47 protein-coding genes, 14 tRNA genes, 2 rRNA genes and 2 riboswitches (2 of these 65 running past the window's edge) are annotated in these 57,671 nt (G+C 38.9%); of the genes, 19 read left to right on the top strand and 44 right to left on the bottom strand.

Annotated elements, in window-relative coordinates; genetic code table 11:
- Nucleotides 1-737, top strand: partial view of a class II fumarate hydratase gene (fumC, locus tag NYE67_RS01420; RefSeq protein WP_340728938.1) — the 3' portion only. The gene continues 655 nt to the left of window position 1, outside the view; only the last 737 of its 1,392 coding nucleotides appear in the window; its start codon lies off the left edge, out of view; it ends in the stop codon at nt 735-737.
- Between the two features lie 87 nt (nt 738-824).
- Nucleotides 825-1,049, top strand: a complete 225-nt coding sequence (locus NYE67_RS01415; RefSeq protein ID WP_191701300.1) for a hypothetical protein — start codon at nt 825-827, stop codon at nt 1,047-1,049.
- A gap of 53 nt (nt 1,050-1,102) precedes the next feature.
- On the opposite strand, the gene NYE67_RS01410 is transcribed toward NYE67_RS01415, so the two are convergent.
- The 9 genes from NYE67_RS01410 to NYE67_RS01370 all read right to left on the bottom strand — a co-directional run bounded on the left by NYE67_RS01410 (nt 1,103) and on the right by NYE67_RS01370 (nt 10,288).
- Entirely contained in the window at nt 1,103-1,858 is a 756-nt protein-coding gene (locus NYE67_RS01410) for a prepilin peptidase (RefSeq protein ID WP_340728937.1), read from the bottom strand.
- 249 nt (nt 1,859-2,107) lie between these two features.
- Nucleotides 2,108-2,851 carry a potassium transporter gene (locus NYE67_RS01405; RefSeq protein WP_340728936.1) on the bottom strand — a complete coding sequence of 248 codons (744 nt, stop codon included), beginning with the start codon at nt 2,849-2,851 and terminating at the stop codon, nt 2,108-2,110.
- Nucleotides 2,851-3,441, bottom strand: a complete 591-nt coding sequence (locus NYE67_RS01400; RefSeq protein WP_340728935.1) for a PilN domain-containing protein — start codon at nt 3,439-3,441, stop codon at nt 2,851-2,853. Before NYE67_RS01400 ends, NYE67_RS01405 begins: the two co-directional genes overlap by 1 nt.
- The gene (gene pilM / locus NYE67_RS01395; protein WP_340728934.1) at nt 3,438-4,415 is read right to left on the bottom strand and encodes a type IV pilus biogenesis protein PilM; all 978 of its coding nucleotides are present in this window, start codon (nt 4,413-4,415) and stop codon (nt 3,438-3,440) included. The genes NYE67_RS01400 and pilM overlap by 4 nt, the downstream gene beginning before the upstream one ends.
- A 130-nt stretch (nt 4,416-4,545) precedes the next feature.
- Nucleotides 4,546-4,980, bottom strand: a complete 435-nt coding sequence (locus NYE67_RS01390; protein ID WP_340728933.1) for a prepilin-type N-terminal cleavage/methylation domain-containing protein — start codon at nt 4,978-4,980, stop codon at nt 4,546-4,548.
- Between the two features lie 100 nt (nt 4,981-5,080).
- On the bottom strand, nt 5,081-6,289 hold the full coding sequence (locus NYE67_RS01385; protein WP_340728932.1) for a type II secretion system F family protein: 1,209 nt from the start codon (nt 6,287-6,289) through the stop codon (nt 5,081-5,083).
- Nucleotides 6,286-7,329: a type IV pilus twitching motility protein PilT gene (locus tag NYE67_RS01380; RefSeq protein ID WP_340728931.1), complete on the bottom strand. Its 1,044-nt coding sequence runs from the start codon at nt 7,327-7,329 to the stop codon at nt 6,286-6,288. The genes NYE67_RS01385 and NYE67_RS01380 overlap by 4 nt, the downstream gene beginning before the upstream one ends.
- 14 nt (nt 7,330-7,343) lie before the next feature.
- Complete coding sequence (locus NYE67_RS01375) at nt 7,344-9,008, bottom strand: GspE/PulE family protein (RefSeq protein WP_340728930.1); 1,665 nt, start codon at nt 9,006-9,008, stop codon at nt 7,344-7,346.
- Nucleotides 9,009-9,025: 17 nt separating this feature from the next.
- A complete protein-coding gene (locus NYE67_RS01370; protein ID WP_340728929.1) occupies nt 9,026-10,288 on the bottom strand; it encodes a VanW family protein in 1,263 nt (420 codons plus the stop codon).
- A gap of 596 nt (nt 10,289-10,884) precedes the next feature.
- Here NYE67_RS01370 and NYE67_RS01365 point away from each other — a divergent pair.
- The 4 genes from NYE67_RS01365 (at nt 10,885) to NYE67_RS01350 (ending at nt 15,354) form a co-directional block, all read left to right on the top strand.
- Complete coding sequence (locus NYE67_RS01365; protein ID WP_340728928.1) at nt 10,885-11,370, top strand: prepilin-type N-terminal cleavage/methylation domain-containing protein; 486 nt, start codon at nt 10,885-10,887, stop codon at nt 11,368-11,370.
- Entirely contained in the window at nt 11,363-11,917 is a 555-nt protein-coding gene (locus NYE67_RS01360) for a PulJ/GspJ family protein (RefSeq protein ID WP_340728927.1), read from the top strand. The genes NYE67_RS01365 and NYE67_RS01360 overlap by 8 nt, the downstream gene beginning before the upstream one ends.
- A 15-nt stretch (nt 11,918-11,932) precedes the next feature.
- Nucleotides 11,933-13,549: a hypothetical protein gene (locus tag NYE67_RS01355; protein WP_340728926.1), complete on the top strand. Its 1,617-nt coding sequence runs from the start codon at nt 11,933-11,935 to the stop codon at nt 13,547-13,549.
- A 344-nt stretch (nt 13,550-13,893) separates the two neighbouring features.
- The gene (locus NYE67_RS01350; RefSeq protein ID WP_340728925.1) at nt 13,894-15,354 is read left to right on the top strand and encodes an IS1182 family transposase; all 1,461 of its coding nucleotides are present in this window, start codon (nt 13,894-13,896) and stop codon (nt 15,352-15,354) included.
- Here NYE67_RS01350 and NYE67_RS01345 read toward each other — a convergent pair.
- From NYE67_RS01345 to NYE67_RS01315, 7 genes are all read right to left on the bottom strand, one after another.
- Nucleotides 15,311-15,844, bottom strand: a complete 534-nt coding sequence (locus NYE67_RS01345; RefSeq protein ID WP_340728924.1) for an IS3 family transposase — start codon at nt 15,842-15,844, stop codon at nt 15,311-15,313. The genes NYE67_RS01350 and NYE67_RS01345 overlap by 44 nt on opposite strands.
- The gene (locus tag NYE67_RS01340; protein ID WP_340728923.1) at nt 15,823-16,248 is read right to left on the bottom strand and encodes a transposase; all 426 of its coding nucleotides are present in this window, start codon (nt 16,246-16,248) and stop codon (nt 15,823-15,825) included. The genes NYE67_RS01345 and NYE67_RS01340 overlap by 22 nt, the downstream gene beginning before the upstream one ends.
- Before the next feature lie 259 nt (nt 16,249-16,507).
- Nucleotides 16,508-17,800, bottom strand: a complete 1,293-nt coding sequence (locus NYE67_RS01335) for a nucleobase:cation symporter-2 family protein (RefSeq protein WP_340728922.1) — start codon at nt 17,798-17,800, stop codon at nt 16,508-16,510.
- A gap of 74 nt (nt 17,801-17,874) precedes the next feature.
- Entirely contained in the window at nt 17,875-18,447 is a 573-nt protein-coding gene (locus NYE67_RS01330; protein WP_340728920.1) for a xanthine phosphoribosyltransferase, read from the bottom strand.
- 138 nt (nt 18,448-18,585) lie between these two features.
- Nucleotides 18,586-18,687: riboswitch (purine riboswitch) on the bottom strand.
- 122 nt (nt 18,688-18,809) lie between these two features.
- Nucleotides 18,810-19,505: an RNA 2'-phosphotransferase gene (locus NYE67_RS01325; RefSeq protein WP_340728919.1), complete on the bottom strand. Its 696-nt coding sequence runs from the start codon at nt 19,503-19,505 to the stop codon at nt 18,810-18,812.
- A gap of 447 nt (nt 19,506-19,952) precedes the next feature.
- Nucleotides 19,953-21,410, bottom strand: coding sequence for an amino acid permease (locus NYE67_RS01320; protein WP_340728918.1), 1,458 nt, complete (start codon nt 21,408-21,410; stop codon nt 19,953-19,955).
- A gap of 93 nt (nt 21,411-21,503) precedes the next feature.
- A riboswitch (Lysine riboswitch) is annotated at nt 21,504-21,684 on the bottom strand.
- A 308-nt stretch (nt 21,685-21,992) separates the two neighbouring features.
- Nucleotides 21,993-23,447, bottom strand: coding sequence for an IS1182 family transposase (locus tag NYE67_RS01315; protein ID WP_340728917.1), 1,455 nt, complete (start codon nt 23,445-23,447; stop codon nt 21,993-21,995).
- 324 nt (nt 23,448-23,771) lie between these two features.
- Between NYE67_RS01315 and NYE67_RS01310 the strand changes: the two genes are divergently transcribed.
- Both NYE67_RS01310 and NYE67_RS01305 read left to right on the top strand, forming a co-directional pair.
- On the top strand, nt 23,772-24,905 hold the full coding sequence (locus tag NYE67_RS01310; protein ID WP_340728916.1) for a CynX/NimT family MFS transporter: 1,134 nt from the start codon (nt 23,772-23,774) through the stop codon (nt 24,903-24,905).
- Nucleotides 24,906-24,967: 62 nt separating this feature from the next.
- Nucleotides 24,968-25,522, top strand: a complete 555-nt coding sequence (locus NYE67_RS01305) for a restriction endonuclease (protein ID WP_191701316.1) — start codon at nt 24,968-24,970, stop codon at nt 25,520-25,522.
- A 62-nt stretch (nt 25,523-25,584) separates the two neighbouring features.
- Here NYE67_RS01305 and NYE67_RS01300 read toward each other — a convergent pair whose 3' ends face one another.
- The 3 genes from NYE67_RS01300 to NYE67_RS01290 all read right to left on the bottom strand — a co-directional run bounded on the left by NYE67_RS01300 (nt 25,585) and on the right by NYE67_RS01290 (nt 28,255).
- The gene (locus NYE67_RS01300) at nt 25,585-26,640 is read right to left on the bottom strand and encodes a nitric oxide synthase oxygenase (protein ID WP_340728915.1); all 1,056 of its coding nucleotides are present in this window, start codon (nt 26,638-26,640) and stop codon (nt 25,585-25,587) included.
- A 155-nt stretch (nt 26,641-26,795) separates the two neighbouring features.
- Complete coding sequence (locus tag NYE67_RS01295; protein WP_340728914.1) at nt 26,796-27,995, bottom strand: RtcB family protein; 1,200 nt, start codon at nt 27,993-27,995, stop codon at nt 26,796-26,798.
- Complete coding sequence (locus NYE67_RS01290) at nt 27,992-28,255, bottom strand: hypothetical protein (protein WP_340728913.1); 264 nt, start codon at nt 28,253-28,255, stop codon at nt 27,992-27,994. The genes NYE67_RS01295 and NYE67_RS01290 overlap by 4 nt, the downstream gene beginning before the upstream one ends.
- Nucleotides 28,256-28,565: 310 nt before the next feature.
- Between NYE67_RS01290 and NYE67_RS01285 the strand changes: the two genes are divergently transcribed.
- The 8 genes from NYE67_RS01285 (at nt 28,566) to NYE67_RS01250 (ending at nt 34,639) form a co-directional block, all read left to right on the top strand.
- Nucleotides 28,566-28,823 carry a LysR family transcriptional regulator gene (locus tag NYE67_RS01285; protein WP_340728912.1) on the top strand — a complete coding sequence of 86 codons (258 nt, stop codon included), beginning with the start codon at nt 28,566-28,568 and terminating at the stop codon, nt 28,821-28,823.
- Nucleotides 28,824-29,008: 185 nt separating this feature from the next.
- On the top strand, nt 29,009-30,334 hold the full coding sequence (locus NYE67_RS01280; protein ID WP_340728911.1) for an LLM class flavin-dependent oxidoreductase: 1,326 nt from the start codon (nt 29,009-29,011) through the stop codon (nt 30,332-30,334).
- 18 nt (nt 30,335-30,352) lie between these two features.
- A complete protein-coding gene (locus NYE67_RS01275; RefSeq protein WP_340728910.1) occupies nt 30,353-31,105 on the top strand; it encodes an amino acid ABC transporter ATP-binding protein in 753 nt (250 codons plus the stop codon).
- Nucleotides 31,106-31,117: 12 nt separating this feature from the next.
- Nucleotides 31,118-32,119 (top strand): LLM class flavin-dependent oxidoreductase, encoded by a 1,002-nt coding sequence (locus NYE67_RS01270; RefSeq protein ID WP_340728909.1) that lies wholly within the window; start codon nt 31,118-31,120, stop codon nt 32,117-32,119.
- Nucleotides 32,120-32,135: 16 nt separating this feature from the next.
- Nucleotides 32,136-32,399 carry a glutaredoxin family protein gene (locus tag NYE67_RS01265; RefSeq protein ID WP_191705069.1) on the top strand — a complete coding sequence of 88 codons (264 nt, stop codon included), beginning with the start codon at nt 32,136-32,138 and terminating at the stop codon, nt 32,397-32,399.
- On the top strand, nt 32,399-33,208 hold the full coding sequence (locus tag NYE67_RS01260) for a transporter substrate-binding domain-containing protein (protein WP_340728908.1): 810 nt from the start codon (nt 32,399-32,401) through the stop codon (nt 33,206-33,208). Before NYE67_RS01265 ends, NYE67_RS01260 begins: the two co-directional genes overlap by 1 nt.
- A 17-nt stretch (nt 33,209-33,225) precedes the next feature.
- Nucleotides 33,226-33,924 (top strand): amino acid ABC transporter permease, encoded by a 699-nt coding sequence (locus NYE67_RS01255; protein WP_339214791.1) that lies wholly within the window; start codon nt 33,226-33,228, stop codon nt 33,922-33,924.
- Nucleotides 33,925-33,934: 10 nt separating this feature from the next.
- A complete protein-coding gene (locus tag NYE67_RS01250; RefSeq protein WP_340728907.1) occupies nt 33,935-34,639 on the top strand; it encodes an amino acid ABC transporter permease in 705 nt (234 codons plus the stop codon).
- 218 nt (nt 34,640-34,857) lie between these two features.
- Here the strand turns inward: NYE67_RS01250 and NYE67_RS01245 are convergent, their stop codons facing one another.
- The 4 genes from NYE67_RS01245 to NYE67_RS01230 are packed head-to-tail and all read right to left on the bottom strand — an operon-like array spanning nt 34,858 to nt 40,124.
- Nucleotides 34,858-35,826: an agmatinase family protein gene (locus tag NYE67_RS01245; protein WP_340728906.1), complete on the bottom strand. Its 969-nt coding sequence runs from the start codon at nt 35,824-35,826 to the stop codon at nt 34,858-34,860.
- Nucleotides 35,823-37,052, bottom strand: a complete 1,230-nt coding sequence (hutI, locus tag NYE67_RS01240; RefSeq protein ID WP_340730871.1) for an imidazolonepropionase — start codon at nt 37,050-37,052, stop codon at nt 35,823-35,825. Before hutI ends, NYE67_RS01245 begins: the two co-directional genes overlap by 4 nt.
- 45 nt (nt 37,053-37,097) lie before the next feature.
- Nucleotides 37,098-38,759 carry a urocanate hydratase gene (gene hutU, locus NYE67_RS01235; RefSeq protein ID WP_340728905.1) on the bottom strand — a complete coding sequence of 554 codons (1,662 nt, stop codon included), beginning with the start codon at nt 38,757-38,759 and terminating at the stop codon, nt 37,098-37,100.
- 30 nt (nt 38,760-38,789) lie between these two features.
- Entirely contained in the window at nt 38,790-40,124 is a 1,335-nt protein-coding gene (locus NYE67_RS01230; protein WP_340728904.1) for a YjiH family protein, read from the bottom strand.
- Between the two features lie 157 nt (nt 40,125-40,281).
- On the opposite strand from NYE67_RS01230, the gene NYE67_RS01225 reads away from it, so the two are divergent.
- Nucleotides 40,282-41,760, top strand: coding sequence for a response regulator transcription factor (locus tag NYE67_RS01225; protein ID WP_340728903.1), 1,479 nt, complete (start codon nt 40,282-40,284; stop codon nt 41,758-41,760).
- Between the two features lie 14 nt (nt 41,761-41,774).
- On the opposite strand, the gene NYE67_RS01220 is transcribed toward NYE67_RS01225, so the two are convergent.
- Together NYE67_RS01220 and NYE67_RS01215 are read right to left on the bottom strand one after the other, a co-directional pair.
- Entirely contained in the window at nt 41,775-41,951 is a 177-nt protein-coding gene (locus NYE67_RS01220; RefSeq protein WP_340728902.1) for a hypothetical protein, read from the bottom strand.
- A 111-nt stretch (nt 41,952-42,062) separates the two neighbouring features.
- Nucleotides 42,063-43,910, bottom strand: coding sequence for an SLC13 family permease (locus NYE67_RS01215; protein ID WP_340730870.1), 1,848 nt, complete (start codon nt 43,908-43,910; stop codon nt 42,063-42,065).
- 332 nt (nt 43,911-44,242) lie between these two features.
- Between NYE67_RS01215 and NYE67_RS01210 the strand changes: the two genes are divergently transcribed.
- Nucleotides 44,243-45,730, top strand: a complete 1,488-nt coding sequence (locus NYE67_RS01210; protein WP_340728901.1) for a catalase — start codon at nt 44,243-44,245, stop codon at nt 45,728-45,730.
- A 389-nt stretch (nt 45,731-46,119) separates the two neighbouring features.
- Here NYE67_RS01210 and NYE67_RS01205 read toward each other — a convergent pair whose 3' ends face one another.
- Complete coding sequence (locus NYE67_RS01205; protein ID WP_340728900.1) at nt 46,120-47,049, bottom strand: AEC family transporter; 930 nt, start codon at nt 47,047-47,049, stop codon at nt 46,120-46,122.
- A 134-nt stretch (nt 47,050-47,183) separates the two neighbouring features.
- Nucleotides 47,184-51,878, bottom strand: a complete 4,695-nt coding sequence (locus tag NYE67_RS01200) for an S-layer homology domain-containing protein (RefSeq protein ID WP_340728899.1) — start codon at nt 51,876-51,878, stop codon at nt 47,184-47,186.
- Between the two features lie 231 nt (nt 51,879-52,109).
- Between NYE67_RS01200 and NYE67_RS01195 the strand changes: the two genes are divergently transcribed.
- Nucleotides 52,110-53,177: an S-layer homology domain-containing protein gene (locus tag NYE67_RS01195; protein WP_340728898.1), complete on the top strand. Its 1,068-nt coding sequence runs from the start codon at nt 52,110-52,112 to the stop codon at nt 53,175-53,177.
- Between the two features lie 43 nt (nt 53,178-53,220).
- Here NYE67_RS01195 and NYE67_RS01190 read toward each other — a convergent pair whose 3' ends face one another.
- From NYE67_RS01190 to NYE67_RS01110, 17 genes are all read right to left on the bottom strand, one after another.
- On the bottom strand, nt 53,221-54,207 hold the full coding sequence (locus NYE67_RS01190) for an MBL fold metallo-hydrolase (RefSeq protein ID WP_340726699.1): 987 nt from the start codon (nt 54,205-54,207) through the stop codon (nt 53,221-53,223).
- Nucleotides 54,208-54,542: 335 nt separating this feature from the next.
- A tRNA-Glu gene (locus NYE67_RS01185) sits at nt 54,543-54,614 on the bottom strand.
- Between the two features lie 2 nt (nt 54,615-54,616).
- Nucleotides 54,617-54,692 (bottom strand) — tRNA-Asn (locus NYE67_RS01180).
- 9 nt (nt 54,693-54,701) lie between these two features.
- Nucleotides 54,702-54,778, bottom strand: a tRNA-Ile gene (locus NYE67_RS01175).
- A 6-nt stretch (nt 54,779-54,784) separates the two neighbouring features.
- Nucleotides 54,785-54,860 (bottom strand) — tRNA-Phe (locus NYE67_RS01170).
- Between the two features lie 11 nt (nt 54,861-54,871).
- Nucleotides 54,872-54,947 (bottom strand) — tRNA-Asp (locus tag NYE67_RS01165).
- Between the two features lie 27 nt (nt 54,948-54,974).
- Nucleotides 54,975-55,067, bottom strand: a tRNA-Ser gene (locus tag NYE67_RS01160).
- Between the two features lie 22 nt (nt 55,068-55,089).
- A tRNA-Ala gene (locus NYE67_RS01155) sits at nt 55,090-55,165 on the bottom strand.
- A 7-nt stretch (nt 55,166-55,172) separates the two neighbouring features.
- A tRNA-Pro gene (locus NYE67_RS01150) sits at nt 55,173-55,249 on the bottom strand.
- Between the two features lie 23 nt (nt 55,250-55,272).
- A tRNA-Arg gene (locus NYE67_RS01145) sits at nt 55,273-55,349 on the bottom strand.
- Between the two features lie 29 nt (nt 55,350-55,378).
- Nucleotides 55,379-55,467: transfer RNA gene (locus tag NYE67_RS01140), tRNA-Leu, on the bottom strand.
- Nucleotides 55,468-55,472: 5 nt separating this feature from the next.
- Nucleotides 55,473-55,547: transfer RNA gene (locus NYE67_RS01135), tRNA-Gly, on the bottom strand.
- 52 nt (nt 55,548-55,599) lie between these two features.
- A tRNA-Lys gene (locus NYE67_RS01130) sits at nt 55,600-55,675 on the bottom strand.
- 6 nt (nt 55,676-55,681) lie between these two features.
- Nucleotides 55,682-55,757 (bottom strand) — tRNA-Thr (locus tag NYE67_RS01125).
- A gap of 9 nt (nt 55,758-55,766) precedes the next feature.
- Nucleotides 55,767-55,842 (bottom strand) — tRNA-Val (locus tag NYE67_RS01120).
- Nucleotides 55,843-55,853: 11 nt separating this feature from the next.
- Nucleotides 55,854-55,969: ribosomal RNA gene (gene rrf, locus NYE67_RS01115) — 5S ribosomal RNA — on the bottom strand.
- Nucleotides 55,970-56,157: 188 nt separating this feature from the next.
- Nucleotides 56,158-57,671 (bottom strand): 23S ribosomal RNA (locus NYE67_RS01110) (it continues 1,415 nt past the right edge of the window).

Genomic DNA, 57,671 nt, shown 5'->3' with positions numbered 1-57,671 from the left:
TTATGAAAGAGTTGGCAATTGGAGGCACAGCGGTAGGAACAGGGATAAATGCTCACCCTGAATTTGGGGCACATGCTGCAGCTGAAATCAGCAAGTTAACAGGTATTCATTTTACATCCGCTGAAAACAAGTTCCATGCACTGACAAGCCATGATGAAATCGTTACAGCTCACGGTGCGCTAAAAGCATTAGCTGCGGATTTAATGAAAATCGCCAATGATGTTCGCTGGCTGGCAAGTGGTCCCCGCTCTGGTATCGGTGAAATTACGATTCCGGAAAACGAACCAGGCTCATCGATCATGCCAGGTAAAGTAAACCCGACGCAAAGTGAAGCGATGACAATGGTCGTGACTCAAGTTGTCGGCAACGATGCCACAATTGCCTTTGCTGCATCACAGGGTAATTTTGAGCTGAATGTATTTAAACCGGTTATCATTTATAACTTCCTGCAATCTGCACGCTTATTGGCAGATTCAATGAAATCATTCAATGACAACTGTGCAATTGGCATCGAGCCAAACATGGAAGTATTGGAAGCGAACTTGAAAAATTCGTTAATGCTTGTCACGGCATTAAACCCGTATATCGGTTATGAAAATGCAGCCAAAATCGCCAAAACGGCTCATAAAGAAGGCACAACATTGAAGGAAGCCGCGATTGCGACGGGTCTTTTAACTGAGGAAGAATTTGACCGTTATGTTGATCCAAAAACGATGATTTACCCAAATGCTGAATAATTTTTAAATATCCAACACAACCTTCCAACATGTCTAGTCAATTACTCTTTACAGGTAATAAACTAATGTTGAGGAGGTTGATTTTTATTGAAAAAATTCGAGTTTATAAAGGATGGTTATGAAATAGTCATCAATATTCTCGTGAATATACAGAACGAAAACACTAAATATGTTGAAGCCGATGCCTATTATAAAGACTTTGGCAAATACCGCATATTAGTTTTAGCAGATTCCGTAGAAAAAGCGGTAGAAGTGGCAACATATGAACTACTGACGAATCACCCATTTGAGAAAGTTATTATAGATTATTAAGTCATATTTAAAGGGATGCTCCGAATTCGTATCAGAGCACCCCTTCTTTTAATTTATAGTAGCAAATTTAAATACACATCAATAATCTGCTCTCCGTAAAAATACACAATGATTGCGGCAAGTGCAATGGATGGTCCAAATGGAACCGGTGTTTTACGCCCTTTACCCTGCACTTTTAAAATAATAATCCCTACAATCGTTCCAATAATGGACGCTAAAAATAATGTTAACAGCGTATTATAAGTTCCCAGCACAAGACCGATTAGTAAAAACAGCTTAATATCTCCGCCACCCATACCGCCTTTTGAGATAATGGCGATTAATAATAACAGCGAAAATCCAAGCACTGCCCCAACAATACTATCCCACCAAGGCTCCAGCGGGGAAAGAATTCTTCCTACAATTAATAAGGGCAGGAAAAACAATAAAATTTTATCCGGAATAAGCATGTATGCAATATCCGAAACATTAATACTAACCAATAAGGAAATAAACAGAAGTGCCACTGCGAGCTCCCACGAAATACCAAGCTGCCATGTGGCAAATGCAAATAACAGGCCTGTTACCAACTCAGTAAATGCATAGATTGGCGATACTTTTACGCCGCATGTCCGACATTTCCCTCGTAAAAATATGTACGAAAAAACAGGTATGAGTTCAAAAGCGCGTAAACGACGATTACAATTCACACAATGGGACGGTGGTGTTACAATCGATTCCTTTTTTGGCACGCGTAAACCGACTACGTTGTAAAAAGAACCGAACACTAGCCCGAATATTCCTGCGAAAATTGTATACATTATTTCCATGTGCAACGCTCCTTACTAGTCCTTGCTATATATCAAATGGTTGATTTCCATTTCGGGTCGGATGCTTTCCGCGGGCAAGAATCAGAGTCAAACTTTTGTCTCTGATTCTTTGCGCCGAGGATGGTTGCAATTTATTGCGACCACCGCAGAAGCACCGATATGAAATATATAGGGAATAACACTCGCCTCCCCTCCATTTCAATCAACTTCTTCTGTAAATATTTCGGCTTAAATTAATAAATAAATGCCTTACTCATAGTAGAAAGTAGTGACTTGAATGTTAGCCGTTACGACTTCCGAAGACTCTTCTGTAAATTGGTCTTCTTCACCTGGAAGGGCAAAGTCGATAATATCGATTCGCATCACACGGTCTTTCATTTCTATTTCTTTTATAAACTGCAGCAAGCTTACATCATTTGGTGACGACACATTAATATTAAATGTAACTAACTTTAATGAAGGCGGTAATGATTCTACAGCTATTGTTGAAACGGGTAATTCCTCTGGTACATCTGTATCTTCCGTTGACTCATTAGCTTCCGTTTCAGGAGACTCTGTTTGTTCCACTGGTTCCGATCCATCGTCTGTTGCTTGCCCTTCTTCTGTTTCAGAGCTAGCCATTGGATCCTGTAAGCCTGAGCTCGATACGAGAGCATCATAGTTATTGAAGTCGATACTTTGAACACGGGAGCCTGTTAAGTATTCAATTTCCTCAATTGAAAGAATCAATGCATCGATTTCTCGGTTAGCTGGCACTTTTTTTCGTAATGTAAATTCATTTGTACTAGATTGAGATAGCTGTGAATGGTGAGCTGCAATCGTTTGTTCTAATGCGGAAATTTCCGTTTTTATGTTCGTCATTTCACTTTGGATCGCCTGTTCTTCATCCTGCTTCGGCTTGACAACATAATAGTAAACGGCAAATAAAAGCGCCATCGCTAAAGCAATTACTAATAAAAGCGTTCCATTTTTACTACTTGAGAAGGAATTCACTATTCGTCACCCCCAGCAGCTACATATAATTGATCGATTAATAACATAATCTCAACGCTATAGCGAGGCACTTCACTAAACTGCTGCTCTGTACTTAATTCTTCTCCGGCAGGATTAACGTCAAAATTTTGAATCGTGCCTAGTTGAACATCATTGAAATACGGGCTTTTTTCGAGACTGCTCACATATGTTGATATGGCATTTAATGTTTCAAAATCAACCGTCACTTGTACACCTGTTTCAGAAAATATATAAGCACGCAAATATGTATTTAAAGGCAATAAGTTTCGTGTTTCTGTAATGACCTGTGATACCGGATAGGATACTCGTTCCACAAACGCAACCGATTCTTCCAATGAGCCCTGATTCATCGTTTCAAATGACGCAACTTCCGAACTCAATTGATCACGCGTTAAAATTAATGAATCCCGCTCCGGTGTTGCACTCGCTATTTCACTTTTTGCACTGAAAAATGTCCACGCTAAAAGTCCAAGCGTTACTATTGATAATATTGCTACCAAATAAAATGCAAAATTTAAACTAGCCTCGCCCTTGTCAATTTTGGGCATGAGGTTAATATCTGGAATCATTCGTTAACCTCCTTTAGAGCAAGGCCTAATAAAGTCGCATGCTTTGCTTTGCAATTTGGAAATTGTGCTTCGATAACAGCATCATCGACTGTCCGAATAAATGTTGGTAAATTGTCCCGCAAGAGTGCTTCGATAAGATGAAGTAATGGGTGATCTCCCATCACAATAATTTCATCGACAACTTTTTCCCCTTTGTGTAGTGAGAATTTAAAGAAGTTCATCATGCGGTCGATTTCCAACACTTGGTCTGTAGTCGCTCCACGGAAGTCATCCAAGTCCCCTGTATAACGAAACTCAACTTCATCGTTTTCAAGAATATCCTGCTGCCATTTATCCGGGTCTGTATCAACCGTCTGGAAGCGTAAAAACTCAACATCTCCATTTGAAAAAATACAAATGGACAATTCATTAATGGACCAATCAGTCACTAAATATGTACGGTTTGAATCGATAAACTGAATATGTTCAAGCAACCGCAAATTAGATAATGCACGGATATCGGCTACTTGAGGATTCAAATGGTTGTCTAACAGGAGACCAATCATCTTTCCAACTTCATCGGGAGGCGCAGCAAATAATACTGCTTTCCCATCGCCTTCCTTCGGGTCATATACATCAATAAGTGGCTCGTGGAAAGGCAAATGAATAGAGTTGCCAAGCTCCATCTGCACAAATTCCTTTAGCTTTTTGCCAGTTACGTCAGCAGGATGCTCAAAAGTTTTTAATAATACAGACGTATCCGGTACGAGGAAACGAACATTTTGTTTCTTGCCCCCCCAGTTCGGGACATTTGCTTTTATTAAATCGTATATCACCATCTCGTCTACAATGGAACCTTCCTGTACGGCATTTCTCTGTAAAGGCGTTTCATAGATAACGGGTTGATCAAGAGATGGGCCTTTGGAGACAAGAGCCCGGATCACGTAGTCATTTACGAGGATAGAAACATGTGATTTTTTTTTCATTTTGAACATTTAGGGACCCTCCCCTTTATACTTTGCCTCTATTACAGGGCAAGCTCATCTTCAAAGTTATTATACTAGCGAAATCATCGCCCAATGGAACACCCAAACGCTGTTAGGTTGGGTGTTCTTTGGGGGGTGATTATGGTGTATCTGAATTAACTTGCTCACCTAATGCTGCTTTTAAGTCATTTTCTTTCGCTGCGGAATCTTTACTAAATCCACCAAATTCATCCACATTATTAATATCAAAAGGATAACCAGTAATTTCCCATTCGCCATCTTCATTTAATGTGACCGTCATATCTTTTACATCTTTTCCATCGACAAATTGTTTTAAATCATCACCATCACAACCGTCATTTCCACATTTTAATTCAATATGAGCTAGTTTACCTCCAGAAATAATATTTAAAGCATCCGAAATTTGTCCTTTGTCTCGGGAATTATTAACAATATTACCGATAGCTGGAATAGCGATTGCTGCAATAATACCTAAAATAACGATTACTGCTAAAAGCTCAACTAAAGATAAACCTTTTTCATTCTTAATACGCTTTTTTAATGTGTTAAACATATTAAATCCTCCTTTAAATTCTATTATATATTTTGTTTTATTTTTGCACTGACGCTTGTGAACCTCTTTGATGCCCCCTTGCAAAACGTCATTTTCCGTTTTACATATTTTCATAAAGACTAAACATCGGTAAGAAAATTGCTGCTACGATAATACCAACTGCACCTGCTAATATGACAATCATTAAAGGTTCGATAAGAGACTTTAATGTATCTACTGTTCTCTCAACTTCTTCTTCATAAAAATCCGCAATTTTCTCAAGCATATAATCAAGCGACCCGGTAGACTCGCCAATTCTTGTCATACTCGTCACCATTGGCGGGAATATCCAGCTTTTTTCAAAGGGCTCTGTTAATGTACTCCCTTTTTCAAGACTTGCTCGTGCATCTAATACTACTTTTCCCACAACTGGATTACCGGAAACTTTTTGAGAAATTGTAAGTGCCTGTAAAATAGGCACCGCACTGCTAAATAAAGATGATAAATTACGTGTTAATCTAGCAATCGCTGTTTTTTGTAAAAGCGGTCCGAATATTGGCATCTTCAGTAGCATATAATGGACAGCGTAATGAAATTGCTCGTTATTCCTAAATAGGTGTTGGAATATAACCACACCTATGACAACAGCGCCAATTGGTAACCACCAATATTGTCTTAACCATTCTCCTAATGCTACTGTTAATACAGTAAGCGTAGGAAGCTCTGCATCCATCGACTCAAACGATTCGACAAATGTTGGTACAATAAAAATCAACATAAAAAATACGACAACTACGATTAAGACTAATAACATTGCAGGATAAGTTAATGTAGACTGCACTTTTTTTATTAATCGAAACGACTTTTCATATGAATTTGCCAATCGTTCTAATGTATTATCAATATTCCCTGTAACTTCACCAGAACGCATCATATTAATAAACAGCTCCGGGAATACTTTCGGATGTTTTTGAACTGCATCCGAAAAGGGAATACCGGCTCGTATATCTTCCTCGACTTTTTCTAACGCCCTTTTCAATGGTTTACTTGTCGCTTGTTTCGCTAAAATATTTGTTGCTTCAACTAGTGATACCCCTGCACGAATTAAGGTCGCAAACTGACGGCAGTAAATTACAAAATCCTGCGTTTTAATTTTTCCGCTTCCAAGGTTAATATCCATGTGTAATATACTTTTCGACTCTTCTATTTCACGAGGATTAATCCCCTTTTCCCGAAGCTTCGTAATTGCTGTTGCCTTATTTGCCGCGTCAATCGTTCCTCTTTGTGTGACCCCCATCTTTGTTCGCCCTACATATTTAAATACGGTCAACTGTAATCACCTACATTCAAATAAGGACGTACTTCCTCCAACGAAACTTTGCCGGAAGAAACCAGTGCCTGTATTGATGTTTCCAATGTGTGCATTCCCAGTGCCCGGCTTGTTTGCATAACACTTGGTATTTGATGTATTTTTTCATTTCGGATTAAGTTCGTTACAGCCGGAACACTGACTAAAATTTCGGTTGCTGCAACACGTCCTTCTTTATCCATACGAATGAACAATCGCTGAGAAATAATACCCTGTAATACATTCGCTAATTGAATACGAATCTGCCCTTGCTGATGTGGCGGGAATACATCGATAATTCGGTCAATTGTCGTCGGTGCACTTGATGTATGGAGTGTGCCGAATACTAAATGCCCTGTTTCCGCTGCCGTAATCGCTGTGGAAATCGTCTCCCAATCTCGCATCTCACCGACTAGAATAATATCTGGATCTTGGCGAAGTGATGCACGCAATCCGTTTGCGAACGAGCCTGTATCGACACCGATTTCACGTTGATTGATGACTGACTTTTTATGGGAATGTAAATATTCAATTGGATCTTCGAGTGTAATAATATGCTTTGATTTTGTTTCATTAATATAATCAATCATCGCCGCTAATGTAGTAGACTTCCCTGAGCCTGTTGGACCTGTTACTAAAATAAGTCCTTGAGGTTTTTCGGCTAAATCATACAATACTTTGGGCATATTTAAAGATTCAATTGTCGGGATCTTGCTCGAAATTAAACGGGCAGCAATTGCTCCTGCATTTCGCTGATGATACGTATTTACACGGAAACGACATAGGTCTTTTAAGGAATAGTTGAAATCTGTTTCGCCCTTCTCCTCAAATTCCGCCATTTTATAATCTGGTAGAATATCTTGTACCATTTCATTAACCATTTCTTCAGTAACATTTATATCGCCATATTGCTTCAATTGACCATTTACACGGTATACAGGAGGGATACCAATTGTTACATGTAAATCAGATGCTTTTTCGTCATATGCATGCTGCAATAAGTCTTGAATTTTCAGTGTCATCTTGCATCCCCTCCTTACTCAATCGTTGCAACACGCAATACTTCTTCAGTAGTCGTGACACCATTTATAACTTTCAACAGACCATCTTGCAATAATGTATAGTAGCCTGCTGTTTTCATATAATCCCCAATTTCATATCCGCTTGCCCGATTTAAAATTAAATCCTTTAGCTCCCGATCAATCGGTAATAACTCATGAATAGCAAGTCGCCCTCTGTAACCGGTATTTCCGCAAGCAGAACAGCCTCGACCTTTTCGTACCTTTTCAACACTGAATTCATTATTTGCGAAGATTTCTTTTTCCCTGCTTGTAGGCTCAACTTCGGTACTACAATCTCTACAAATTTGACGTACAAGTCGCTGCGCTAAAATTCCCACAAGCGAAGAGGAGATCAAGAAAGGCTCGATGCCCATATCCTGCAACCGGGAAACCGATTCGATTGCACTATTTGTATGCAATGTGCTTAATACAAGGTGACCCGTGAGTGAGGCACGAATCGAAATCTGTGCTGTTTCTAAATCACGGATTTCCCCGATCATAATGATGTCCGGATCTTGACGTAAAATTGAACGTAAACCAGCTGCAAATGTTAGTCCAACTTCTTCTTTTACCTGAATTTGATTTACACCGTTTAGCTGATACTCGACCGGATCTTCAACTGTAATGATATTAACTTCCTCATCATTTAGATTAGAAAGTGCTGCATATAATGTAGAGGATTTACCCGAACCGGTTGGACCTGTTATTAGTACAATTCCGTTTGGTTGTTCAATCATCTTTTTAAACAATGCTTCATTTTTTTCAGTAAAACCTAATTGTGCAATATCTGTTGCAGCATTGCTTACATCCAAAATACGCATAACAATTTTTTCACCGTATACAGTCGGCAATGTAGAAAGTCGAATATCAATGCTTTTAAACTCGATATTAACTTTAATTCGACCATCTTGCGGGATTCGATTTTCTGTTATGTTCAGTCCGCCTATAATTTTCACACGCGCTGTCATCATATTCTGCATATGTTTCGGCAGAGATCGCTCTGTCCTTAATACACCATCGACACGGTAACGTACTTTAAATTCCGTTTCCTGTGGATCAAAGTGAATATCCGATGCACGTTGAGCTACTCCATTGGCAATAATCTGATTGACTAAACGAACAATTGGCGAATCTTCATCAGTAATCTCCTGCTGGACTTCTGTTGTATTTGCTGCCATTTCGGACAATGCTGCGTCCATCGAAGCCTGCAAATCATAGTATTTTGTGATTGTTCGGTATAAATCATCTTTTGCTGCAATACTAGTTTCGATTTGACAGCCTGTCGCCATCCGAACTTCTTCAATGGCAAAATAATCCATTGGGTCAGACATTGCGATTAATAGTTTGTTTCTATCGCGACGTACCGGCATAATATTGGCCCGCTTCGCCAATTCTCTCGGGACAAGCTGTAATAGTTCCGGATCAATCGCATATTTATTCAAGGTAATATGCGGTATGCCGAGTTGGAACTCCAATACTTCAATCAGCTGCTGTTCCGTGAGTACGTTTTCTTTTATTAAAAAGTCTCCTAGTTTTTCATCACGGCTTTTATTTTGTAGCGCATAATTCAGCTGCTGATCATTAATTACCCCAGCTTCTACCAATAAGTCTCCTAAACGTTTTCTCGCATTTGCCTTCATGCTGATTTCCTCCTGTTCTACGGAGTTATTAAATTTCCACCTTTATCGTAATAGCTGCCTGGTGGTAGATTATCTTCTGACCCATCTTGATTTTGTGATTCACTACTTGGTTCATTGGAATTTGTGTTTTGTGGATTACTAATTGGTGGATTCCCTCCATTACCAACTTCATCCGGGAAGCCGTCACCATCTAAATCGATTGAATCATTTGGTCGGTTATTCACATCAACCGCTGAACCTTGTATTTCTGGTTGCTGAGACGATTTAACAATGACACGGTTTACCGGTGGATAATAATCACGACTTACAAGCTGTTGCTCCCCAAATACTGTTCGATAAACCGAAACACGTAACCCTTCCCTACCTTCTTGTATCTGCTCCGTCTGACCTACTGCCAATTCCGAGGAATAGCGTGTAATGGTACGGGGTTGGATTTCCTCATCATTCGATACTGTCACAGATACTTCAGTTTCCTTTGCAGGCGTATATACTTCTGTTTGCAACTTTCCGTCATCAATCAAGAGTTTTAATACAGCCGGTTTAGTAAATGTATTAATAAACCTTAAATCCTCATTTGCTAAAGCATCTACCTTTGCCTCTAACCCAGCCTTTAAATAGGAAGGGCGTTCATTTTGAGAGTGACGTTCCAAAATTTCAGAATTAATATTAAGTGCAGCGTTATAAATATTTGATGCGACAAAATTAATTGCATCACGATTTGCTAGGTTAATTGTTTCTCCTAAGTTCTCCAACATTGAAAATGGCGCTTGTGGTTCGATTACAGTGTCCTGCAATGCAAGGACAAGCTCATCCATACCCATCGCACCTTGAGGCATAGTTTCCACCGATAGCGAAATACGATCTATTTCCAATATCGACATATCATTTACAACAGCTTCTACTTCATTCGTTTTTAAATATGAAGCATTCAACTGTACTTTTTCATAAGTTAACTCTGTATCCCATGCTGAAATATTACTAATCTCATTTTTAACGATTTCACTTGGTAGAATATTTAAAGGTAGATGAACTGCTGTCTCATCTGCCCAAAAGGCATACCATGGTTTGCGGTAATTATCTTCATAGCTTTTAACTGTACTTTCGATATCAAATTGGAAAGTGGAAGAACTGACTTCAATTGAAATGCCTTCACCTGTAATTTTCAAATTATTGCTATACCATTCATTCACAGCATTAGTCAGAGCCTTTTTTAGATCCTCACCTTTCAACTCATCTACTTCTACTCCACCAATTGTGGATCTTTGTGAGTTACTATCCACAGAGATAATAGGACTAGCTATAAATTTAGGCACCCATACCGATAGCAACAATATTATTAATGAAAATAGTATGATAGACTTAAAAAATACCTTCATATAATCACCTCAAGATTCCTATTATATTACGACTAATTAGTTCTAATATCTTTTTAATTTAAATAATAATATTTCTATTTCACATAAATGGGGAGGATATTAAATTTTTACATTGAAATTATTATATAAATTTACCATATTTAAACTTTATGTTATTATCTAACATAATACACGATAGATTACTTTAAGACTAGATTTTTTTTGTGATGTTATTTTTTGAAAAATAAATAATAAATATTACCCAATATATAGATAGATTCCACTTAAATCTATTCTCATTATTAGTTAATACAATTAAATATTCCATTTTTTTCAATCTAAATTACATCACAAACTAAATTTAATAGAATAATAGGAGTATATATCAGATTAATAATAATTAATTATATAGAACTCTTTAACCAATATATTGAACTATACCGTTGTTTTATTTCCCTATTAAACAATCCTTTTTAAGTGTGAAGGTAAGATGGAATTTTTATTTATAAGGGAGGATGCTTATGAACAGTAAACAACTTTTAGGTGGAAAGATGCGACATAAATTGATAAACAAAAAAGGATTTACCTTATTAGAGGTAGTAGCTTCACTTGCCATTATCTCTATCATTCTTTTAAGTTTTGCCCAGATATTTGTTCAATCCAATAGAGTAGCAAATTCGAATAATGAAAAACTAATCGTTACAAACCTAGCAGATGCCGTTCTGCAAAGAATGCAGAATACTGCTTTTTCAACTGCTAATTTTGGAGATGAATTACACCAATTAGGCAATTGTAACAACTCAAACTATTTGCAAAATATCTCAAGCGAAGATATTCCATTAAATAACAAAAATTATGTAGTAAAATATACGGCATGCCAAAATTCCAGTATCAAAAATGCTTTAAATAATGAAAAAAATTTAAATTTAGTGAAAATCACCGTAACTGTCAAAGAAAAAAACGGTAACACAACTGGTAAGACGGAAGGATATGTTGTACTTGAGTAAAATCATAAAAAATAATAAAGGTCTCACATTAGTTGAACTTTTAGCAGCCATTGTTCTCATAATTATCGTTTCAGCCTTTGTATTCCGCCTTCTCTACAGTGGTATAGATACAACAAATAAAATACGCACGGAATCCTTTCTGAGAGATGAAGCTGACATTATTATCAGTAGATTTATTAAAGAAATTTACAGTACAAAGCAGAGTCACATTATTGAAAATACTGGCTCCTATTTAGAAATAGCTAAAGATATTTCTAAATGTACAAAAGATGATGTAGGTAATTGGCTAAGAAATTCAAATTGTGAAATATATAAAGTAGGTTTTCTAAAAGAAGGGGATATCATGACCTTGGTCTTTAAAAATGGTATTTACAAGATTCAGAACAGTTCCATTCAGATTAACGATGATTCTTTTATTGATGGAAATCCTAAAGAAACAAGCTTATATAAGATTTCCCTTTCTCTTACTTATCAATACAACCCTAGTATTAAAGCATCCAGCAAACGAATGGATTTTATTAATCAAATACAAGCAATCCAAGATTAACTGGAGGGGATAAGCATGAAAACATATTTACAAAACGGTAAGGGTTATGCTCTACTACTAACACTAGCAGTATTAATTCTGTTTAGTATTTTGGGTCTAAGTCTTTTAACTCTCACAGCAAGTGGCGTAAAGAAAAACGAAATGAGACAATACCAAATCCAGTCACAGGACCTTGCCGATAAGGGCATTACATTTATTGTGAAAGAAACACAGAAACATTTGGAAACTGTTCTATCCAATGCGATTAAAGCCGGACAAAATGGTATTACAAAGGATGCCTTTAAAATTGCATTAGAAACAGCAATAGATAACAGAAAAATAAAATGCGAAAACAACAACGCACTGGAGATTACAGGAAATAATGGGAGCATATCGAAAGTATGCATAGAGAAAATTGATAGTGTATCTAGTGATGAAAAAGATAAATTTAAAAGAAAAGTTACCTACCGCAGTATTGGTATAGTTGGGGGGAAAGAATTTACTGTGCGACAAACGGTAATTTTAGGAACCGATGCGGTGCCTGATCAGCTACGCTATGCTGTTTCTACCAATAACGGAGGGGATTTATATTTCCACGGTGGTGTTGAAGTTCAGGGAGATATAAAATCAGATGGAGATATTTACATTAATAAAAATGCACATAGGGTTAATGTATTCCCTATTTGGGAAAAAAGCATTCCCCTAAAAATGATACCGGATAATAAAAGTGTATCTGCAAAAATAATTCTTAAAAATAATGAGAAAAATATTTATTATTATGAAAGAATATTGGGAAGTTATACTAGCTATTCTTCATTAGGTCGGAAAGAAACAATTAATATAGATGATAATAACAAAATGGAAAAAATCAAAAATATACTCTCTGAATCTAATAATATATCTTTTTTAACTAAGGACCTTACTAAAGATTCTATTGATATCCCAAGACAAATAAAGGAAATTTATAAAAAAATAAGGAAACCTAACTACCCTAAATTGGAGATTACATCAACATATCAACCAACAAGCACCCTTAATAAAAAAGATATTATTTTAGTATCGGAAGAAACCTGTAGCAACGGCGACTGTAAACTAAAGAGAACAAATTCCACAAATTTCTCAATAAATTCAAAAGGAAAGACTGTTAAATTACCTGGAAGCTATTATATTAATGGAAGTGTCAATATTACAAATACCCATTTGCTAAGTGATGCTATTTTATATGTTGATGGATCAGTTACAATTAGAGAAAGCACTTTAAATGGACTTACACCAGAAAGTACACTTATTATTTTTGCGACCGGTGATATAGATATTAGTAATATCTCTGAATATGAATCAACTCCTAGTATTATTAAAGGCTTTTTTTATACAAAGGAAGATATGACTATGTATGGAGTTGCTTCTAATATTCATATTACAGGGGGATTATCGGCAAAAAATTTATGGTTAACTGCTTTAAGAGGTTCAGTTGACAAAGATTTTTTTGATTCAGTAAAAGGAGAGAGTCCCGATATACAAAAAACCAAAAATTCCCGCCTTAAAATCATTTATGATGAAAATCTGATTTCTGAATACACATCTTTTCATAGAGATATAGGAGATGAATTCATTACATCTATTAATGAACCACAAGTATTGGACAGATATTAGGATATATTTTTATCCGTGAAAGCTGTAGAGGGAATTAATATCAAAAACATTTGGTAAACAGGTTAAATTAAAAAATCCCAAGGAAATCTCAAGTAAGTAAAAATTAAAAGTTAGATACGGTTATTTCATTAGGTTGATTGGATAAAATGAGTTCGGTATGGTAGTGACCCCTTAAAGTTAGAGTCTTTATTATGCAGCTAATTGGCTGGCATGAGTTCGGTATTTTACGAGGTCACTGAAAAACTTCATCTAGTTCCACTTTGCGAGGTATTCGACAATTCAATCGTCGAATACCTCGCCTTTTTAATTTATAATTAAGAGACTAAATGTAGGTGGTGTTCCCAATGATTTCAAACCAAGAGACTTTCAACTTAAGTCCATATATGGCCATTTATGATATTGTCGTGCCAAAAGACAATATGCTTCGTCAAATTAACGAACTAGTGGATTTCTCATTCATTTTAGAAGAATTGAAAACAAAATATTGTTTAGACAATGGAAGAAATGCGATTCCTCCTATTCGAATGTTTAAGTACTTATTGTTAAAAGCCATTTTTAATGTATCTGATGTAGACCTTGTCGAACGTTCAAAATATGACATGTTTTTCAAGTATTTTTTAGATATGGCGCCAGAAGATGACGTGATTGATTCAAGCTCACTTACAAAATTCCGCAGACTTCGTCTTCAAGACGTAGGTTTATTAGATATGCTGATTGGAAAAACAGTTGAAATCGCACTCGAAAAGAACATTATCAAAAGTAAAACAATCATTGTGGACGCAACACATACAAAAGCACGTTATAACCAAAAATCACCGAAAGAATTTTTACAAGAAAAATCAAGACATACCCGCAAAGCAGTGTATCAATTTGATAAGTCCATGAAAGAAGAATTTCCAAAGAAAAATACTTCTAACGATGTAAAAGATGAATTAACTTACTGCGAAAAATTGATTGCCATTATTGAAAACAAGCCACAAATCGCCAATCTACCAGCTGTAAAGGAAAAACTGAACGTGTTAAAAGAAGCTGTTGAAGATACTCAAGAACATCTAAATTATTCAACAGACACCGATGCACGAGTAGGACATAAAACAGCAGATAGTTCTTTCTTTGGTTATAAAACACATTTAGCAATTAGTGATGAACGTATTATTACAGCAGCAGTCGTTACAACAGGTGAAAAATCAGATGGACATTATCTACAAGAACTGATTGAAAAAAGTAAAGTAACAGGAATGGAAGTTGAAACAGTCATCGCTGACACGGCTTATTCAGGGAAAAACAATTTACTTTATACAAAAGAACAAAATATTCAACTGATTTCTAAGTTAAATCCAATCATTACTCAAAATGATCGAGCAAACGAAAAAGGATTTGACTTTAATAAAGATGCGGGTTTATTTGTATGTCCAGCAGGACATTTAGCAAATAGAAAAAGTAAAAAACCAGATTCACATCCAGGAGCAAGTGCAAGAATGGTTTATTTTTTTGATGTTAAAAAATGTAAGGTCTGTCCACTCCGAGAAGGATGTTTTAAAGAAGGTGCAAAACCTAAAACCTATTCTGTTGCCGTTAAATCCGAGGAACATTTAGAACAAAAAGCTTTTCAAGAAACAGAAGAATTTAAATGCTTAGCTCGAGAACGTTATAAAATCGAAGCAAAGAATAGTGAATTAAAAAATAAACACGGGTACGATCAAGCATCGGCTGCGGGTTTATTTGGTATGCAAATTCAGGGAGCAACGACGATATTCGCTGTCAATTTAAAAAGAATCTTGAAGCTTCTGAATAGAGAAGGGTAATAAATAGGTAAAAAAATAGGGTGTTTCCTGTTCGAAATTGAACAAGAAGCGCCCTATTTTTCTCTAAAACGAGTATATCTAAAAAAAAAGTAAGTTTTTCAGTGACCTCGTATTTTACCGGACTCATGCCGGTCAGTTTTTGTTTAATTCGATCGTTATTATAGTAATGGATATACTGCTCGTTTTTCTTTTCTAACGATTCGTAAGAAATTAATACTTCTCCATAATACATTTCCTGCTTGAGTAAGCCAAAGAAGTTCTCCATAACCGCATTGTCAGCACACGTTGCTTTGCAAGACATGCTTTGGAAAATTCTGTTCTGCTTTAACGTTTTTACCCAGTCCTTCTTCTTTAAGGGCGAAGGCGATAGCTGCTTGTGCTTTTCGAGAAAAGCTTCCGGATTCTCTCGAAAAGCCTTCAACTTTTTTAAATAGGCAACCTCTAGACGAAGTAGTTCATTTTCGTGTTCTAACTGCTCCTCACGTGACATTGTTTTTCTTGTTTCTTCTCTGTTGTTTTTAGTTTCTTAGACATAGATGGGCGCCACCTTGCTTTTTCAAGCAGGCCATCCATCCCTTCTTTTAAGAATTTACTCTTCCAACTAGCGATTAAACCTGGATGATTCATGTTAAATCGTATCGCTGTCTCTAGATAAGAAGCACCTGTTTGTTTCATAAAGTTTAATATATCTAATTTGAATTGAACAGGATATTCTTTGTGCTTTCGCTTCCTTTGTAAACCTTCTTCTCCAAAAGCTTTATAAGCTCTAACCCAATATCTAATCGGTGTTGGAGATGGAATGCCATATTTTTTCGCTAATAAAATGTATCCCATTTTTCCTTTTAAATACTCTTGAACAATCTTTAATTTAAAACCTTGGCTATATTTTTTCATATAAAAACACCCCAAAAGTTAGATTTTTACTCTAACTTTTGGGGTGCAGGACCTACACTACTGGAATCATTCTTTATTTTACTTTCGTTTGTTTGGTGTTGATGTATCGCTCTAATTCCAATTTAAATGTATTACACTGTAAGATTGAGGACGAGACACATTTACGAATTATCGCCCACCTCAACTAAATTAATAGTCAAAGTAGATGACAACGTTCTAATTCTAAAGAGAATGTGGGATACTCATTAGAACCTTCTATTTAATTTTCCACCACATGCATCGGATCTCTCCGCTTCGGTCCAATCATATTAAACAAAACATTCAAACCAATCGCCGTAATCGAACCTGCAACAATCCCATTAGACGTCAAAATCGACATCCATGAAGGAAGGTTCTCAAAAATACCTGGCACCGTTGCAACACCAATCCCTAAGCCAACACCAAGTGCTGCGACCATTGCGTTTTCCATTGATTTTTGGATTTCCGGTGCCAACATTTTCACACCTTGTGTAATAACCATTCCGAACATCGCTAACATCGCTGCACCTAGTACTGGTGTTGGGATGATTGTTGTTAATGCTGCTAATTTTGGCAGGAATCCAAGTGCGACTAACATACCTCCTGTAATGAAGATTACTTTGCGGTCGCGTACGCCTGACATTTGGATTAGTCCTACGTTTTGAGAGAATGTTGTGTACGGGAAGGCGTTGAAAATACCACCGATAATCGATGCTAGTCCTTCTGCACGGTACCCTTTTGATAAATCTTTTGAAGTTAAATCTTTTTTAGTAATATCACTTAAAGCATAGTACACACCTGTTGATTCTACTAATGACACCATTGCTACTAATGTCATTGTTAAAATGGCAGAAGCGTTGAATGTCGGTGCTGCTAAGTAAAATGGCTGCATAATGTGTAACCACGAAGCATCGGCTACTGGTGCGAAATCGACTTTGCCCATGAAAATACCGATAATTGTTCCTGTCACCATACCTAGTAAAATCGCAATGGCACGAACGAAGCCAACTGTGAACCTATAAATCACTAAAATAATTAGTAACGTAATAAATGCTAAGGCTACGTTTGAACCTGAGGCGAAATCTGCAGCGTCTTGACCACCAGCCATATTATTGATTGCTACCGGGATTAAGCTAATTCCGATAATCGTTACGACCGATCCTGTTACAACGGGCGGGAAAAATGGAATTAATTTACCGAAAAGACCACCAATTAATACGATGATAAGTCCTGAGGCGATAATCGCTCCGTATACATCCCCTAGTCCACCGCCAGAACCAATTGCGATAATTGGACTTACTGCTGTAAATGTACATCCGAGTACAACAGGTAATCCAATTCCGACAACCTTCCCTTTCCAAACTTGCAGAAGTGTTGCCACACCACACATGAAAATATCGATTGCTACTAAATACGTCATTTGCGCCGAACTAAAACCTAATGCCCCACCGATAATTAACGGTACTAAAATTGCTCCTGCATACATTGCTAGCAAATGCTGAATACCAAGCATCGTTGCTTTTGTGTTATTCATAAAAAGTTTTCCTCCAATTATAGATGCACTCTTAATATGTTAATTACATGATTTGAACTGTATTGTTTTAATGCTTAATCGTAGAATTCTACTTTGCCATTTGCCAGCGACTTAATATTTGCCAAAGATTCAATGCGTAATCCTTGTTCACGTAATGCTTTCCCACCCTGTTGGAAGCCTTTTTCTATTACAATGCCCGCACCAATAATTGTAGCTCCTGCCTGATTTACAATATCAATTAACCCTTTTAGCGCTTCGCCATTTGCTAAAAAATCGTCAATAATAACGACATTGTCATCAGCTGTGATGAACTTCTGCGATACCGAGATTTCGTTTGTCTCGTTTTTTGTAAAAGAATGCACTTTTGACGTATACAAATTATCCGTTAACGTAAGTGATTTGCGTTTACGTGCAAATACAACCGGCGCACCAAGCGTTAATCCTAAAAATGTTGCCGGAGCAATTCCTGATGATTCAATTGTTAATACTTTCGTGATTATTTGGTCAGAATAACGTTTTGCAAATTCCTCACCAATTTCCTTCATTAAAAACGGGTCGATTTGGTGGTTTAAAAATGAATCTACTTTTAGTACCACGTCCGAAAGAACTTCGCCCTCTTTTTCAATTTTTTCTTTTAATAGTTTCATTATTAAAATCCCCCTCTATTTTTTTAGATAAAAAAAATCGGAAGACCTGCTCCCTACAATGAGTGGAGCAAGACTTCCGAATACAGTTCAAAAGTAATAACAAATGGGGTGCACAAATAAATATTGGACGGGCTCATTCGTTAAGCATGCTTCACTCATAGTCGATTCATTTAAGGTAAATCGGTAGAAACTTGCAAGCCTTATCCTTGCGATTATATGAGTAAAGTTATTAAGTTTAATATTGAATGTCCCAATTATAATCATGTAAATCTTTTATTGCAATAATCTTTAAAAAATAAAACTATTCATATTTTTCGGAAATTTAAACAAAAAAGCCGTTTTTCTATAGAGAATGTTCGGCTTTAGGCATTTACCAATATATTCTTGGCTAAATTTCCTTTGAATCGTTCGAAATTTTTGCCCTCAGCTCCGAAAGAACCCATACTCCGCGCAACAAAAATGTAGGCCTTCTTTCCATTTCCATAATCCATCTCAGCAAACGGACCCGTTTCCTCCAAAACTTGCACTTTTAACTCATTCGCATTGTAAATAGCGAGATTATCTGCGTATAAAGTTTTAAATTGATTGAATGCAGCTGTCCCTTGCAAAATAATGATTTCCGGCTGAAACTCTTCCAAAACTTCTTTGAAAATTGTTTTACCTCGTTCAAAATTTGCGGCACCTTCTTTTTTCGCACTTTTTGCATGGTCCGCCGAATCTAGTTGATACGTATTTAATGAAGTATAAAGAAGCGACTCATTGTACTGCTTTTTCAGCCATGCTTCAAACTGTAAAGACCCTTTAAATTCACGGGGGGCTCCCTTTATTTCACTAAAATAAAGCTCCTGAAACAAGTCTCTATTCACTAATGACTCTGCAAAAATCTGCTCACTTCTATCTTCTACTTTAAAAAAGGGTACTGCGTTTGTGCTGATTAGAAAAATTCTTGATTTGTATGGATTTCCATTTGTTAAAAACGGGCGAAACGCTACAGTTTTCCCATCTTCACCCATTATCCATTGATGTATTTTTTTATATAAACCTGCTGAAATAGGCATTCCTAACACTTCCTTATAAGTCTATTCTATTTTTGATAAGATCAAGTACCATAGATAGAGATTTTCATTTCTTCTATAATACCATTCCTTTCTTTTAAAGTATAAAAGTTATGCTGAAGGGCACTCGAAATTATATTCGCCGCTTAGTTTGTTTTAATAGACACTCTTTAAGACTTATTCGTCACAGCGTTCTTAAATGTAAATCTTCTGAAGTGGCTGGGAATGTTAATCGACACTTTATCTGCGTTAATAGACATTCAATTATATATATTCGCCACCTTCATGGACATTTTAGACACCTGACTTCACTTATTAGCCACTCTCCCTTACATATTCGCCACTTTGCACAACTTAATATCCACGTTCAAAACTATATAAACAGCACAAGCCCCATTCACTCCACAAAAAAACGCAATGAAAGCTGACGCTAACATTACGTTTTAATTACTATTTATTTGATAAATCACATTCCATTAAAGGAACCATCTTTGTTTTATGTTTAACTTTATAGAAAATCCATAATGATGCAAATAATGGCAAGCCGATGTAGGAAACAACTACTCCGTACCAGTCAATTGTCCCACCCATAAAGGCCATATAGTTTTGACCTAACACGACAATCATACATAGTGCGAAGGCAAACAGTGGACCGAATGGGAAGAATCTTGATACATAAGGTAAATCGCTCAATGACTTTCCTTGTGCGACATAAGCGCGACGGAAGCGGTAATGACTGATTGCAATACCGAGCCAAGCAATAAAGCCGGACATACCTGAAGCATTTAGTAACCAAATATATACGACACCATCGCCAAAGAAAGAAGCTAAAAATGCTAGTGAACCTACTGCTAATGTAGCAAGCAAGGCATACATCGGAATGCCGCGCGTCGTTACTTTCATGAACAGTTTCGGTGCTTTTCCGTCTACTGCTAATTGATAAAGCATACGACTTGCTGCATAAAGACCTGAGTTCCCTGCAGAAAGCATTGCTGTTAAAATAATCGCATTCATAACAGAGGCTGCAAACGCGACACCTAGGTTTTCAAATACTAATGTAAATGGACTTGTCGCAATGTCTTCTGATAAAAGGCGTGAATCGGTATACGGAATAAGTAACCCAATTGCGCCGATCGCGAAAATGTAAAACAGTAATATACGCCAGAATACTGAACGTACAGCTTTTGGAATATTTTTAGCTGGATCATCTGTTTCCCCTGCCGTTACCCCTAGCATTTCCGTACCTTGGAATGAGAATCCAGCTGCAAGGAAAATACCGAATAGAGCTAGGAAACCGCCATTAAACGGGGCATCTCCCGCAAAGAAATTCGTGAAGCCGACCGGATCATTCCCGCCTAATATGCCGAAAATCATTAAAAAGCTGACAATAATAAATACAATTACCGTTGCGACTTTGATCATCGCAAACCAGTATTCTGCTTCACCAAAAGCTTTTACCGATGCTAAGTTAAATGATAAAACGACTACGATAAATAAAATTGTCCATACAATCGATGAACTGTCCGGGAACCAGTATTTCATAATTAATGACACAGCCGCAATTTCCGCTGCAATCGTAATTGCCCAGTTGTACCAATAGTTCCAACCAAGCGCAAACCCTAATGCCGGGTCTACAAATTTCGTTGCATACGTACTAAACGAACCAGATGTCGGCATATAAGCAGCCATTTCACCTAATGATGTCATTAGGAAATACACCATAACCCCGATTAATGCATATGCGAGCAATGCCCCACCAGGACCTGCCTGTGCGATGGCCCCACCTGATGCTAAAAATAGGCCTGTACCAATTGTTCCGCCTAACGAGATCATCGTAACATGGCGGCTTTTTAATCCTCTTTTTAACTCGTTTTTATTACCGAGCTGATCTATTTTAATTTCACTCACGATTATAAAACTCCCTTTTTGTTTTGTTTGGCGAAGTGTAAAAATAAAACCACCACAAGTTTTTGTGATGGTTATAATTACACCTCATCAAACTTGAAAGATAGCTCAACACATGCTTACACATGTGACAGTTCTGTTCCTTATCGGAGACAGCCCCAGCGTTATATTTAAGAAGAAAAATAACACTTCGGCAATCATTCCTTTCATAAAGCTTCACAGATTCTTCTCAATCTCCGCTATACTAATCATAATGATTGCGACCTCTACCCCATACATTTACATGAGGTAATATATTTAATTGAAATAATGATTATTAGTCTAACATAATATTTTTTTGATAGCAATGCGTTGATATTTTTCAGTTTTTTAAGATTATTCTTACTATTTATTTGGCGCTGTTGCAGGGAAAGGAGCCTCATTAATGAATGAACAAAAAATAGACCAAAACAGCAAAAAAATACTATCGAATAAACCGAGGGCACTGAAAAACCTTCGTTTTTTAGAACGGTTTCGTTTTTCAACATAAAAGAGGCATTTTTCATTCGATTTTGAATGGAAAATGCCTCTTTTCTTCGTCTCTATTTATTCCTTTTCGCTCATTAGCTTCAGTATTCGTTTTAGATTGACCACAAAGATGGTTGTGGCTCCTTGAACTTCCATGCCAAATAACCCCGCCGATTTTGCTGTTTTAAAGCCGTGGGGATTCTTTAATTCATTATTTTTTGCTTCAATTTTATACCGATTTTTAGCGAGTGCTTTAAATTCCTCTGTTTCTTGGAACGCTGCTTGTTCTTGATGGGTAGTCGATTGAATTGTGACGCTATATGTTTTACTTTTTGCACCTTCAGTATAACAGCCCTCTCGCATCGGACAAACTTTACATTTCTCAATATCGAAATAAAACGTTAAACTTTGATTCACGCTTTTCTTACCTGTCCGTCTTCTGTTCGATGCCATGTGCCCTGCTGGACAAACAAACATCCCTGCATCTTTATTGAAATCAAATTCAACTTTTCGCTGTCCACGACCATTAGTAATAAGGGGATGTAGCTTCGAAACTAACTGAAGTTTTTCTGATTTCATATACGCTAAATTATCTTTTCCTGAATAAGCTGTATCTCCAATAACCGTTTCAATTTCCATACCTGTTTCTCGACTTTTCTCGACTAATTCTTGAAGATAATGACCATCGCTTTTTTCACCTGTCGTCACAACCGCTGCTGTAATAATTCGTTCATCGCTCATCGCAATATGTGTTTTATAACCAAAGAAAGACGTATCTGCTGACTTATGACCAAGGCGTGCATCCGGATCATTTGAATAGCTTAGATGGGCTTCATAATCATCAATCACTTCTTTTAAAACATTTAATTTTTCTTTCACCGCCGGGATTTGTGCAATCTTTGACTGCGTTTCCACTACTTCAACTACTTGACGACAGTAATCTAATTCTTCTGTGACCTCATTTGACGTAGGCTTCTCAGGGAATTTTCCAACCATGTTTTCGTCGAGTTGATACACGGCTTTTCTCACATTTTTCGACTTTTCTTGTAAAAATTCTTTTGGCGATTTTTGATTATAACGAGCTTTTGTATGAGTTGCGTCAACGATAACCATTTTACTGAGTAGAAGTCCTTTTTCTAAGGCAATTTCAACGGTTTTCTGAATCAGTAAATCTAATAGATTCATATCTTGAAGACGAAGTCGACGGAATTTTGTCAGCGAACTTGAATCAATGACATCTTCTTCTGGGGTCATGTCTAAAAAATATTTAAAGGACATGTCGTATTTCGAACGCTCGACAAGGTCGGCATCCGACAGGTCGTGAATCGCTTTTAAGAGTAAATATTTAAACATGCGAATCGGTGGAATTGCGTTACGGCCATTATCTAAACAGTATTTTGACTGAAGTTCTTCTACGATAAATGAAAAATCCACGAGTTCATTGATTTGTCGAAGCATATTGTCTTTTGGAATGATTAAATCGTACAACGCCATATAAGGACTTAAATTCAATGTTTCTTGTTTAGAAATCATGGTCGCACCACCTTTTATTAGTCCTTCAATTATACAGGAAATTTGGGAGATTATACGAGGGGAAAACCCTTTTAGTGACGAGAGTAGTACCAGTTGATTGGAATGGAGGCGGCGACTTCTGCGGGAACAGCACGTGCGGAAGCACCCGGACTGAGCGAAGCGAGGGAGAAGGCTGGAGCCGTGCCCGCGAAACGCGTCCGCCGGAATGGAAATCAACGGCATCGAAGAAAAAGAGAGTACAGGAACGAATTTTCGTTCCTGTACTCTCTAACTTGTGGCTAAAGGACTTTTTCAGTGCCCTCGAATAAACCACTTCTCTTTTTTATGGTTGCTGTATTCCTATTCGCTACTACTTTACGTACACCAATCACTGTAGTAGGCCCGATTATTTCCTTTATCCGGGATGGCCTCGGCATTTCAAACGTGCTTGCAGGATTTTTAACAACTATTCCGTTAGTCGCGTTTGCTATTGTTTCGCCATTTGCACCGCGCATTGCACGTAAATGGGGAATGGAATGGACTTTATTTTATTCAGTTTTTTTACTTTGTACCGGAATATTACTACGTTCTGTAGGTGAAACAGTACTTCTGATTGGAGGAACAATTCTTATAGGGATTGCCATCGCTTTTGGAAATGTTCTTATTCCGAGCTATTTCAAATGGAAATTCCCCCTGCATATCGGCCTGTTAACCGGGGTGTATTCCGTATCGATGAATATTTCCTCCGGATTTGCTGCTGGTTTTAGTTTTCCGATTGCCACAAATGCAGGCTGGCAAATAGCATTAGGCTTTTCGATTGTTTTAGGTGTTCTGACATTAATTATATGGATACCGATTTTGCGAACACCTAAAGTGGACTTGCAAATGTCGACCTCACAGACAATGAAAACGCAAATGTGGAAATCACCACTCGCCTGGGCAGTTGCAGGCGCAATGGGCTTCCAGTCATTTTTATTCTACTGCTCCTCTGCATGGCTGCCCGAAATTTTTGTTAGTCAAGGTTTGGATGCTACCGCTGCTGGTTGGATGGTGTCTGTTATGCAATTTGCACAAATTCCAATGACGTTTGTTATTCCAATTATTGCAGGGAAGCTCATTTCACAGCGTCCGATCGTCATTTTCTTTACGATTTGCTATTTAATTGGCTTTACGGGAGTGTGGATGGAATGGACAAGCCTCGCGATTTTATGGATGATCTTTTTAGGTTTTGCAGGCGGCGCTTCATTCGGTTTAGTATTAATGCTGTTTTCACTGCGTACAGAAACTGCATACGATGCAGCGGAGCTCTCCGGATTTGCGCAATCAATCGGCTATTTAGTTGCAGCAGTCGGACCTGTTCTATTCGGTTATGTACATGATTTGACGAATAGTTGGTCCATGCCGCTTCTGTTATTTATTTTAATTTCAGTTTTGCTATTTTTTGCTTCATTTATAAGCGCAAAGAATCAAACAGTCTAACCAAACATACGTACCCTTTTATGCTATAATAAAAGTGAGTAAATAAAAGGAGTACTGAACTATTGCGTAAAAAACGAAAACGAAATAAAAAACGGTTGCCGATTATACCGTTATTTTTCATTGTATTAGCTGCTGCAGTTGGTTTTAATGTAACGAAAACTTTAGAAGGTATGGGTATAGGAATTATCACTTATTTTGTACTCTATATTGGTTTTATAATTTGGCTGAAAACACGAAAAATAAGAAAGTTACGGAAGTCCGGTATTCGGGAAGTCGACCAAATGAGCGGTGAAGATTTTGAAAAGTTTTTAGGTGAACTATTTAAACGCCGCGGCTTTAAAGTGCGCTATACCGCAACGAGTGGTGATTACGGGGCGGATCTCATTTTGAAGGATGGGAAAGACATCATTGCTGTGCAGGCAAAACGCTATTCCAGTACGGTCGGCGTAAAGGCTGTCCAGGAGATTATCGGTGCGGTGAAAATGTATGAGGCAACAGAAGCATGGGTTGTAACGAATAGCCATTTTACCCGGCAGGCCGAAAAACTTGCAGATATTAATGATGTTTATTTAATCGATCGTGATGAATTAATTCAAATCATCTTAAATAAAAGATAAAAGGGTTGTGTTCAGAGTTAATTTGATTTTGAACATAACCCTTTTTGTGTAGTGCCGCTCCATTAATATGGTTGCAATTGATAAAAGTAATTTGGCTTTTTGATTGTATTAGCAATCGGCTCATGATAAATGTCCGTTGTTGCCGGTGATAATGGTGGGATAAGCCATACCCAGTTTCCTGTTACATCACGGCCGTTTGTTTTTTCTTGCTGGCTGAAAAGTTGAAACTGCTGTGCTGCTGTATGGTGATCAACTATACTCACTCCGGCATTTTTATAAGAATGAAGTACCGCGACATTTAATTCCACGAGTGCACGGTCTTTCCAAAGAGTAGCATTTAGTGATGTATCCAACCCCATTGCCTCAGCAATTTTTGGCAGGAAATTATATCGGTACGTATCAGCCAAATTGCGAGCACCGATTTCTGTCCCCATATACCAGCCATTGAACGGTGCAGCTTGGTAGTCTTCTCCTGCAATGTTAAAACGCATGCTTGAAATGATTGGGACTGCATACCACTGCATGTTTAATTTTGAAAAATCATAGTCGGGATGGGTAATTGGCACTTCAAGCACGATCTCTTTAGGCAAATCATAGTAAATCGGCTCACGGTTATCTACTTGAACGACAAGCGGCAATACATCATAATTTGTCCGATCACCTTTCCACCCAAGACCTTCGCAGATTTTCGTGAATTCTACAGACGTGGAATCCCCAATAATCCCTTCCTCTGTTTCATACCCTGCATAGCGAATGAGCTGATGATTCCAAATCCGTACACGGTTCGGGTCAAATAAAGTAATGGCTGGCCGAATTTTGCCGTTGTTTGTGGCAAATTCAATATGGTTCACAAGTGCTTCGTATATTTCGTCTTCCTTTAGCAATTCACGCTGATCAAAAACAGTTAAGCTATTCCAAAAAAGCCGCCCGATACATTTATTGCTGTTGCGCCATGCAACTCGTGCACCATAAGTAAGTTCCTCAGTCGTTAAAATAAACGCCGGATACTTTGCTTCTTCTATACGTAACTTTAGCCAGTCATCCGATTGCTTCGTTTCTTGTTTATATAAAGTGAGAAATTCAATTCGTTCTTGTAATTCCTTCGTTGTCGTTGTCATCGTTTCATCTCCCTATTCCTTCATTTTGGCGCTTAAAATAAGGAAACTCAACGAAACAACAGCTGATTAAAACATGTATTTTTCATACATGACTAAAAGTGTTCATAAACAGGGGAAATAAAAAGATATGCACATTTTTATGCATACCTTGTCTCTTACTTCTTCCACTTGTCACTCGCCTTGAAATTATAAACGGGGATCACATGCTTTTGAATCGATACGGTTTCATCGATTTGCTCCACGATTTCCTGCATTGGCTTGTAGGCCATTGGTGCTTCATCCAATGTTTCCTCACTGACAGAAGTTGTCCAAATGCCTTTCATCGTTTCCTTGAAATCATCCATTGATAAATTTTTCATTGCCGCAGTTCTTGAATAAATACGACCTGCTCCATGTGGGGCGGATTCATTCCAGTCCGCATTGCCTTTACCGATACAAATTAACGAGCCATCTCGCATATTCATTGGGATGACGAGCTTTTCATCCTTTGCAGCACGTACTGCCCCTTTACGTAAAATCATTGCATCGGTATCTATATAATTGTGTACAGAATCAAACTGCTCTGCAAACTCCCACTTCATATGATTAGCAATCGTTTTTGCAATTTGAATACGGTTTTCATGTGCAAAACGCTGTGCCAATTTCATGTCGGCAATGTAATCATCGAATTGATCCCCAACCAAATAAGCTAAATCTTTTGGGACAAAGGGGTTTTCCTTCTTATACGCCTCTATCATTTTTTGAATTTCTTTTTCCTGTCCTACTTCTTTTAAAGCTTTAATTTTTTCTGTTAAATCTTCACGCTGCAATGATTCAAATGCACGCTTTTGATGCCAGTTTGCTACTTTCGCCCCGACATAACGAGAACCTGTGTGAATTAGTAAATAATAGATACCTTCATCATCTTTTGCCAGCTCAATAAAGTGATTGCCGCCGCCTAATGTACCAAGAGATCGGTTCGTATAGTCATTTTGTAAGCCGCGTGCGATAAAATTTTCGTTTGCAAAAAGCTCATGACTTTCTGGCGTATCATCATGAATTACATTGCCACTTGGAACGAAACGTCTAATCGTTGCATCGAGCTTGTTAAAGTCCACTGCTCCTGAACCAATTTCAGAAACAAGTACACCACATCCAACATCGACCCCGACCAAATTCGGAACGACATGTTTCTTCAGCAGTATCGTTGTACCGATCACACAGCCTTTCCCTGCATGGTAATCAGGCATAATGCGTACTTTCGTTCCTTCCATAAACGATTGATTGACGAGCTCATTAATTTGCTCGATCGCTGTTTCCTGCGGTGTATTTGTATATATTTTTGCGTTCGTAAATTTCCCGGTAACTTCGATCAATTCTGTTCACGCCTTTCTTTTTTCAACATCAGTAGAGCAAATAATAGAAGTGTTAGTAGCATATAAATTCCGATTAACATGAGCGGTGACCTCTGTACAATGAAACCGAATGCGACTTCAGATTGTAATACGAAATCATCCGGCGCAAATTGAGGCCGGTATAAAAAAGTTTGAATGATACCATAAATAAATTGAGCTAGCGTATAAAGAATAAATAGAAGCAGCGCACCTAGTGATGCGAACATAAATTTACGTTTCAAGACATCAACCCCCCTTTTTATGAAACATTTGGTAGTATTTACGTGCTGAGAGAGGAATAAGTTTCGTTAAACTTTAATGGTGAGGAAAATTTTACCTGTTTATTTTATTCGAAGTAATTGAGCGATATTAGAAGTTTCGGAGCACATTTTAGACGTTCGAGCACTGATATTAGAAAGTTTCAGAGGGTTTTTAGCAACTATGAAGCGAGAAAGTATAGCTGATCCCAGCATAAAGTTCAGAATACTCAATTATACCCTTGCCAATAAACCCACTATTCTTATAGACTTTATAAAAAGGGGGCGGGTAAATTTGAATATTGATCATATTGAATCTTTTATATACGTAGTGGAGTACAAAAGTGTCCATAAAGCTGCGAATGTATTGTTTCTTTCACAACCTACTATTTCAGCACGTATCAAATCACTTGAAGAAAGTCTAAATGTGAAATTGTTTATTCGTTCTGGACGTAGTTTAAGCTTATCAAAAGAAGGAAAGCACTTTTTACCTTATGCCCGAGAAATTGTTTCACTTTACCGTAAAAGCCAAACAGAAATTCAGAAACTTTAACTTTTTAACATCATTTCTTAAATGGTGTTTTTATATTGGCCTAAAAATTCCTCCATACCTCTGTGTGTTCCTATTTACTGATAGGATTTTTCTATCAGTACCCCCCTTGTATTAATTGTCTGAATAATGTTACGATTCATTCATCAATTACAAGTAATTCAATAGGAATTAAAGGAGATGGCGTCATGGTGAAGAAACAAGTACATTTCGGTGCAATGATACATGGTGTAGGAGGCCATATTTCAAGCTGGCGGCATCCTGAAGTAAATCCAAAGCAAAGTGTTGACCTACAATTTTATACTCAACAAGCTCAAATTGCAGAAAAAGGAAAGTTTGATGTTGTCTTTATTGCAGATGGGCTATTCATAAATGATAAATCCATTCCACATTTCTTAAATCGTTTTGAACCGGTAACTATTTTATCGGCACTTGCTGCAGTTACAAATCATGTTGGTTTAGTTGGAACAATTTCAACGTCTTATAGTGAACCTTTCAATGTAGCCCGACAGCTTGCCTCACTTGATTTAATTAGTAACGGTCGTGCTGGCTGGAATGTAGTTACTACCCCACTTGAAAGTACGGCATTAAATTTCAATAAAAAAATTGAAGATCATCCATCTCATCCTGAGCGCTATGAGATTGCCAAAGAATATTTGGATGTTGTAAAAGGACTCTGGGATTCTTGGGAAGATGATGCCTTTATTGCAGATATTGAGAAGGACTTGTTTTTCGATAAAGAGAAACTTCATGTGCTTGATTATAAAGGAAAATACTTCAACGTTCGTGGTCCATTAAATATTCAGCGCTCGATCCAAGGTCAGCCTGTTATTTTCCAAGCCGGTTCATCTCCTGCAGGAATTGAGCTTGCAGTACGTGATGCAGATGCAGTGTTTTCAGCACCAAAATCACTTGAAGAAAGTCAGCAATTCAAACAAAAACTAGTAGAGGCTTCTTTAAAGGCAGAGCGTACTTCGGAGCTGAAATTGTTCCCAGGTATCTCCCCTATTATTGGCGATAGTGCCATAGAGGCAGAAAGGCGTTATTGGGAAGTTGCCGAGCTTGTATCGGATGAAAAAGCACTTGCCTATTTAGGTCGCTATTTTGATCATCACGACTTCAGTCAATATGATATTGATGCCCCGTTCCCTGAACTTGGTGACCTAGGACGAAACAGTTTCCAGGCGTTTACGGATCGCATTAAGCAATACGCAAAAGAAGAAAAATTAACATTGCGTGAAGTCGCACTTCGTGAGGCTACACCGCGCTCGAATTTCATTGGTACACCTGAGCATATTGCAGATGAGATCATTCGCTGGATTGATGCAGATGCAGCAGACGGCTTTATTATTACAACGGTTGCACCACATACATTGGAAGATTTTGTAGAAAAAGTTGTACCCATTCTTCAAGAAAAAGGTTATTACCGTGAAGACTATCCCGCTTCTACTTTACGCGAGAACTTAGGGTTACCAATTAAAGAAAACCGTTATTTGAAGCAGCTTATTAAATAACTAAGGAGGAGCCACCAAATGATCAAGCTAGAAAATATTCATAAAAGCTTTGGCAAAATGGACGTTTTAAAAGGGATTGACCTTGAAGTAAACAAAGGGGATATTATTTCAATTCTAGGTCCAAGTGGCTCAGGAAAAACAACGTTACTTCGCTGTATCAACTTTTTAGAAAAAGCAAATGAAGGAACAATCGTCATTGATAATTTATCGCTCAATGTAAAAACTGCATCGAAAAAGGACATTATTGCATTGCGAAAAAAGACAGCAATGGTTTTTCAGAGCTACAACTTATTTCAGCATAAAACGGTTTTGCAAAATATAACAGAAGGCTTGCTCGTTGTTCAAAAGAAACCTGTGAAGGAAGCAAAAGAAATCGCACTGGAATTATTAAAAAAAGTAGGCCTTGAACATAAAGCCGGTGCTTATCCAAGTGAATTATCAGGGGGACAACAACAGCGTGTCGGTATTGCGAGAGCATTGGCGTTAAATCCTGAAGTTATATTATTCGATGAGCCGACATCCGCGTTAGATCCAGAGTTGGTCGGTGAAGTTTTAGATGTGATTCGAAAAATTTCAAAATCCGGTATTACGATGATTATCGTGACGCATGAAATGAATTTTGCTCGTGAAGTATCAAATCGCATTGTGTTTATGGATGGTGGGGTCGTTTTAGAAGAAGCAGAACCACACATCATTTTTAATACACCAAAGCATGATCGGACAAAACAATTTTTAAAACGGTTAACGCCAGAGCTTACATTTGATATTTAAGGAGAGAAAAAAATGGGTTATCAACTATCTATTTTAGATCAGGCTCCTGTTATAGAAGACGCTTCAAACGCGCTAACCCTTCAACGAACAGTAGAGCTTGCCCAGCTTGCAGAACAGCTTGGGTATAAACGATTTTGGGTTTCTGAACATCATCATTCACATGAAGTGGCGAGTTCCTCTCCAGAAGTGCTCGTCAGCTATATTCTTGCTAAAACAAATAAAATTCGGGTAGGTTCTGGTGGTGTAATGCTTTCCCACTATAGCCCTTATAAAGTGGCCGAGAACTTTCAAGTTTTAACGAACTTGGCGGGAGATCGTGTGGACCTAGGTGTTGGGAAAGCACCAGGTGGACTTCCTTTAGCTACGGCAGCTTTACAATATGGCGTAGCTGAAGCAAGTAACGATTTCAATGAACGTCTACGCTTACTAAAGGGCTTTATTGAAAACAACCTTCCTGAGGATGATCCTTTTGCAAAGCTGGAGGTAACGCCAACTAGTAAAGTCGCGCCAGAGATCATTTTACTAGGCGGTAGTGTTTCAAGTGCCGAGTACGCTGGTCGATTAGGCTTCACGTACGTATTTGCGCAATTTATTAATAGCGATAAACAAGTGCTCATTGACGCAATTGCCGCCTATAAAGAGCATGCTCCAAATGGGAAATTCGGTGTCGCATTTGCTGTTATTGCAGCGAAGGATGAGGCAACTGCACACGCTTATGCAGAAGGTCACGAAATTTATAAAGTGCATTTAACAAGTGGCCGTACGCTCACACTTCATACAAAAGAAGCTGCAGAAGAATTCGGGCAGCAATCCGGTGAATCGTTTGAGGTCAAACGGTATGAAGCAAACATTTTAAGTGGTACACCCGAACAGATTAAAGAAACACTCGATCAATATTATGCATTAGGTGTAACGGAGTTCATTTTCCATACACCGATTAAAAATCACGAAGCCCGTCGCACATCTTATGAGCTACTTAGTCCAAAACATTTGCTTGCGGCAGTAACGGTATAAACAGGAGGAAAAAGAAATGACACAAGTAATTGTTTGGTCTAAAGATGGTTGTTCTTATTGTGAGGAAGTAAAAACGTATTTACAGCAAAATCAAATTGACTATCGCGTAGTCGATGTGACAAATAATGATTCCTACCGCGATATTTTAGATATTAAATATGGTATTCGCTATGTACCGGTAGTTGAAATCGGTCAGGATAATTCATATGTAGGGGTTACAGAGCTTGGAATTGAGCATTTAGAAAAAGCATTAAAAGCATATGAAGAGGTGAAAGCATAATGAAAAAACGATTACTATCAGCCATTTTATTGGCCGGAGCATTACTATCAGCATGTGGCAGTGATTCGGATGTGGCTTCAACGAATGCAAATAACAAAGATGATGCGAAAAAGGTTGTTATTGGTACTGGGTCACAGTTTATTAATATTTGTTTTTATGATGAGGATGGCAATTTAACGGGTTATGATATCGAATTGTTAAAGGAAATCGATCAGCGCCTGCCACAATATGAATTTGATTTTGAGGTAATGGATTTCTCGAATTTACTTCTTAGTTTAGAGACGAAGAAAATTGATATAATCGCACATAATATGGCCAAAAACCCTGAACGTGAGGAAAAGTTCCTATTCAATTCACAGCCATATAATGCAGTACCTACTCATGTCGTTGTTAATGAAAAAAATACTGACATTCAATCAATTGATGATTTAAATGGGAAAACAGTTGGTCTTGCACCAACAAGTAATGCGGCACTCTTTGTTGAAGATTACGTAGAGAAAAATAACATGGATACTAAGCTAACGTATATTACTTCAACTCCGGATATATTAAATCAATTAAAAACAGATCGTATTCAGGCAATTTTCCAGTTCCCATTCTCAGTAGAAATCTTTAACCGTGAATCGGATGCACAATTAAAATTGGTTGGTGAGCCGTTAATTTTCTCGGAAATCTTCTTCATGCTAAATAAGCAAGATGAACAATTAGCTGCAGATATCGATGAAGTATTAGTCGAGTTGATTGACGATGGAACTGTTAAGGAATTAAGTGAAAAATGGCTTGGTGCTGATTTCTCAGTGGAACTATAAAAAGGAGGTAATGATGAATGTCGGACTTTTTCGATATCGGCTATGTATTTGAAGCCATTCCAAAACTGCTAAGCTTTTTACACATAACAATCGAAATATTAGTGCTATCGATTTTCTTTGGGCTTATTCTGGGCATCATCATTGCCGTTCCACGCCTTTATAAAATCCCTGTTCTTAAACAAATCGCTACACTTTATATTTCATTTATTCGTGGGACACCAATTTTAATTCAACTATTTTTAATCTTTTATGGATTACCAGTTCTCGTCGGCATGATTGGAATTGATATTACACGAATGGATGCTTTTATCTTTGTCGTTATTACATACACACTTAGCAATGCAGCGGCTTTTGCAGAAATATTCCGGGCAGCAATTCAATCCGTTGATTATGGGCAAGCGGAGGCGGCTCAATCCATTGGGATGACAGGTTGGCAAACTTTCTCGCGTATTGTGTTTCCTCAAGCATTACGCGTCGCTTTCCCGAATATCGCGAGTACTTCTATTAGCTCGTTAAAAGATACGTCCCTCGCCTTTTCAATCGGCGTTATGGATATGATGGGACGAGGCGATACACTCATTACAGCTACGATGAATGCACTCGAAGTATATGTAGCACTCGCTATTATTTATTATGTTATTGTGTTGCTGCTTGAGTATGGCTATAAATTTATTGAACGTTATTTAAATCGCTATCTTGTAAAAGAGGCTATATAGGGGGAATACGATGCAGCTGGATTTCAATTTTATTATGTATGCGCTAAAAGAATTGAGCAAAGTCATTCCTTTTACGTTGTTTTTAGCCTTCACCCCGATCATTTTAGGGTTTGTAATTGGCCTAATCGTTGCCTTTATTCGAATGAGTGATTTAAAAATTTTAAAAGCATGTGCAAACTTTTATGTCTCCTTTTACCGTGGGACTCCAGTGATTATGCATATTTTCATTATTTATTTCGGATTTACAAATTTGGCCCAGGAAGTGCTCAACATTTCCCTAAATGGCATCCCTCTCTATGTTTTCGTTCTAATCGCACTCACTTTAAACGCAGGTGCCTTTTTATCGGAAATTATTCGTAGCGGTATTTTAAGTGTTTCAAAAGGTCAGGTTGAAGCGGCCCATTCGATTGGCATGACGATGAGCCAAGTATTTAGACGCATCATTTTCCCGCAAGCGCTTGTTGCGGCGATCCCTAATTTAACAAATATTAGCACTGCCTTTTTACATGCCACATCGATTGCTTTTTTAATTTCCGTGACTGAAATTACAGGTACAGCCAATATTATTGCGGCGAGTAATTTGAAATTTTTAGAAGCCTTTATCGCGGCGGCGGTTATTTATTGGGTGATTTCGATTTTAATCGAAGTTATTTCAGCAAAAATTGAGAAAAAAGTGACAAAGCATATCCGAAGTGGCGTTATACAAAATACATGAATTGAAGCGTTCCAATTTTGGACGCTTTTTTTATTAGAAAATTTTCTGTGGATATTAGAAGTTGCAGAGCACTTTTTAGAAGTCCGAGCACCGATATTAGAAGATTTTAGAGGTTTTTTAGAAACTTCATTACACTTATTAGAAAACCAAAACCGCTCCGGCTCACCCAATACAAAAAGACCGAATTTCCGCCCAACTATGAGAGGAAATTCAGTCCATCATCTCAAATGCACAAACCTTGATACCATCATCGTTAAAAATGCATATGCCCCAGCTTTTACTGTCTGTAGCTCGCTTGTATCCCGATGCGGATCTAAACAGACAAAGTCCATACCGCGGACGATCTCGTACTTCCCTACCTCATGCAGCAAATCAAAAAGCTCATCTGTGCGCATTCCGCCTGGTGTTGAAGCAGGTACTCCAGGTGCGTATGCAATATCGAGTACGTCCATATCGACTGTCACGTAAACTAGATCCACTTTTTCAGCAAGTTGCTGCATGACATCCTTTATGACCGTAGCCGCGCCTTGACGCCGGAATTCCTTTAATGTAATGCGGTTTACACCGTAATGATTAGCAGCACGAATTAGGCTTGGGGCATTGTAAAAGCCGTGTAATCCGATATTGTAAACATCCTCACCACGCACAACACCCGCATCAAGCAGCTGGCGGATCGGTGTACCATTTGTCGGCCCATCCGAATCGGTTGCACGCAAGTCAAGATGTGTATCAAATTGCAAAATGCCAACACGCTTCCCCGAATGCTTTGCAAACGCTCGGACAATCGGTGCTGAAATCGAGTGATCGCCACCGATTTGTACGTAAAAACTATTAGGACTTCCTTTCAGTACATCTGTCATTGCCTGTTCAATATTTTCATGACACTGCAAGATATTTGTCCCATGCAATTTTACATCCCCTAAGTCCGCAACACGGAGCGCTCGGAAATCAACGTTTTCATCAATAGAATACGTCGTAAAATAATTCCAGCTTTTACGGAAATACTCCGGATACTCCGAAGCTGCTGAAGCACTAATCGAAGAACGGGATAAAGGAACACCAGTTATGACTACATCAAAGTCATCTGAACATACCCCATAGCTTGGTTCGATCCAGTCCTTGACCTTCATATCTTCATGCTCGATACGGTTCCAAGTAGTCGCTGGGCTTACTAATAACGAATTCACAGCAAGCTGCCACCTTTCACCACGACTTTTCCTGCTTTAATAACGGTATCCGTATGATTCATACCATAGAAATATTGAAGCTGCTTATAGTTCGGTACGTCTAAAATCAGGACATCCGCCTGTTTTCCTTTTTCAAGCGTCCCTACACTATCTGCTCGATTAATCGCATGGGCTGCGTTAATAGTCGTCGCGCAGAGCACTTCTTCCATCGTCATTCCCATATTCATGCATGCCAGGTTCTGAATAAATGGCAGACTAATGGTCGGCGACGAACCTGGGTTAAAGTCTGTGGAAATTGCTACCGGGACTCCTCTGTCTACCATTAGGCGCCCTCTTGCATAAGGTGCACGTAAGAAAAAGGCTGTTCCCGGCAATAGTACTGCGATTGTTCCTGCCTTTGCCATTGCTTCAATTCCTTCATCAGATGCAACAAGTAAATGTTCCGCTGAAATGGCGTCTACTTCTGCAGCAAGCTCTGCTCCTTCATATGGTTCGATTTCATCTGCGTGAATTTTTGGTGTCAGCCCATAAGCTTTTCCTGCCTCTAAAATCAGACGAGACTGTGCTGGCGTGAATACACCTTTCTCGCAAAATACATCATTAAATTCAGCAAGTCCAAGCTCCGCCACTTTCGGAATCATTTGCTCAATAATAATTTTTACAAATTCATCCTCTTTGCCTTTATATTCTTTTGGAACGGCATGTGCACCCATAAATGTTGAAATAACATCTACTTCATGCTCTTCCTGTAATTTTTTCACTACATACAGCTGCTTCAGTTCAGTTTCCAAGTCTAGACCGTAGCCTGATTTTGCTTCCACAGTCGTAATACCATAACGTAAAAAATCATTTAAATGCTGGTACGTTTTCTCATATAGTTCATCAAAAGATGCTTCCCGCGTTTTTGTTGTTGTGTAATGAATACCGCCCCCGGCATTCATAATGTCCATATAGGACTTGCCGGCAAGGCGCATATTGAGTTCATGCTCCCTTGTTCCGCCATGCACTAAATGCGTATGGCAATCAACAAAGCCGGGCATGACAATTTTGCCGCGCGCATCAATGACATCCGCATTATTCACTAAATGCGGAAACTCGTTCTTAATTTCTTCAAGAGGGGCAATCATCGCAATACGATCGTCCTCAATTAGAATGCTCACTTCTTTTTTTAAACCTAACTCGCTCATCTGTTCACGGCGGCGAGGTAACTTGACTTCGCTCGCCATTGTTAATACTTCATTTGCATTGTTAATTAAAATAGCCAAAGTTCATCATCCTTTTAGCATCGGCATGTTAATACCTTTTTCTTTTGCTGTGTTAATTGCAATGTCATACCCTGCATCGGCATGACGTACAACACCCATTCCCGGGTCTGAAATAAGCACGCGGTTAATTTTATCTGCTGCAAGCTGTGTTCCGTCTGCTACTAATACTTGCCCTGAATGCTGTGAATAGCCCATACCTACACCACCACCATGATGTAAGCTTACCCAACTTGCACCGCCTGCTGTATTGACTAATGCATTTAGCAGTGGCCAGTCTGATACGGCATCAGATCCGTCCTTCATCCCTTCTGTTTCGCGGTTTGGTGATGCGACAGAGCCTGAATCTAAATGGTCACGGCCAAATACGATCGGTGCTTTTAATTCACCATTGGCAACCATTTCGTTAACGCGTAATGCAAAGCGGTGGCGGTCTCCATAGCCTAACCAGCAAATTCGTGCCGGTAAGCCTTGCCATTTCACCATTTTTTGCGCCATATCAATCCAGTTTACTAATGCTGCATCTTCTGCGAACATTTCCTTTGCCAATGCATCTGTTTTATAAATATCCTCCGGGTCGCCTGAAAGTGCTGCCCAGCGGAATGGTCCTTTTCCTTCGCAAAACAGTGGGCGAATATATGCCGGTACAAATCCTGGGAAATCAAATGCATTTTCTACACCCATTTCCTTTGCATAAGCACGGATATTATTGCCATAGTCGAATGTCTCTGCACCTGCCTGCTGGAATTCAAGCATTGTTCGTACATGTTCTGCCATCGTTTCCTTTGCACGGCGCTCATATGCTTTGACGTCCCTTTTACGTAAATCGAGTGCTTCAGCTAAAGTCATGCCATTTGGAACATAGCCATTTACCGGATCATGCGCAGACGTTTGATCTGTCACAAAGTCCGGAATGATTCCACGATTTAATAATTCACGGTTCACGTCCGCACAGTTTCCTACTAAACCAATTGATGCAGGCTCGTTTGCAGCAGTTAATTTGTTCACTAGCTCCATTGCCTCATCCACTGACTCGACAAGATAATCACAGTAGCCTTCATTTATTTTGCGTTCGATACGTGCGCGGTCTACTTCGACAACTAAAATGACTGCACCCGCCATTTTTCCTGCTAGTGGCTGGGCACCACTCATGCCGCCCATACCTCCAGTTAATATCCACTTACCACGAAGGTCGGCTGTTCCAAACTTCTTTTTTCCCGCTTCAACAAAACTTAAGTACGTTCCTTGTAAAATTCCTTGTGCCCCGATATAAATCCAAGACCCCGCTGTCATCTGTCCATACATCATTAAATTGCGTTCTTCTAATTCATAGAAGTGATCCCAATTTGCCCATCCAGGCACTAAGTTGGAGTTCGCAATCAGTACGCGCGGTGCATTTTCATGTGTTTTGAAAACGGCAACCGGTTTACCTGACTGTACAATCATCGTCTCGTCATTTTCCAGTTCTTTTAAAGTCGCAATTAGTTTATCGTAGCTTTCCCAATCACGCGCAGCCTTTCCGATGCCTCCGTATACTACAAGCTCATCCGGATTTTCTGCTACTTCAGGATCTAAATTGTTCATTAGCATGCGCATTGCCGCTTCTTGTATCCACCCTTTACATGAAAGTTCCGAGCCACGTGGTGCACGAATATTTGTTTTGAATACCATAAAAATCGCTCCCTTTATTTTTAATATTATTTAGAAGAAGAAAAATGCTATTGGTGTTACTAAAATTAGCGTTAATACAACTCGCTCAAACCAAATAATGATCATTTGGCGAATTGTTAGCGGAATGTCTGTCGATAAAATAACCGGAATTACCGCTGAGAAGAATAAAATAGCCGAAATCGATACAACTGCTACAATAAATTTCGTTATCATTGCAGCTTCTGTAACAATCATTGCCGGTAAAAACATTTCAGCAATCGATAATGACAGTGCTTTTGCCGTCAGCATCGGATCCGGAATTTGTAGTAAATACGTAAATGGTGCAAAGATGTATGCCAGCCAGTCAAATAACGGTGTATAAATCGCCAGTACCATACCTAATAAACCAATTGATAAAATCGATGGTATGACACCCATTGCCATGATAAAGCCTTCCTTTAAGTGGATATATAAATTTTTAGGTAACGAAGGGTTTTGCTTTGTAGCTTCAACCGCTTCGATCCATGCCACTTGAAGACGATCCTTCTTTACGATTTTTTCAGGCTGAGGTGTAGAACCTTCGTAATACTCATCTTTAATCTTATTTAATGGATAAATACGGGCTGTAATTGCCGTTACAACGAATGTCACAACTAATGTCACCCAGAAAAATAAGTTCCAATATTCCATTAAATCCAACGTTTTTGCCACTATTACCATAAATGTAGCGGATACCGTTGAGAACCCTGTTGCAATGATCGCTGATTCTCTTGCTGTATACTTACCTTCTTTATACACACGATTCGTCAATATTAAGCCAACTGAATAGCTACCAACAAACGAAGCTACCGCATCAACCGCTGATCTACCAGGTGTTTTAAAAACAGGCTTCATGATTGGTTGCATGAATACCCCTATAAATTCAAGCAAGCCATAGCAAACAAGTAATGCTAAAAAAATAGATCCAATCGGAATGACTAACCCAACTGGCTTAATTAGTTTTTCTAATAAAAATGGACCGATATCCGGATTAAATAACCATGCCGGACCAAACCCAAAAATAAGCATGACACCTGCAACTAACCCGCCTATTTTAAAAATCGATAACACCATATTCACTTTTGATGTTTTCCACTTTTTCGTTACAAATGGATAAAAGGCGCCAAGCACTAAAAGGATTAACACATATCCATTTACGAGTGAAGGAGCATATGCAGTGAACGCGCTAACTACGTGGTCGACTAATATCGATTTTTTCCCATTCCATTCAAATGACACGAAAAAGCTAAAAATACCGATTAAACTGCAAATAATCATTTTCACAAAAATGCCAATTTCGAATTGATTCGCTTTAGGTATGTCTTGCTCTTGTTGATACTTTGTCATTTCACCACCCCTTTGTTATACAAACTATAAATCTCTTTATATTCTGAATAAATAGAATAAAAAACTACATTATAGTAAAATTTAAATAAAATAAAATTAATCTAACTTAAAAATAGAGTTTTTATAAGAAATAGAATTTAAGTGAGGTGATTCTTCAGTGAAAATTTTAATTGTAGAGCGGGATTTGGAAGAAATTAAAGGGATTGAATGGTATTTAAAAAACTATTTTATGAGTGATATTGAAGTAATTCGAATGATGGATAGCAGTAAAATAATGGCGGATTTTCAGCGAATCCAGCCAGATGTACTTTTACTCGAAATGGAGCTGGCTTCATTTTCTGTTGAGCAGTTTTTGCGTAAACAGTCGATTCCTATTATCGGTGTCACAGCTGAGCCTATTTTTCAGCAAGCAATGAAAGCCATCCGCTTAAAGGCCCTTGATCTCTTTGTGAAGCCAATTCCATTGGAGCAGCTAAAGTCTACCCTTCTGCAAGTTTCTTTACCAAGGCAAACGGCAGTTACGGACAGTCCCCTTCCAATCGAGACACCATTGTATTCGGATTTATATTTAAATAAGCCGGATATTTTCCCGTTAAAGGGGCGAGGGTTCTTTTTAATCGAGTGTGCCGACTATGACCACAATTTAATGCTTTACGAGTGGCTGATTGAATTGCCTATTTTTCAGAATCTTACTGCCCTTCCTTTACAAAAGAGGGTTATTTGCATTACTGAAACGGATGATTTTGCTATGCTATTGAAGCAACTAAGAATTATGAGCCAGGAGTGGGAGAAATTCAGTGGAGATGAGCTGAATATTGCTGTTTATGATGGTGACGAAACAACCCTTTTAACAATGTACCAGGCATGTAAAAAAACATTAGCCCAACGATTTTATAAAGGGTACTCGCATGTTTTCAGAAGCTCGCAAACACTTTATGTGAAAAGGCTTGAGCCACTTCTTACACCAGAGGAACAGTATCTATGGATTACTAGTCTTGAAAATGGGGATGTGAAAGCGATCAAAACTTTTTTATATAAACTCACACATCCTTCATCCTATTATCACCAGGATGATGTCCGCATTCATTTAACGAGTATTTTAGCGCAAATTCGCCGGTTCATGCTGAAGTACCACCTTCAACAGCAGGCAAAATTAGAAGAACAATATCGTGCGCTGTTCCATTTTATTTTAGAACATCCGATTTTATATGCGATTGTACAGGAATTTATTTTATTTACACAGCTATTAATCGAGGCACGAAAAAATATGCAGCAGCAACAGATTGCGGATTATACGGAAATTGCCATTGAAATGATTGAACGTGACTATAGAAACCCTGAACTCACTCTACAAGTGGTTGCAAATGAGTTAAATATAAGTGCCAACTACTTAAGCAATATATTCTCCAAAAAACGAGGTATACCATTTCGAAAGTTTATGCAGCAGCACCGAATCCAACAGGCTGAAAAATTATTAATAGAGACTAACGTGGAGATCGGAACAGTTGCAGAAATGGTCGGCTTTACGGACAGCAATTACTTCACAAAAGTATTTCGGGAATACTATCAGTTAACCCCCTACCGTTATCGGGTGCAGGTGAGGAAAACGGATGGGACAAAAAGAGATCAGCAATAGCGCTGATCCCATTCTCATTTTTTTAATATGAAGTTTTGTACTAAAGATAATATCCCTACTAAAAAACATAAAAATGTTAAACCGAATATTTCAAACCCCGTTAAACCAATAGTTTTAAATAATATAGCAGCTAATATCCCTACGAGAAAATAAACTGGAATAAATTTTTTCGATAAAAGCAATTCGCTCAAATTCAGCTCTCCTTTCCTTTAACACTTATTTCTTATATTAATTAAAAAACACCCAATTGTTATGTTGCCATCAATTGGGTGCAATATGCTGTTATACGGTCTGATTTCCTCCTAAAACGGAAACAGCAACGGTACCGCAATCATCATGATGATAAACATGATGACCTGTAACGGGACACCGATTTTGACGAAATCCATGAATTTATAGCCACCCGCTGTTAATACAAGCGAGTTTGTCGGAGATGCAATCGGTGTCGCAAACGCCATACTAGCAGCAGTTGCTACCCCAATCATAAATGTATACGGGTTCGCATCCATAGCAAGTGCTGCAGTGATGGCAATCGGCGAAAACAGTACCGCTGTTGCTGTATTACTAACAAATTGTCCGAAAACAACTGTCAGTAAATAAATCCCCATCAATACACCATATGGTCCGAAATCACCTAGCACACTGATAATTCCTTCTGCAAGAATCGTCATTCCGCCTGTTTTCTCAAGTGCTGTCGCCATCGGAAGCATTGCCGCTACGAGCACAATACTTTCGAAGTTCATTTTACTGTAAGCATCATCCATATTACGCAGACAACCTGTAATAATCATAAGAACGGCCCCGATTAATACAGCAATTACCGCGTCAAACACTTCAAACACCATCAATCCGATCATCAGCAGCATGATGATACCGGCAATCGGTGCCTTTCCGTTTGCGGCAATTGCTCCTGCCTGCTCACGTGGCTGCCCAACTATAACAACATCATGCGTTTCTCGGGATAGGAGCTCAATTTCATCCCAAGTCCCCTGCACTAAAATCGCGTCCCCGAACCGCAGCTTTTGATCCGCCATATTGTTAAGTAAGTAGTCACCCTTCCGATTAATACCTAAAATATTTAAATTATACTTTTCACGGAAACCGATTTTACTTACTGTTTCCCCGATTAAACGAGATTGCGGCGTCAATAAAACTTCGGCTACTCCTATTTTTTTTGAAACGAGATCTTCAGCATTGTCTTCGATAGGCTGGATAGTTAATGCAAAATCATGAGCAAAACGTCCAACATCATCCGCCATACCTTGTACATATAGCTCATCGCCAGCATGTATTACGCTTGTCGGACCCGCTAGCTCTTGATAAGTCATCGGGCGTAAATTAATGCCTTCTTGTACAGCACCGCGCTTAATTTTCATAATGTAAATATGGTACGTTGCAGGTAGCTTTAAATCGATTAGCTTTTGTTCCAAAATTGTCGACTGTTCGCTTACTACGACCCGGAATAATTTATCATGTAGATCATATTCGTGAGCAATTTTCTGTGGAGATAATTTATACCCTGCACTTGATTGCGAACGGTTATTTTCATTTGGCAGCAATCTATTGCGAACGAGAACTAAATAAACAATAACGGTAATTGTCGCGATAATGCCAATTGGTGTAATTGTGAAGAAGCCTAGCTTTTCAAATCCGTGGTCCACAAGTGTTTGGGAAGCTATTAAATTGGTCGGCGAAGCAATAAGCGTCATTAGCCCTGACATACTTGCTATATAGGAAAGTGGCATTAAAAACTTCGATGGACTCACCTTGATGCTAATCGCAATCGATACGACAATTGGTAGCATGAGTGCCACTGTACCTGTATTACTCATAAATGCTCCTACAATTGCTACAATGACGAGCAACAATATAAAGAGACGAAGCTCACTATCACCGGACCATTTCAATAGAAGGTTCCCCGCCATTCCTGCAAGACCCGTTCTTAAAATCCCTGCCCCTACAACAAATAGTCCTGCAATCATAATTACTACAGAATTTGAAAACCCTGCAAGTGCTTCAGCCGGAGTTAAAATATTTAAAATAACAAATGACAATAGCGCCATCATTGCTACTAGATCCGCACGAATTCTATTTGTCGTAAATAAAAGGATTGTAACTGCCAAAATAATAAATGTTAACGTGAGTTGCATGACCTTTTCCTTTCCAATTGTACTATCACCCATTATATAAGAAAAAAACTAATGACCACCCTCAATTTTGTCATTAAAGTGAAATCACGCCAATATTGACGAGAATTATGATGCAATATTTGTCATTTTTTTCTATAAGTACGTTATAATTTAAGTATAGATTTATAGTGTGAATTTTCAAATAAAGTGGCTCTGCACCTTCTTATAGATAATTAATATTTTAATATAAAGATTCCTTAAAAAGAATTATTATAATCTAGTAGAAATTATGATTTACATTTGTTATATTATAAAAGAAGCAGTTTTCAAATTCATTTTAGGGGGAACTACACATGACAAACGAACGTTTAACAACAATTACTGGTGCTCCAGTAGTATCTAACGATGATTCACAAACAGCTGGTCGTCGTGGTCCAATTTTATTACAAGACGTATTTCTAATTGAGAAATTAGCAAACTTTAACCGTGAAGTAATTCCTGAGCGTCGTATGCACGCAAAAGGTTCTGGTGCATTCGGTACATTCACTGTAACTCATGACATCACAAAATATACAAAAGCAAAAATTTTCTCTGAAGTTGGTAAGAAAACAGAAATGTTCGCACGTTTCTCAACTGTAGCAGGTGAGCGTGGTGCGGCTGATGCTGAACGTGATATTCGCGGTTTTGCATTAAAATTCTACACTGAAGAAGGTAACTGGGATATGGTTGGTAACAACACGCCTGTATTCTTCTTCCGTGATCCATTACATTTCCCGGATTTAAACCACGTTGTTAAGCGTGATCCAAAAACAAACATGCACAACGGTAACTCTAACTGGGATTTCTGGACTTCATTACCAGAAGCATTACACCAAGTAACAATCGTAATGTCTGACCGTGGTATTCCAAACGGTTACCGCAAAATGCACGGATTCGGTTCTCATACTTACTCAATGATTAACGATGCTGGTGAACGCGTATACGTGAAATTCCACTTCCGTTCTCAACAAGGTATCGAAAACTTAACAGGTGCAGAAGCTGCTGAAATTATCGGTAAAGACCGTGAATCTTCACAACGTGACCTATTCGAGTCAATCGAAAAAGGCGATTTCCCGAAATGGAAAATGTACATCCAAGTGATGACTGAAGAGCAAGCACGTAACTCTAAGGACAACCCATTCGACTTAACAAAAGTTTGGTACAAATCTGAGTACCCACTTATTGAAGTTGGAGAATTCGAATTAAACCGTAACCCGGAAAACTACTTCGCTGATGTTGAGCAAGCAGCATTCGCTCCATCAAACGTAGTACCTGGTATTTCATTCTCACCAGACCGTATGTTACAAGCGCGTTTATTCGCATACCAAGATGCAACTCGTTACCGTTTAGGCGTTAACCATCACCAAATTCCAGTAAACACACCAAAATGTCCATTCATGGTTTACCACCGCGATGGCGTAGGTCGTGCTGATGGAAACCGTGGTGCAGCTATTACTTACTATCCAAATAGCTATGGTGCATTACAAGGTCAATCGCAATACAAAGATCCTGCATTAGCTCTTGATGGTCCAGCTGACATCTACGACTTCCGTGAAGATGACAACAACTACTTCGAGCAACCAGGTAAATTATTCCGTCTTCAAACGCCGGAACAACAACAACGTCTATTCGAAACAACTGCTGCTGAAATGAACGGTGTTGAAGAATTCATCAAACGTCGTCACATTTTACACTGCTACTTAGCTGATCCAGCTTACGGTGAAGGTGTAGCGAAGGCAATGGGTCTTTCTTTAGACGGTATGGACCTTTCAAACCCATACGTTATGCATGCTCATAGCTAATTATGAATTTAACGATTGCTCAGACTGTTAAGTTCTAAGCTTTTCATTGATTTAGTGTTTACTAGATTAGAGCGTTATTGATATCCAAACTATAATCGCTTACAGCCGCAAGTATCTTAATAGGATGCTTGCGGTTTTTTGTGATGCTTTAGTTATTAGAAGTTTTTTTGATTTATTAGAAGCTTTGAGGGTGATTTTAGCACTTCCGACGGGGATATTAGCACCTTAGGCATTCATTTTAGAAGACTTGAATGATATATTAGAAAGTCATAATTTTATTAGCACTTCTTTCATTTTATTAGAATATTCCGGTCACATTTTAGAACATCCATCCCCTGCACAACGCATAAAAAAAATCCATGAAAAGAAATCTCTTTCCATGGACAATGTTATACAAATAAAATTGTTGATATATAAATAACAACGGTTACCGTTAAACAACTTATGATTGTGGAAAACAGCACTGTCTGGGCAGCCGTGGCCGACTCAATATCATACTCCAGTGCTAAGCTGGAACTGTTTCGGGATGTCGGAAATGCACTGGCGATAAAGAGTGACTGTGCAACAACTCCGTCTAAGCCTAATGCAAAAATAATGAGCAATGCCACGGCTGGGCCTATGACTAACCTTGTGAAGCAGCTGACAAAAATTGTTTTATTGAACATTGTACGCATTTCAATCGTTGAAAGCTGTGCCCCTAGTGTAATGAGGGCCACTGCTACAAAGCCGTCCGCAATATGTTCGAGCGGAATGCTAAACGTCTCTGGGATTGGTACACTAAAATAATTCAATGCAGCACCTAGTATAAGTGCATGTACTATGGGCATTTTCAAAAAGTCCCGTACAATTGCCAAGCCTGACTTAGTGGAAGAGATTAAATTATACAGTCCGTAAGTATACGTCGTCATATTTTGAAAAATAACAAGAATAACTTGTATTGCTACACCGATTGGCTGTGTCGCAAAAATCATCTGGGCAACCGGAATACCGTAGTTGCCTGAGTTAATAAGGACTACACTATTTTTGAAAACAGCTGACTCCTTTTTATCAAGTTTCAATAGCTTTGCCAGTAGCTGACTTAGTAACATTTGAGAGCCGATAAATAAAATAATGAAAATTGTAATTTGCCCGAGGACACTCATTTCAATAGAGGTTTCATATATATTAATGAAAACGGCTGCGGGCATGAAGCAGTATGTAATAAGATGCGATAATGCTTTTAAGTTAAATTGAAATTTGCGCTGTAAGATAGCTCCGATAACGAGCAATACTAAAATAGGTGCCACAATCTTGAAGAAAATCATTGATAAATAGACCATGAGAGCACTCCTTCTACGTCTAGTTACTTTAGTATTTTATTATAGCTTATTTTTATGAGGATAGGTCAAGACGCAATTAAACTCCTATAAAAAACGTCCCTAATTTAACTGAATAAATTAGAGACGTTTCTTTTTTATAAGTAATCAATCGCGCTTAATGCTTTATAAAATAGCTCGGCAAATTCCCCGCGTGAAAGTGTTTGGGTTGGATTGAATGCACCTGTTCCATCCACTACACCGAACAGCTCTAAAATAGCGATGCTTTGACGTGCTTCCAATGTTAAGTTTGCTATATCACGATAGTTTGATGTTAATTCATTATACACCTTTGATAAATCTTGATTTAAATAGCGGTACATGTTTGCGATGATAATTGCAGCTTCTTGCTTTGTTACCGTCGTGTTTGGGGCAAACCGGCTTGACGTTGCACCAGTCATAATGCCAGCTTCCAGTAAGCCTTGTGCACGCTTTAAATGTTGCGAATTATCAATATCTAAATATTTGGATTGTGCATTGCTGGATAAATCCAGTGCAGTCGCAATCATCATGGATACGTCGAGTTTACTTACCTGCTTAGAGCTTTGAACGAGACGTCCGGTTGTATTGAATGTAATGCCGCGCTTAGCAAGTTCCCGAATTGCTTGACCTTGCTCATTATTTTGTATATCTGTATAAAATATGTTGCTTGATACAGCTTTAAATGTACCACTTGTAGATGTACGGATAACAAAATTAGCGCCATCAATTTTAAATGATGCAGGAGATTTGCCCCCTGCTACGACACGCTCAATCACTTGGGCGGCATTTGCCTTTAGCGAACTGATTGGTACATAAACTTCTACTATGCTTGAGAAAGTTTTAGGGTTATTGCCTTCTGTAAATTGTATGTTGAGCTGATTATTCATCAGGCTTAACGAAACCCCCACTGTAGCTGTAGAAGATTGAATTTCCGTTGTTGGAATAACAATTTCTATTTCTCCTGCTTTTAATCTCATATTACGGTCTGAAATATTTTTTACTTGAGAAGCTGTAATTTGTGTTGTATACCGACCGTTTTGATAAGTCATCGTTTCATATGGCGACCATGTAGCCGTTTTCGGAGTCGATGTTGCTACTGAGCTTGGTAGTCGTGTACTTGGCGAATCATCTGGAATATAAAGCGGGTCATAGGTTGGCTTTTCGATAACGATTGCCCCCGGTTTTACTGCATTCACATAATCTGGATAATAAGTGTGTACAAGTTCAATGTATTGCGGGTCATTCCACATTGTTTCAAGACGGACTAGTTTTTCCAATGTCGTTACGTATCTTTTTGCTACCGCCGCTAAATTATTATACAAAGAACGTGCTTTTGCAATTTCAGCCGTTGATGAGTTGCGATTAATTGTATTCATGTGTAGATCAAATGCATTGGCATCCAGTTTTGCCTGTTTCACAACAGTATTTTGGTAAATAACAAAGTTTTCTGCATCGATTAAAATGTTTAAGTTTGTTACAAATGTTTTCGCAAGTTCGCTCAATGCCATGTATGCCATGCGAACACTTTTAATTTGCTCTTCACTGTATCGCGTATTATCAATACGACTAATGCGGTCCATTACGGTTTTTGCTTCTTTTTTTGCTTGTTCGGTTTGTGTTTCCAATAGCTTTTCAAAATATACAAGATTTTCGAGCATACGCTCAGAGATCAGCTTTTTAGCGTTTACGGATAAATTATTATAAGCAGCACGTGCAGCACTGATTTCAGCTGGTGTCGATTCATTATGCAATGCTTGAATCATTTCGATTACCTTATCAGCAGCGGCTTTATTGGCGAATTCGGTTTCCAAGGCCTCCAAAGCTTCGAGCAGCAATTCGACTTTACCGTAATTTTCCACCTGTTCTTTTTGTTCAGTATTAAGCTTGTTGTAGGCTGCTACCACTTTTTCCACGTCTTCTTTAGATGACCTACTTGTTAAAGCTTCGATAGCCTTGTTTACTTCATCAATTGCTTTTTGAATGGCTTCTACTTCGTTAGAAAGCTTCGTCCATAAAATTAGTAAATGATCTTTGTTTTCAACAGCTTGCTGGAGCGCAGGAGTTAAACTATCAAACCGTACCTTCACTTCATTTACTTTCGCAAGTGACGTTTCTTCTGTTAGTTGGGCAATCTCATCCATAATGGCTTTTACCGTTGCCTCGTTGTTGTTTTTTTCAATGCGTTTTTCTTGTGCTTCCAAGATTGCTAGTTCCGCTGTGAAAAACTTCTGTAACTGTGGATCTAATGCTTCGTATTTCCCACGTAGTCCCTCAATATCACTTACAGAAGCATCGCTAGTTAAAGCCCCCATATCGGCTTTGACTATTTGCGCCTGTCCAGCATTTTCGCTTAGTTTTCGATAAGCTTCTAACCTTGTCTTTGCTTCAACCAATACGAGTGACATAAGTTCATCTTTTGTAATGGAGAATCCTTCTTCTTTCAGTTTTTCAACTACAATATTTGCACTGTCCGCGCTTGCCACTTTTTCCTTCAAGTCTTCCAAAGACACCATGTCATTTATATTTAACGCTAGTAATGTTTTTTCAAATTCTTTTATAAATGGATGTGTAGCAATACCGGTAATTCGATTCATTATGACCGATAAATTGCTCTTGTCACTTTCCTCTATCTCCGTTTTCTGTGCCGGCTTCATTTGAATATATAGGCTTTGTGCTTCCTTTATTTGTGCTACAAGCTCGGGAGTTAATGCTATACTCGATGCGCCCCCTGTAGGAACATTAGCCATCAAGTTATTAAATCGTGTAACTTGTTCTTTCATCGTTACCGCTAATTGAAGCTTATTGTTTACGATAGTTTTATCACTACCGTTAATAATATGCAGTTGGCTAATTAACAGGGACTCATACTTGGCTTTAATTAAATCCATCGAAACTAAAAAATCGAGTGCATTTTCATTAGTGCTTTTTACTTCATTCACTAACATCTTTGTCTCATTACGCAATTGAGCTGCTCTATTACGATATTGTTCTATAGCATTAGCATTAATCCCTACCTCATTGCGAATAGACGGCAAGTAACTATCATATTCAGTTAATAAATTTTCAATAAAATTAATAAAATCCGCAATTTCTTCAAATGGCTCTCCGTTTGGCGGGAGGCTATTTATTTTCTCATCCAACTTTTTCTTAAACAGTGTTGCCTTCTCGATTTTTTGGACAGCTTCAAGCAAGATGGAACGGTTGTATATATCCTGCTCATTTCCGTACCTATTGTAAGCACCGTAAGCGGCTTCTACCTTTTGAACATATTCTTTTTCCATTTCATCTAACTGACTGATTAAATCAATAATATATTTGGACGAAACGCTTCCCTTTGTAAGATCCGATTCAATCTGCTGTAATGTCGCATAATTTGGAACCTGTGCTTTTTGTGCAGGTGTTAAAGCCATGTACATTTGGCGTACTTCCATCACTTTCGTTTTAAAAGATGATGTTGTTTTATCCGCAATTTCTTCTAACTTCTGCACTTCTTCAAATACTTTATCTGCTTTTTCTTTATCCAGTTGATCCGTGGCATCCAAAGGTACAAAGCTTTCCTCGCCTGTAATTGGCTTGTAAATTAATGTAGTACCCGTTTTTTTAATAAATTGTAGCGGCTCCTTTAGTAGTAACTCCGCTAGCGGTGGCTTCGTCAACAAATTATAGCGGTATAGATATTTTCCTTGGCTATCATTGATGAAGTATAAATATTTTGAGACAATCGTTGCCGCATCACCGGATGATTGCTCATAGTAGACAATTCGATCTGATCCTGAAAATGCTATCGATTGTGCGAGCCCTATAGATTTCGGCTCTAATGTCGTTAAATCTAATTGATATAACTCGCCACTATTTTCTGATGATGCGTAGTAAATATGAGTTTTTGACATTGCTTGCGTATTAATGGTTTTAAAATAATTATATTTTTCGTCATTTACCGTAATAGAGGTTTCACTGCCGAATCGAATGCTCCTCTCAAAAGGAGTGTACGTTAAAAAATGTTCATACTTTATTAGAGCACCAGAATCAGGATCATCTGCGGCCACATCTAGGCTGTACCATTTACCATCCAGGTTTACGATATTCCATGAGCGATACTCTCCGTTTGCTACACCATGCACATAACGTACTTCATTATTTGGAAGAAGTTCTTTTAATAATGTATACGCCCATAACGAATATCCGTGCGAAGAGAGGCCGTTATTTGGCAATAAGCGATGATTTAACGCTTTATATGTTGTATTCGTAATGATGTAATCATGTACTGCTTTCACTTTCACGATTTCATTTGCACCAGTAGGAATTAAAATTTTTGTATGATGACTTTTAAGTGCTGCCACTTCCTCTTTACTCGTAAAATAGTTGAACGAAAACTCGAGTTTCACAGAAGTTTTTGTGGTACCTTCCATCGTTTCTGTCGCCTTCACTCGGACATTATTAAATACACCAAATAATACGGAATAATCAATTGCCGTTCCCCTGATATTTTCTCGCTTATTAAGCTTCTCTTTGATTACATTGAATGTATCTTCTACTGTATTTTTATATGTATCGATTGCTTCACCTGTTAACGTTACGGTAAAGCCCTTCCTAAATTCAGCCATTTCGCTTAAAATAGCTTCTTTTAATTCAGCTTCTGTTGTAGCCGTATTTAATTTCGTACTTGGCTGATTTGTATATGTCGCATTCCCTAAAAAATCATTCTTTATTTCAAAGGTAGATGTAATTTCTTCTGCCTGCACTCCCCCTGCAACTACTACGCTTGCCGGAATTGCTACTAAAGCCGCTAGAATTTTCTTTGAATGGTTCATGTATGGCACTTCTCCTTCTCGGTTCAAATATGTGCATTACTATTTATATCGGTTGCTCTACCATATTTTAGAACAAAACTAGGTATAAACCTATATAAAAAGAGAAATTGCGTGAAATTAGGCACGGAGAATTGTAATTATTTTAGTAGGAAGACTTATTTTATTGATTTGCACGACCAGTGGAGACATGCTACAGTCAAATTAATCCAATTACAAAAGGGGGTCCCTTTCATGAAGCTTTTCTTAAAGGCTTTCATATTGATGGCTGGGATTATCATTTGCTTTGCATTCCCATCACAAACTGAAGCAAAGCAAGTGTTTAAAGATGTTCCTACTGACCATTACGCGTATGATGCAATTAAATGGGCGTATGACTTTAATATAGTAAACGGCTATGCAAACGGTACCTTCCGTCCAAATCAGCCTGTAACTGAGCAGCAGTTTGCAAGTATTTTAGTCAGCTATTTTGATTTAGAGCCCGCGGCAGATGAGCTTCAAAAATTTACACCTAACGAGATTTCATCAGATGAGAATTATAATACACTTGCTGCCTATGGGGTGCCGTTAAATGGTTATTTCCAAAATAGTATTCGTGGTGCTGCAGTTAAGCGTGGAACTGTTGCACAGGCGATTGCTTATATAGCAGATGGGCAAACAACTTTAAATAAGTCTATACAATTTCTGCTCACCCATGATATTTCGAATGGGCAAAACCCAAAGTATGAGCAAATCAACTTGCAACGCTTTTTCGGAGCATCGAATAATTTAACACGAGCTCAACTCGTTTCCCTATTCTACAAAATGCAAAGTAAAAACTTTTTTTATCGTTCACAAGTAGCAGAAGAGCGCTATGCTAATATAGGGTCAACTCCCCTATATAAAATGGCTAATGAAGCAAGGGACATGCTCGACCGTTCGTTACAAAGTGGACGAAACTGGTCTCCTGTAACAAATAAAAAACCGAAGAAAACGTGGGATGGAGAATATACGTACTTTTATACGTATGGAAAAGATGATTTAGATTCCCTGGGGCGCGTGCTTACAATTTCAAATAGTACGAAGGAGAATTTTAACGTAACCTACTATACATTTAATGGCTGGTCCTCTGGAACAATTGAAGGTACGGCTACTCTTACTTCTGAAACGAAAGCAAGAATGACCAAAACAGTTGAGGGAGAACGTTGCGTTATTGAATTTGAACGCGGATTGAATGACTCCATTAAAACAACAGAGTTTTATTGTGAAGCAGGTCGTGAACGTGATACAGATTATAACGGCACTCTTACAATGGAAAAATAAAATGGGAGCAGCCTGAAATTCTTTCTGGCGCTCCCATTTAGTATCAATCTTTCTTTAATTGAAAAATCCATTGCTCCTCTTGCCAATGACGTTCAACTATTCCACGCTCCTGTGCAAGCAATGTTAAGCCTATTATTTCAGAGATAATAAAGATAAAGTGCTTTGCAAAACGGGGACCGTAAATTGCTTCCCCAATAGCCTGTGCCGTTTGATGACCTTCACTTATTTTCTTTACGAGCTTTTGCAGTTTATATTCCGTCTTACTTAAACTGTTCTCAATGACATCATCTAAATTTTGAAAAACGGCTTCGTGCCCAGCAAAAACATACTGAATAGAAGAGTGCCTTACTTTTTCAATTGATTCAATATATTGCATTAACGGATTTATTATAATTCCTGCTTCGTCATGATCAATTAACGCATTTGTCATCCCGGAAGCCAATAAGAAATCCCCCGCAAATAGCCAACCGTTTTCTTTATCCCATAACCCAATAGAATCAGGTGAATGCCCTGGAACAGCTATTACGTGCAGCCCTCCAATTTGCTGTCCCTCTTCTAGTTGAAGAATAGCTGACTGCAACATTACTTTTTCTTTATTGCGAAGGGTGTTTTCCATTTTAGTCAACCGTTCAACTGCAAAATCCGTTACCCCATACTGTTTATATAATTCTTGGTAAAAAGTAAGCTTCTGCTGTAAATATTCTCCTTCACATTTTAAACGTGTAATGGCAATTTGACTGGCATATACAGGAATCGAGTATTCCTTTGTAAGCTTATTAACCAGTCCTGTATGGTCTTCATGAAAATGAGTAAGTATAATCCGTTTAATTTGTTTCATTTCAATCCTATAGTCACTTAATTTCTGGTAAAAAAACTGTTCAAATTCTTCCCCTTTAATGCCTGCATCTATGAGTGTATATTCGTTTCCATTCTGATATATATAACAGTTAATGCTAACCATACTACTATAATTCACTGGAAATATTATGGGATATACTGTTTTTCCACCAGCTTCTATAATTCCATCCATATGTATCTTCTCCCCACTTAAATGTGTTAGTAACTTATTGGTGCCTGCTGTTTCTATCGGGTTGAAACTATTAAAAAGCTAAAATAAGAGAAAAATTTCCCATTTTATTTCTATAATAGGACTAGTTTAGGGCGAAAATAAAGACTATTTTTTACGTCCAGTTTGAATTAAGCAAAGTTTTTTCATCTATTAATTGTTTTTTATAATGAAATTTATTTTTAGAATATAAAACCATTCTATAGTATAAGCGTATTTCTACACTACTAGAAAACCTATCATTTTTATAAATGCAAAAAACACATTGCAAAATTGCAATGTGTTTTCTTGTGCATATATGACCCGTACGGGATTCGAACCCGTGTTACCGCCGTGAAAGGGCGGTGTCTTAACCACTTGACCAACGGGCCTATGGCTCCGAAGGCAGGACTCGAACCTGCGACCTGCCGGTTAACAGCCGGATGCTCTACCAACTGAGCTACTTCGGAATAATACTATGGTGGGCCTAAATGGACTCGAACCATCGACCTCACGCTTATCAGGCGTGCGCTCTAACCAGCTGAGCTATAGGCCCATAGTATGGTGGGTTTGGACGGAATCGAACCGCCGACACTTAGAGCTTCAATCTAATGCTCTACCAACTGAGCTACAAACCCATAAAAAAAAATGGCGGTCCCGACCGGGATCGAACCGGCGATCTCCTGCGTGACAGGCAGGCATGTTAACCGCTACACCACGGGACCAACATCATTAAGTAAAAAATATTAAAATGGAGGAGGTAGAGGGATTCGAACCCCCGCGCGGTGTTACCCGCCTGTCGGTTTTCAAGACCGATCCCTTCAGCCAGACTTGGGTATACCTCCAAAGGGAAATTATAAAAATAAATGGTGGAGCCTAGCGGGATCGAACCGCTGACCTCCTGCGTGCAAGGCAGGCGCTCTCCCAGCTGAGCTAAGGCCCCATAAGAATGGTCGGAATGACAGGATTCGAACCTACGACCCCTTGGTCCCAAACCAAGTGCTCTACCAAGCTGAGCTACATTCCGAATATGTCATTAAATAATATATATGGCGCGCCCGGCAGGAGTCGAACCCACAACCTTCTGATCCGTAGTCAGACGCTCTATCCAATTGAGCTACGGGCGCGCATTATTTACTTTATTAAAAAATAGAGTTGGTGCCGAGGGCCGGAATCGAACCGGCACGGTGATCACTCACCGCAGGATTTTAAGTCCTGTGCGTCTGCCAGTTCCGCCACCCCGGCATTTTTGGAGCGGAAGACGAGGTTCGAACTCGCGACCCCCACCTTGGCAAGGTGGTGTTCTACCACTGAACTACTTCCGCAAAATGCATAAGATATTTTTATCCTGACAGTATATGTAATTTATTTAAAAACTGGTGAGCCATGAAGGACTCGAACCTTCGACCCTCTGATTAAAAGTCAGATGCTCTACCAACTGAGCTAATGGCTCTCTAAATGGTGCCGGCGAAAGGAGTCGAACCCTCGACCTACTGATTACAAGTCAGTTGCTCTACCAACTGAGCTACACCGGCATTTAGAAATGGTGGAGGATGACGGGCTCGAACCGCCGACCCTCTGCTTGTAAGGCAGATGCTCTCCCAGCTGAGCTAATCCTCCATTTTATTTTAGCGAAGCGACGTCCTACTCTCACAGGGGGAAGCCCCCAACTACCATCGGCGCTAAAGAGCTTAACTTCCGTGTTCGGTATGGGAACGGGTGTGACCTCTTTGCCATCATCACTTCACTATTTTCGGCTTCCAATACACGGCGCTATCCTTCGTCAACTTCCCTCGCTCTTTCAGTCACGTACTTAAGTACGCTCCTTCCATCACTCAGTCGTTTCCTCGACTAGCTTGTGTCTATGAAACCCTTAGAAAAAATATTCATTCTTTCAAAACTGGATAAACGTTTCATTGAGTTGTGCAATAAAATGTGGTTAAGTCCTCGACCGATTAGTATTCGTCAGCTGCATGCGTCACCGCACTTCCACCTCGAACCTATCTACCTGATCGTCTTTCAGGGGTCTTACTTACTTGCGTAATGGGAAATCTCATCTTGAGGGGGGCTTCATGCTTAGATGCTTTCAGCACTTATCCCGTCCACACATAGCTACCCAGCGATGCCTTTGGCAAGACAACTGGTACACCAGCGGTGTGTCCATCCCGGTCCTCTCGTACTAAGGACAGCTCCTCTCAAATTTCCTACGCCCACGACGGATAGGGACCGAACTGTCTCACGACGTTCTGAACCCAGCTCGCGTACCGCTTTAATGGGCGAACAGCCCAACCCTTGGGACCGACTACAGCCCCAGGATGCGATGAGCCGACATCGAGGTGCCAAACCTCCCCGTCGATGTGGACTCTTGGGGGAGATAAGCCTGTTATCCCCGGGGTAGCTTTTATCCGTTGAGCGATGGCCCTTCCATGCGGAACCACCGGATCACTAAGCCCGTCTTTCGACCCTGCTCGACTTGTAGGTCTCGCAGTCAAGCTCCCTTATGCCTTTACACTCTTCGAATGATTTCCAACCATTCTGAGGGAACCTTTGGGCGCCTCCGTTACTCTTTAGGAGGCGACCGCCCCAGTCAAACTGTCCGCCTGACACTGTCTCCTACCCCGCTAAGGGGCATGGGTTAGAAGTTCAATACAACCAGGGTAGTATCCCACCGACGCCTCCTCCGAAGCTGGCGCTCCGGGATCTCTGGCTCCTACCTATCCTGTACAAGTTGTACCAAAATTCAATATCAGGCTACAGTAAAGCTCCACGGGGTCTTTCCGTCCTGTCGCGGGTAACCTGCATCTTCACAGGTACTATAATTTCACCGAGTCTCTCGTTGAGACAGTGCCCAGATCGTTACGCCTTTCGTGCGGGTCGGAACTTACCCGACAAGGAATTTCGCTACCTTAGGACCGTTATAGTTACGGCCGCCGTTTACTGGGGCTTCAATTCACAGCTTCGCTTGCGCTAACCGCTCCTCTTAACCTTCCAGCACCGGGCAGGCGTCAGCCCCTATACGTCACCTTACGGTTTTGCAGAGACCTGTGTTTTTGCTAAACAGTCGCCTGGGCCTATTCACTGCGGCTTCTCTAGGCTATGCACCCAAAGAAGCACCCCTTCTCCCGAAGTTACGGGGTCATTTTGCCGAGTTCCTTAACGAGAGTTCTCTCGCACACCTTAGGATTCTCTCCTCGACTACCTGTGTCGGTTTGCGGTACGGGCACCTCTCACCTCGATAGAGGCTTTTCTTGGCAGTGTGAAATCAGGAACTTCGCTCTAAAGAGCTCGTCATCACAGCTCAACGTTAAAGTATGCGGATTTGCCTACATACACGCCTTACTGCTTGAACACGCGCAACCAACGGCGTGCTTACCCTATCCTACTGCGTCCCCCCATTTCTCAAACGGTGAGGAGGTGGTACAGGAATATCAACCTGTTGTCCATCGCCT

This window comes from Solibacillus sp. FSL W8-0474 (assembly GCF_038004065.1).
Classification (GTDB): Bacteria; Bacillota; Bacilli; order Bacillales_A; family Planococcaceae; genus Solibacillus; species Solibacillus faecavium.
This window is presented reverse-complemented; position numbering and strand designations above follow the sequence as displayed.

Excerpts from the sequence above, each read along its gene's own strand:
- NYE67_RS01410 (WP_340728937.1), bottom strand. The coding sequence starts at position 1,858 with ATGGAAATAATGTATACAATTTTCGCAGGAATATTCGGGCTAGTGTTC.
- NYE67_RS01400 (WP_340728935.1), bottom strand. The coding sequence starts at position 3,441 with ATGATTCCAGATATTAACCTCATGCCCAAAATTGACAAGGGCGAGGCT.
- pilM (WP_340728934.1), bottom strand. The coding sequence starts at position 4,415 with ATGTTCAAAATGAAAAAAAAATCACATGTTTCTATCCTCGTAAATGAC.
- NYE67_RS01390 (WP_340728933.1), bottom strand. The coding sequence starts at position 4,980 with ATGTTTAACACATTAAAAAAGCGTATTAAGAATGAAAAAGGTTTATCT.
- NYE67_RS01380 (WP_340728931.1), bottom strand. The coding sequence starts at position 7,329 with ATGACACTGAAAATTCAAGACTTATTGCAGCATGCATATGACGAAAAA.
- NYE67_RS01375 (WP_340728930.1), bottom strand. The coding sequence starts at position 9,008 with ATGAAGGCAAATGCGAGAAAACGTTTAGGAGACTTATTGGTAGAAGCT.
- NYE67_RS01365 (WP_340728928.1), top strand. The coding sequence starts at position 10,885 with ATGAACAGTAAACAACTTTTAGGTGGAAAGATGCGACATAAATTGATA.
- NYE67_RS01355 (WP_340728926.1), top strand. The coding sequence starts at position 11,933 with ATGAAAACATATTTACAAAACGGTAAGGGTTATGCTCTACTACTAACA.
- NYE67_RS01350 (WP_340728925.1), top strand. The coding sequence starts at position 13,894 with ATGATTTCAAACCAAGAGACTTTCAACTTAAGTCCATATATGGCCATT.
- NYE67_RS01345 (WP_340728924.1), bottom strand. The coding sequence starts at position 15,844 with ATGTCACGTGAGGAGCAGTTAGAACACGAAAATGAACTACTTCGTCTA.
- NYE67_RS01340 (WP_340728923.1), bottom strand. The coding sequence starts at position 16,248 with ATGAAAAAATATAGCCAAGGTTTTAAATTAAAGATTGTTCAAGAGTAT.
- NYE67_RS01335 (WP_340728922.1), bottom strand. The coding sequence starts at position 17,800 with ATGAATAACACAAAAGCAACGATGCTTGGTATTCAGCATTTGCTAGCA.
- NYE67_RS01330 (WP_340728920.1), bottom strand. The coding sequence starts at position 18,447 with ATGAAACTATTAAAAGAAAAAATTGAAAAAGAGGGCGAAGTTCTTTCG.
- NYE67_RS01325 (WP_340728919.1), bottom strand. The coding sequence starts at position 19,505 with ATGCCTATTTCAGCAGGTTTATATAAAAAAATACATCAATGGATAATG.
- NYE67_RS01315 (WP_340728917.1), bottom strand. The coding sequence starts at position 23,447 with ATGATTTCTAAACAAGAAACATTGAATTTAAGTCCTTATATGGCGTTG.
- NYE67_RS01310 (WP_340728916.1), top strand. The coding sequence starts at position 23,772 with ATGGTTGCTGTATTCCTATTCGCTACTACTTTACGTACACCAATCACT.
- NYE67_RS01300 (WP_340728915.1), bottom strand. The coding sequence starts at position 26,640 with ATGACAACGACAACGAAGGAATTACAAGAACGAATTGAATTTCTCACT.
- NYE67_RS01280 (WP_340728911.1), top strand. The coding sequence starts at position 29,009 with ATGGTGAAGAAACAAGTACATTTCGGTGCAATGATACATGGTGTAGGA.
- NYE67_RS01275 (WP_340728910.1), top strand. The coding sequence starts at position 30,353 with ATGATCAAGCTAGAAAATATTCATAAAAGCTTTGGCAAAATGGACGTT.
- NYE67_RS01270 (WP_340728909.1), top strand. The coding sequence starts at position 31,118 with ATGGGTTATCAACTATCTATTTTAGATCAGGCTCCTGTTATAGAAGAC.
- NYE67_RS01265 (WP_191705069.1), top strand. The coding sequence starts at position 32,136 with ATGACACAAGTAATTGTTTGGTCTAAAGATGGTTGTTCTTATTGTGAG.
- NYE67_RS01260 (WP_340728908.1), top strand. The coding sequence starts at position 32,399 with ATGAAAAAACGATTACTATCAGCCATTTTATTGGCCGGAGCATTACTA.
- NYE67_RS01255 (WP_339214791.1), top strand. The coding sequence starts at position 33,226 with ATGTCGGACTTTTTCGATATCGGCTATGTATTTGAAGCCATTCCAAAA.
- NYE67_RS01250 (WP_340728907.1), top strand. The coding sequence starts at position 33,935 with ATGCAGCTGGATTTCAATTTTATTATGTATGCGCTAAAAGAATTGAGC.
- hutI (WP_340730871.1), bottom strand. The coding sequence starts at position 37,052 with ATGGCGAGCGAAGTCAAGTTACCTCGCCGCCGTGAACAGATGAGCGAG.
- hutU (WP_340728905.1), bottom strand. The coding sequence starts at position 38,759 with ATGGTATTCAAAACAAATATTCGTGCACCACGTGGCTCGGAACTTTCA.
- NYE67_RS01230 (WP_340728904.1), bottom strand. The coding sequence starts at position 40,124 with ATGACAAAGTATCAACAAGAGCAAGACATACCTAAAGCGAATCAATTC.
- NYE67_RS01215 (WP_340730870.1), bottom strand. The coding sequence starts at position 43,910 with ATGCAACTCACGTTAACATTTATTATTTTGGCAGTTACAATCCTTTTA.
- NYE67_RS01210 (WP_340728901.1), top strand. The coding sequence starts at position 44,243 with ATGACAAACGAACGTTTAACAACAATTACTGGTGCTCCAGTAGTATCT.
- NYE67_RS01205 (WP_340728900.1), bottom strand. The coding sequence starts at position 47,049 with ATGGTCTATTTATCAATGATTTTCTTCAAGATTGTGGCACCTATTTTA.
- NYE67_RS01200 (WP_340728899.1), bottom strand. The coding sequence starts at position 51,878 with ATGAACCATTCAAAGAAAATTCTAGCGGCTTTAGTAGCAATTCCGGCA.
- NYE67_RS01195 (WP_340728898.1), top strand. The coding sequence starts at position 52,110 with ATGAAGCTTTTCTTAAAGGCTTTCATATTGATGGCTGGGATTATCATT.
- NYE67_RS01190 (WP_340726699.1), bottom strand. The coding sequence starts at position 54,207 with ATGGATGGAATTATAGAAGCTGGTGGAAAAACAGTATATCCCATAATA.